The following is a 55,939-nucleotide window of genomic DNA, read 5'->3' on the forward strand; positions in this document are numbered from 1 at the left end:
CTCCGAAACGGATCAGGTCAGATCAATTGTCGGCCTTCATCGCCTCGATCGAGATTTCGACAGTCACCTCGTCGCCGACATAGGGGGCGAACATGCCCAGGTTATAGTCGCTGCGGATCAGCGTGGTGGTGGCGCTGAAGCCGGCCCAGGGTTTGCCCGCCATCGGATGGTCGCCGGCCTGGTTCAGCACCGCGTCCAGCACCACCGATTTGGTGACGCCATTCAGGGTCAGATCGCCGGTGATCAGCGCCTCTTTCTCGCCGGTCACTTCGATGCCGGTGGATTTGAAGGTGACGGTCTTGTCGTCGCTGGCGCCGAAGAAGTCGGCCGACATGAAATGTTCATAGCGCGGCTGCCAACCGGTGATCATCGAGCTGACCGGCATCGACACCTCGACGCTCGACTTCGCCGGATCTTCCTGATCGAACATGATTTCGCCCTCGAAGCCCCCGAACATGCCATAGCCGGTCGAGAAACCGAGGTGGTTGTAATGGAACACGATCTGGCTGTGCCCCGAGTCGAGAACGTATTTCTCCGGCGCCGCGAAAGCGGCGGTGGCGGCGACGGTCGCGAAAGCGGCGGCCAGAAGGGTGGTTTTCATCTTCAGCATCTCCATTGGATGGTGCGGTTGCGCATGGCCCCAAAATGACGCGCCGGCGCCGGCAAACAAGGCCGCAAAATCCAACAGGATCTGTGAGTTGGCGAACACTCGCCGAAAATTCAGTTGCAAATGTTCACAAGTCGCGAAAGCTGTTCGCGCAGCGCGGCGCGCTGATCAGCGTCCTGCAGGCCCAGCCGCAGCAGCAACCGCCCCTCCATATCATAGAGCGCGACGCCGTGGCGCTGGAACTGCACCCGCCCGAGGCTTTCATAACTGCGCCGCAGCACCGTTCTGGGGCGCCCCTCGGCGCCGGGAGCCAGCACCCGAACCTCGCGCCGGATCGGATCGAAGCAGGCCCTGGGGCGCTGCACCCCGTCGGCGAGCGTCATCAGCGCGATGCCACTCAGCAGGAAGAACAACGAGACCCCCAGCTTCATCACCACCAGATCGGTATCGGTCTGGCTGCCCGGCAGGAACCACATCGCCGCAGCGGTCACCACCAGGAAACTGCCGAGGCCGCGAAGGAGAACCGCGCCAAGCCCGCGCCAATGCCAGACGGCGACCACAAGCGCCCCGCCCCGCTGCGCCCGGCGCATGACCCCGCGTCCCGCGACTTTGATCTTCGACATGACTGGTCCCTTTCCGGCACGTTCCTGACCACGACGATGGGCGATCGGGCCGCCTCTGTGGTCTTGGGATCAGTCTGCGCCGAAAAGCGGCATTAATGCGGCACCCCCCGGGCATTCGCCGGGCAGCCGCAGCGAGCGCTGCAAATCATCCGGCGCCGGGCTTTCAAGCAAGGGTTGCCCAGGCGGTGAAATCCTGTATAGGAGGCCATCCTTTCGCAAACTATCTAAACCGCGCAGTCTCTCGTGGCGGGGCCGCGAAAGGAGATGGCCTCACCTATGAAATGCGCCTTGACAGAAACAGGAGTCTACATGCCCCTCTACGAGCATGTCATGATCGCGCGTCAGGATCTTTCCAACGCGCAGGCTGAAGGTCTTATCGAACACTTCGGCGCCATTCTGGCTGATAACGGCGGCAAGATCGTCGACAGCGAGTACTGGGGCGTCAAGACGATGGCCTACAAGATCAACAAGAACCGCAAGGGCCACTATGCCTTCCTGAAGACCGACGCGCCCGCCGCAGCGATTCAGGAAATGGAACGCCTGATGCGTCTGCATGACGACGTGATGCGCGTCCTGACCATCAAGGTCGACGCCCACGAAGAAGGCCCCTCGGTTCAGATGCAGAAGCGCGACGAGCGCGAACCGCGTCGCGAACGCCGCTGATCAACGCCTGAAGAAAGGACGCTAAGACATGGCTGCTAAACCGTTTTTCCGCCGCCGCAAGGTCTGCCCCTTCTCGGGCGACAATGCACCCAAGATCGACTACAAGGACACCAAGCTGCTGCAGCGCTATATCAGCGAACGCGGCAAGATCGTGCCCTCGCGTATCACCGCCGTTTCGGCCAAGAAGCAGCGCGAACTGGCCCGTGCCATCAAGCGCGCCCGCTTCCTCGCCCTGCTGCCCTACGCCGTGAAGTAAGGAGATAAGCAGATGCAAGTTATCCTTCTGGAACGTGTGGCCAAGCTTGGTCAGATGGGCGATGTCGTCGACGTCAAGGCCGGCTACGCCCGCAACTACCTGCTGCCGCAACACAAGGCGCTGACCGCTTCGCAAGCCAATATCGCGGCTTTCGAAACGCAGAAAGCCCAGCTTGAAGCGCGCAACCTGGAAACCAAGAAAGAAGCCGAGGCCCTGGCCGTGAAGCTCAACGGACAACAGTTCGTCGTGATTCGCTCCGCCTCCGACGGCGGCAACCTCTACGGTTCGGTCACCCCGCGTGACGCCGCAGACGTGGCCACCGCAGCCGGCTTCACCATCGACCGCAAGCAAGTGGTCATCCCGACCCCGATCAAGGAACTGGGCCTGCATGCCGTGCATGTCAGCCTGCACCCGGAAGTCGACGTCGTGATCACCGTCAACGTCGCCCGCTCGCCCGAAGAGGCCGAGCTGCAGGCGTCGGGCAAGTCGATCCAGGAACTGGCGGCCGAAGAAGAAGCGCAAGCTGAATTCGAGATCTCGGAACTGTTCGACGATCTCGGCGGTGCCGCTTCGGACGAGGACGAAGGCCCCGCTTCGGCGACGGAAAACAGCGCCTCCTGATCCCACGGATCAACGCCAAGATATCGGGCCACGCGAGCGATCGCGTGGCCCTTTTCATTCCTCGTGTCCGGCGAAGGCGACCCACGAAATGGCATTGTCCCAGCATTTCCTCGGCAATGTGCCGCCCATGACATATGGTTACCTTCTTGATGCCACGATTTCGCGCTATACTAATTTAAATTTCACCACTTCGGATGGCCTGATGACACATACCACCCGCCGCCGTGCTCTGATGCTGCTTGCCTCACCCTTGCTTGCCGCCGCCTGCGCTCCGCGCATGAGCAGCTCCAGCCGTAATGATCCGAACGATCCGCCGCTCTATCCCAACGAGACGCCTGAGCTGCGCCAGCTGATCAACAAATGGGCCGACCACTACGAGGTTCCCCGCCCGCTGGTCCAGAAGATCGTCCTGCGCGAAAGCACCCACCGCCCCGACGCGCGCAATGGCCCCTATCTCGGCCTGATGCAAATCCACCCGAGGACAGCCCAGGGAGTGGGCTTTCATGGCCGCGACAAGCAGCTTCTGGATGCCGATATCAACCTGAAATACGCGGTCAAATACCTCCGCGGTGCTTGGATCGTCTCTGACGGCAGCTATGACAAGGCGATCAACTGGTATTCGAGCGGCTATTATTACGAGGCCAAACGTCGTGGCCTGCTGGATAAAATCGGAAAGATCTGATTGCTGCCGCAGCTATCTGTCCCCGGCGACCTCCGACGCCGGAGAAAGCAGACAACTCTAAGGCGATTTCAATTGTCTTGCCCGCTGTCATGCGGCAGGATCATGCGCGTCAGACCCTGTTTCCCGGCTCAGCTCCCACCAATCGGGGCGATGATGTTGTTTCCTGTTGTCAGGATCGACCCATGCCAAACGAAGACTGCAGGTGAAAAGTATGAACAAGATTGACGTTCTCGTGGGACAGCGCATTCGGGCCCGTCGCTATGCCCTCGGCATCAGCCAGACCGAGCTGGGCGAGGCTATCGGGGTGAAATTCCAGCAGATCCAGAAGTACGAAACCGGCGCCAATCGCGTCAGCGCCTCACGCCTGTGGGCGGTCGCCGAAAAGCTCGGGGTCGACGTGCTTTATTTCTTCGAGGGCATCCGCCCCGCCGAAGACAGCGAGGTCCCCACCGACAACCCGGTCGACCACATGGACTTTCTGTCGGATCAAGATGCCATCCTGATGATGGAACTGTTCCGCAAACTGCCCGGACCGCAACGAAATGCGGTTCTTAGTTTCATGCGCTCACTTGTTATTAACCCAAAGCAGAAGAATATGGGGTTGGCCAGCTAAGCCGCCGCCCCCCTCCGGGGTCCGCGCGGTCCAGGAAACAAGGAGACATCGAATTGGATCTGATCGATCTCAGCGCAGTTCCAGATGCGGAAGACAATTTTACGAACTTCCTCAATGAGTTGTGTGAAGATCTCGAATTCGACTATGCCTCCTACGCCACCACGCATCCGATTTCGGGCGATGTGCAGGGCTATGCCAATTACCCGGATCAGTGGAAATTCCACTATATGAAGCAGGGCATGCACCGCTTCGACCCGACCATCTATCAAAGCGTGCGCAGCATCGCGCCAGTCGACTGGAGCCGCTTCGTCGATGACGAGAAGTTCCGCGCCGTCTTCTATGACGCCCGTGATTTCGGCATCACCAATCGCGGCATCACCGTCCCCGTCCGTGGCCCCTATGGCGAATGCGGCCTGCTCAGCGTCACCCGCGACTGCTCTGACGAGGAGTGGATCAAGCTCAAACGCGCGGTGATCGGGGATCTGCAGTTCGCGGCCGTGCACATGCATGACAACGTGATGCGCACGGGCGTGCTGCATTCGGCGCTGCGCCGCCCCACCCTCTCCACCCGCGAATTGCAGATCCTGCAATGGACCGCCGCCGGCAAGAGCCAGCAGGACATCGGCGACATCCTGTCGATCTCGCACCGCACGGTCGAGGTTCACCTGCGGTCCGGCCGCGAAAAGCTGAGCGCCTTGACCACGGCGCAAGCGGTCGGGCGTGCCATCGGTCTGGGCCTGATCTTTCCCGCCTGAGCCGCGCCTCTGGGCTGATTTGCCGCAGTCAAAATAGACAAATATCTGATTTATCAGAAAATTCTCGCCCAGATTTGGGCAGAGAAGCTGACGTTTCCTGACGTCAACTTGCCCGTAAAACCGGGATTTACGGGAATCCCCTAATGGAGATTGACGCCACTATAGCTAACGATCCGTAAACACACGAGTAGCGGTAGGGGAAAACCATGATTATCGTGATTGACGGATTGAACAAACACAAGTTCCCGGACATCCTGGACGAGATGTATCGTCTCAGGGCCCGGGTCTTCGAAGGCCGGCTAGGCTGGGACGTCAGGGTGACCGACGGCAAGGAGATCGACGAATTCGATTCGCTCGATCCGACCCATGTGGTGTGCCTGGATGAAGACGGCGATGTCGTGGGCTGCATGCGTCTGCTTCAAACCACCGGGCCGCACATGCTGGCGGATGTCTTCTATGCCCTGCTGGATGGGGAGCCGCCGCTGCGCAGCTCGCGCATCTGGGAGGCAACGCGCTTCTGCGTCGACACCAAGAAGCTGACGGGCACCAAAAAGCGCAATTCGATTTCCTATGTCACGAGCGAGGTGATGGTGGGGGCCTTCGAATATGCGCGCGAAGCCGGGGTTCTGGATGCGGTGGCGGTGATTGATCCGGTGATGAACCGGGTGATGAAGCGGTCGCGCAACGCGCCTTATGATTATCTTGGCACGCCGAAACCGATGGGCGTGGTCACCGCAATGGCGGCATTGATGGATTGCTCGGACGAACGGATCGACGGTATCCGCGAATTCGCCGGCATCGACCACGACGTCTTCCTCTCTGATGAGGCGGCACGCACGCTGTTCGACAAGAACCGCAAGCCCGCCCGGCCGCGGCTCGATGTCGAGACGGACAGCATCAACGCGCTGCAGCAATATTGCTATGAGCAGGTGACCCAGGCCGAGAGCGAAGAAGAGATGGATGCCGCCCTCGCCCTGGTCGAGGCGCTTTCCGAAAAATTGGGGGTCGCACCGTCAGAGCCGCTGAAACAGCTGACTCGCGCCAGCCAGGAACGCCGCCAGGAAAAGGCCCTGACCTCAACCACCGACTGACGACAGAACTAAATCGCCACTTGGAAAAGGGCCAGCTCGTGGGGGCGGCCCTTTTTCGTGTGCGCACCTGCCGGATACAGAAAGGGCCGCCCGATGGGGCGGCCCAGAAGGGGATCGAAAGCTCCGATCCGCTCTTATTCGTCGTTTTCCAGCGCTTCGACGGCTTTCTCCAGCTCGTCCTTGCTGACATCCTTGTCCTCGACCTTGGCGAGTTCGCAGATATAGTCGATCACCTTGTCTTCGAAGATCGGCGCCCGCAGCTGCTGCTGCATCTGCGCGTTTTGCTGCACGAACTCAAAGAACTGACGTTCCTGGCCCGGGTACTGACGCGCCTGGTTCATGATCGCCTGGGTCATCTCGGCGTCGGTCACCTTCACTTCGGCCTTCTGACCCAGCTCGGCCAGCAGCAGGCCCAGACGAACCCGGCGCTCGGCCAGTTTCTTGTGCTCGTCGTTGGGTTCCATCGCGCCATGATCATGGCCGTGATCTTCCGGATGCTCTTCGTGATAGAGCTGATGGGCGATCTGGTTGGCCTCAGCGTCCACCAGACCTGCCGGCAACTCGAAGCTGACCAGTGCGTCCAGCTTGTCCAGCAGGTCGCGCTTCAGCACGGCGCGGGCGGCACCGGCGTATTCGGCTTCCAGCCGTTCGCGGATTTGGCCCTTCAGAGCCTCGAGATCTTCCGAGCCGAATTTCTTCGCCAGCTCGTCGTCGATCTCGGCAGCCGCGGGGGCCTTCACCTCTTTGATGGTGCAGGTGAAGACGGCCTCTTTGCCAGCCAGGTGCGGCGCCTGATATTCTTCCGGGAAAGTGACGGTGACGTCTTTTTCCTCACCGGCCTTCACGCCGACCAGCTGCTCTTCGAAGCCAGGAATGAACTGACCCGAGCCCAGAACCAGCGGGTAATCTTCGGCCGAACCGCCATCGAAGGCTTCGCCATCGACCTTGCCGACGAAGTCGAAGACAATCTGATCGCCATCCTCGGCGGCAGCGCCCTCTTCCCGGGCCTGGTAGTCCTTGGCCGCGTCGGCCAGGTTCTTCAGCGCCTCGTCGACAGCAGACTCGTCGGCCTTGACGACCATCCGCTCCAGGCTGACCGAGGACAGGTCCACCTCGGGGATGTCGGGCAGACGCTCATAGCTCATCTCGACGTCGAGATCGTCGCCTTCTTTCCAGTCCTCGTTGGTCATCTTGACCTCGGGCTGGAACGCCGGACGATCGCCGCTCTCTTCGAAGTGCTTGTTCATCGCGCTGTCGATGGTTTCCTGCATGGCTTCGCCGAGCAGACGTTGGCCAAACTGCTTTCTCAGCAGCGCCATCGGAACCTTACCCTTGCGGAAGCCCTTCATCTCGATGTCCGGCTGGGCCTCGAGCAGCTTCTCGTTCACTTTCTCGTCCAGCTCCTGCGCCGTAACCATCAGCTTGTAGGCGCGCTTGAGCCCTTCGTTCAGCGTTTCGGTGACCTGCATCCTATTCCCCATAGAGTCGAAAGCGCGCGAAAGCCGCGCGCACAGCAAATTTGTGGCCTTCTATGTGCCCCGGCCTTGCTGCGCAAGGGCCATTGCGGTTTTGACCGCCAAAACCCGGGCATAAGGGCCGAAACGCCCCGGCCCGCCGCGGCATGCAGCGGGCCGAGGGTCATATTGCAAAGATGCCTGGATCAGAATTTCCAGCGCGCGCCGACCAGCACCAGATTGGCATCGTTGTACGAGGTGCCGCTGTTGTCCGAGAAGCTGTAGTCGCGATAGCTGACATAGGCTTCGACATGGTAGTCGTCGAATTTCTGCACCAGGCCCACACCCCAGGATTCGGATTCAGAACCGCTGCTGATCAGATCGGACCCGCTGTAATAGTCCACGGACATCGAGGTGGTGCCGACCGAGAAGAACTTGGCCTGATAGCCGAGCTTGGCATAGTAATAGTTGCCGCTGGTATCACGGTCGCCATAGGACAGGGTGCCGTTCAGACCCGAAGCATGCTCCACCGAGACCGACGCGATGGTATCGCGAATGTCCGAACCGCTGGCCTTGTCGGTCCAGGCCACAGCCATGGAGCCTTCCATGTTGTAGTCGCCGAACTTGTTCTGGTAGCGCAGCGCGATGTCGTAATAGTCGTCATCGACGTTCGATTTCAGGATCTCGGTCCCGTAGGAGGTCGAGAGCACGAAACCGCTCAGCGACGGGGTATCATAGCGGATACGCCCTTTCCGACCGCCGTCGAAGTTCGCGAAGGCATCATTCAGCGTGATGCCCGACAGAGCCCCGGCGCTGGTGGTCAGCTCATAGGCGCCAGCAGCGTCGATCAGCGACTGGCTCACAACCAAAGTGGTGCCCGACAGGTCGCTCCCCGAGGCGCCATCGCTCGCCATGCTGCCCTGACCGACCGAAACCTTACCGAAGTCGCCGGCCAGGCTGAAGTCGACATGCCGCAGCTTGGTCCGATCCCACTTGAGGTTTTTCGGCTCGCTGGTCTGGGTGACCGAAGCGGAGGATTTCAGCCCCAGCGCCGTTTCGAATTGGAACTGGAACTTGTAGGCGCCGAAGGGCTGGCGCAGGTAGAAGCCGACACGGCTGTTCGAGTTGGTGTTGTCCACCAGATCGTTATAGGTGTTCACGCCGTCGTCGAACGACATCCAGGTCGGGTCGAACTGACCGTAGAAGGTAAAAGTCCCCCCTGAGGCGTTTTCATAGGTCGGGCCGGCAAGGGCCGGGCCGGTCAGGCCTACGGCCAGCGCTACGGCCGACAGGCCGGTGCGGAAAGATGCGGTCATCTTGTCATCTCCTGAGATTATTCCGGACGCGAGTCTCAGTCCCGCGTCTCTCCGCGTGAATTGAACCGAGACGTTCAGTTTAGCAACAGGCGACGTAGCGAAAAATGAAAAATCCGGGCGCAATGCGCCCGGATTGACACGATTCCCAAGATCAACCTGCGGTCGGAATCAGAAGAGGAGCAGATCGTCGCGCAGGCCGTGCAGGTCAGTAACCCCTTTCAGCAAAACGGAATCTCCGTCTCCGAAATCGAACAGCACACCCGCCTTGGTGACGCTGGCGAATTCGGCGATCACCATCTTCCGGGTCAGCTCCCCGTCCCACAGCGCGCGATCCAATTCCAGTACATCGCCCGAGGCGAAATCGAGAATCTTGTCGGCACCATCTCCCACATGGAACAGGAAATGATCGTCCCCCGCATCTCCCCGCAACTGGTCATTGCCGCGGCCACCCAGCAGAATGTCATCACCCCGCCCACCGAACAGCCGGTCGTTGCCCTCACCGCCGTTCAGCCGATCATGGCCACCGCCGCCCTCCAACCGATCCCGCCCGTCGCCGCCCAACAGGATATCGTTGCCCGCCGCGCCCTTCAGCGTGTCGCGCCCGCCGTGGCCCTCGATCTGGTCGTGCCCCCTGCCACCCTCCAGCAGGTCTCCCGCTTCGCTGCCGATGATCAGATCGGCCTTGCGGGTGCCTTCAACCGTCTCGCCGCCTCGGCCTGCCTGCAGCATGTCTTCGCTCAGGCCATAGCGGTAAACAGTCTTGTCGATGGTGATATAGATGGTGTTGTCGACCCCCACCCGCACATCGTCGATGCCGGTGTCACCCTGGGCGAAGCCGGCGCTCAGCACGTGCGAGGTGTCGACAACCCCGTTCCGGTCCAGAATGGTCAGCACGATGTCACGGGCGTTCAGGTTGATCTGCTCGCTGGTCACCACCGCGATGCGGCCATCCGACATCATCGCCGCCACCGGCAGGAAGCCCGAGGTGCCGGTATCCCCGACCGTGGCGGTCAGGTCGATCGCCTTGCCGATCTTGTGACCGCCTTCGTTATAGAACTGGGCGTACCAGATATAGGGAAGACCATCATCGACGCGATGATTGTAGAGAATCGCGAAACCGCCATTCGAGGTCGCCACAGCCACCGGCGGAATGCTCCAGGACGCGTTCGAGGCATATTGCACCGCCCCGTTGGGATAGGTGACCACCGGCGGAACATAGACCGCAGTATGGGCCTGCTTGACCCCGGAATCGATGACGGCGAACGAGACGCCCTGCCCCTCGATCAGAGTGGAATTGGTGCCCACCTTGACCGGATAGTAGAAGGTATCGACGAAGGGCACCACGATCCGCCCGTCGGTCAGCGTGGCGAACCCGCCCGAGGTCTGATCATCGGCGATCGTGGCCGGGTTCCCCTCCACCTCATTGGCGAGATAGGGATCGCCGATCATCTCGCCGGTGGAATCATATTCCACCACCCGGGTATCGTGCAGTTGCGACCGCGTCCCGAAATGGCTTTCGGGGTCCACCACCACCTGAGTGCTGTAAAACGGCGCATCCCGCCCCACCAGAACCGAAAAGCCACCAGTCTCAAGATTGACCGAGATGGCAAAGTTGCTGGGATAGGAGACCGTGCCGCCCTCGACCGTCGGCACCTGGACGAAATCGGTCAGCGGCACGCCGTCGGCATCGAACAGGCGGAACACCGGCTCGTTCCCGTAAAGCCCGACGATCGTGCCATTCGGCAGCACCACCGTATCGACGAAATACGGATGGCTGTTCTGATGCTCGGCATATTCGACATCGACGGAAATCTGCGTGCCGTCCCGCTCGTATCGGGTAAGCTCACTGCTCATGTAGACGGATTTGGCGGTGCCCATCGCAATCAGCCCGCCGTCACCGTCGACGGCAAAAGCGGGGGTTGAGGCGGTGGCGCCGATGGTAAAGGTCTTGCCAATCTTGGCGAGTGCCATGAGACGTTCCTCCGGACATGGCGGCCGGCCGGAACCGGCATCTAATGTCTGATCACTGCCCCGGGCGAGCCCGGGCAGAGAATGAAATTCGGATAGTACAAAGTCATGGACGGCGGGCCGCCCGATCTTGAGCGCCGTGCGAATGACGACAAGGGCACATGTTCAATTCCGTGCCAATAAAGGTTAACATGACCTGCCCCCCGAGTCATCGCTGAACCTGCCCGCGCCACCCGGTCAGGCGTTTGGCGCAAGAACCGGCACGCTCTCCACCATCCGAAGGAAATTCTCCAGCGTCGGGGTGTCGTCGTCGCGGCGCCAGACAATGCCGGTCTCGAGCTGCGGCGCCTCGCCCGCCAGGGGCAGATAACGCACGCCCGACCGCGCCAGATGCCTGAGCGAGGCCGGCACCAGCGCGATCCCCATGCCGGCCGAGATCAGGCTGATGATGGTCTGCATCTGCACCGCGTTCTGCACCACATGGGCAGTGCCGCCGCGCGCCGCGTAATAGCCGGTGACCAGGTCATAGAAGGATGGCGCCGCCGGGCGGGGAAAGACGATCAAGGGCGAGGAAATCACCGCCTCGGGCGGCAGCCGTCCGGCCTCGACCCGCAGCCGGCCTTCCACGATCCAGCTTTCCGGCACCGCGGCGATCAACGGCTCCGACACCAGCCTGCGATAGGCGAACCCCGCCGGCAGCACCGCATCCTCCTGCGGGATGACGATGCCCACATGCCCCCGCCCCTCGCGCAGGGCGGCGATCTGCACGTCGCTGGTGGCCTCGGTCAGGGCGATCTCGACCTCCGGATAGAGCGCGCGAAACCGTGACACCAGCATCGGCAGGATGCTGTAATCGGCGGTGCTGACGAAGGACAGCTCCAGCCGCCCGGAATGGCCCAGCCGGATCTGTTCGGCGATGCCCCCCAGCGCCGCCACGCTGTCGAGCGCCTCGCGCACATGCGGCAGCCAGGCGGCGCCAAAGGCGGTCAGTGCCACACTGCGCCGGGTCCGTTCGAACAGCGGCGCGCCCAGCTCGCGCTCCAGCGCCTGGATCGACTGGCTCAGCGGCGGCTGGGTCATCCCCAGCCGGGCGGCGGCACGTCCGAAATGCAGCGCCTCGGCCACGGCAACAAAATGCCTGAGCTGACGAACATCCATGCCACTTATATCCCCAAAGACCCAATTGACGCACAATAATATATTTCACCCGCAGAAGCGAGGCGTATAGGGTGCCTCGACTCATTCAAAAGGGAGGGTTCGATGCCCAGATATCGTTCGAGAACCAGTACCCACGGCCGCAACATGGCGGGCGCCCGGGGACTGTGGCGCGCCACCGGCATGAAGGACGGCGACTTCGGCAAGCCGATCATCGCCATCGTCAACAGCTTCACCCAATTCGTACCCGGCCACGTCCACCTGAAAGATCTGGGCCAGCTCGTCGCGCGCGAGGTCGAAAAGGCTGGCGGCGTCGCCAAGGAATTCAACACCATCGCGGTCGATGACGGTATCGCCATGGGCCACGACGGCATGCTCTATTCGCTGCCCTCGCGCGAGATCATCGCCGATTCCGTGGAATACATGGTCAACGCCCATTGCGCCGACGCCATGGTCTGCATCTCCAACTGCGACAAGATCACCCCGGGCATGCTGATGGCGGCGATGCGGCTGAACATCCCGGCCGTCTTCGTCTCCGGCGGGCCGATGGAGGCCGGCAAGGTGGTCTGGGACGGCAAGGAAACCGCGCTCGACCTGGTCGACGCCATGGTCGCCGCCGCCGATGACAGCTTTTCCGACGAACATGTCGCCGCGATCGAACAGGCCGCCTGCCCCACCTGCGGCTCGTGCTCGGGCATGTTCACCGCCAACTCGATGAACTGCCTGACCGAGGCTCTGGGCCTGTCACTGCCGGGCAACGGCTCGACGCTGGCCACCCATGCCGACCGCGAAAAGCTCTTTGTCGAGGCCGGCCACCTGATCGTCGATCTGGCGCGGCGTTACTACGAACAGGACGACGCCAGCGTGCTGCCGCGCAACATCGCCACGGTGCCGGCCTTCAAGAACGCCATGTCGCTCGATATCGCGATGGGCGGGTCGACCAATACGGTGCTGCACCTGCTGGCCGCCGCGAACGAGGGCGAGGTCGATTTCGACATGTCCGATATCGACGCGCTCAGCCGTCAGGTTCCGGTGCTGTGCAAGGTGGCCCCGGCCAAGAACGACGTGCATATGGAAGACGTCCACCGCGCCGGCGGCATCATGTCGATCCTCGGCCAGCTTGACCGCGCCGGTCTGCTGGATACTTCGGTGAAATCGGTCCACGCCGAAAGCCTGGCCCATGCGCTGGATCGCTGGGACATCACCCGCACCAATTCGGACAGCGTGCACGAATTCTTCCGTGCCGCCCCCGGCGGGGTGCGGACCGAGGTCGCCTTCTCGCAATCGCGCCGCTTCGACACCCTCGATCTCGACCGCGAAAACGGCGTGATCCGCGACGCCGACCACGCCTTTTCCAAGGATGGCGGTCTGGCCGTGCTCTATGGCAATATCGCCGAGGATGGCTGCATCGTGAAGACCGCCGGCGTGGATGACTCGATCCTCACCTTCTCGGGGCCCGCGCGCATCTTCGAAAGCCAGGATTCGGCGGTGAACGGCATCCTGACCGGCAAGATCAACCCGGGCGACGTGGTGCTGATCCGTTATGAAGGCCCGCGCGGCGGCCCCGGCATGCAGGAAATGCTCTACCCGACCTCCTACCTCAAGTCGAAGGGCCTGGGCAAAAGCTGCGCGCTGGTCACCGACGGGCGGTTCTCCGGCGGCTCGTCGGGCCTGTCGATCGGCCACGTCTCGCCCGAGGCGGCCGAAGGCGGCGCCATCGGCCTGGTCGAGGAAGGCGATATCATCGAGATCGACATCCCCAACCGCAAGATCCACCTGGCGGTGGAGGATGCGGTGCTGGCCGAACGCCGCGCCAAGCGCGAGGAAAAGGGCTGGCAGCCGGACGAACAGCGCAAGCGCAAGGTGTCGAGCGCGCTGCAGGCCTATGCGGCGCTGACCACCTCGGCCGCCCGCGGCGCGGTGCGCGACGTGCGCCAGATCCAGGGCAAGAAATAACGCCCGCATACCGGAGGCTCAGGCCTCCGGCAGCTTTGTGGCGGGCCGCTTCGGCCCGCCGCCTCAAGCGTGCAGCATGATGCTTTCGCCTTCGGGGCTGTCATCGCCCCGCCCCGCCGGTCGCTTGACCGCCTGGACCACCAGCCCCCAGATCGGCGCGCCGCGATCCTGGCGCAGCACCCGGCGATCCATCCGCACCTCGAAGCCCGCGTGATCAAGCAGCGCCGCCAGCGGCTCGGCCGCATGGGCATAGCGCCGGCTTTCCCGCAGCACATAGGCGCCCTGCCCCTCGTGCGCCTCGACCGTAAAGGCGAACCGCCCGCCCGGACGCAGCGCCTGGGCGACCCAGCCGACGATCCGCTCCAGAGCGCCCAGATAGGCAAAGACATCCGCCGCGGTGATCAGATCCCATTGCTCCGCCCCCGGCGCCAGCGCGCTCAGGTCGCGTTTCTCCAACCGGTCATAGATGGCTTTCGCCTCGGCCTCGCGCAGCATCTCGGCCGAGATATCCCAGCCCTCCAGCCAATCGGCGCCACTGCGCAGCTCCACCCCCATCAACCCGGTGCCACAGCCCAGATCCAGCACCCGGCCGAAGGGGGCCGCCAGCCCCTCGCTCAGAAACTGCGGCGCGCGATAGTCCAGCTTGTCGACCAGCGCCGCGTCGAACTCGGCCGCATATTGATCGAACAGCGTCTCGACAAAGGCCGAAGGCATGGTATCGGCCAAGGAGCGGTCGCGCAGCAGGTCGAGCTGCAGGCTCGCCCCCAATCGGTCCTGCGGATCGGTGGCAAGCGCCGCCTCGAAAGCGGCAGCCGCCGCCGGCAACCCCGCCCCGGCGCGGATCTCGCCCAGTCGGAACCAGCCGGCCGCCCAGCCTGGCACCAGATCGAGCGCTTGAAGATAAAGCTCACAGGCCGCGGCGGGATCGTCAGGCAACAGCGCTTCGGCATAATCGGCACGGCGATCTGCGATCAGATCGCCGGAAGACATCGAAACAGGGATCATCGAGGTCACGGAAAAACACGGGCTCAGTTGCCCGCAATCGTCCTTTACCCGCGCCGCATCGCCGGTCAAGAGCTGTCCTCGATACCGCCCCGCCTGCGCCACCGGCGAGGGTGCTCGACACTCCCCCGGGTTTCCACGATAGTCCCCCCGAGGTCCGCCGCCGGAGGGCACCGACCGGGGCGGAACGGACAGAGGACGACGACGAAAGCGGAGGAGCGGACGACCGTGACACCATCCATCTACGACCAGAATCTCGACGCCTGCATGGCGAATTACGAACAGCTCACCCCGCTCAGCTTTATCGAGCGGACGGCGGCCGTCTATCCCGACCGGATCGCCGTCGTGCACGGGCCGGTACGCCGCACCTGGGCGGAAACCTATGCCCGCACACGCGCGCTCGGCAGCGCGCTGATGCATCGCGGCATCGGCAAGAACGACACCGTCGCGGTGATCGCCGCCAATATCCCCGAGATGTTCGAAGCCCATTTCGGCATCCCCATGGCCGGTGCCGTGCTGAACGCGATCAACACCCGGCTCGATGCCGAGGCGGTCGCCTTCATCCTCGATCATGGCGAGGCCAAGGTGGTTCTGGTCGACGGCGAATTCGCCGATGTGGTCGAGGCTGCGCTGAAGCTGTCGAACGGGCCCGAGCGGCTGGTGGTCGATATCGAGGATGCGACGCTGGAAGGTGGCCGCCGCATCGGCGCGCTGACCTATGAGGAGCTGCTGGCCGAGGGCGAGCGTGACTTCCAATGGGCGCCGCCGGCGCATGAATGGGACGCGATTTCGCTCAACTATACCTCGGGGACCACGGGCAACCCCAAGGGGGTGGTCTATCACCACCGCGGCGCCCATCTGAATGCGCTGGCGCAGTTGCAATCCTGGCACATGCCGCGCCATTCGGTCTATCTCTGGACGCTGCCGATGTTCCACTGCAACGGCTGGTGTTTCCCCTGGGCGATTGCCGCCAATGCCGGCACCGCCGTCTGCCTGCGCCATGTCCGGGCCGAGCCGATCTTCGACCTGATCGCCACCGAAACTGTCACCCATTTCTGCGGCGCTCCGATCATCCTGAACATGCTGGTGCAACATGCCGGGCTCAAGGCCTTCGACCACGAGGTGCAGGTGATGACCGCCGGCGCCTCGCCGCCCGCCGCCGTGATCCAGGCGATGGAGGCGATGGGGATCGAGGTCACCCATGTCTATGGTCTGACCGAGGTCTATGGCCCCGCCGTGGTCTGCGCCTGGAAATCGGAATGGGACAGCCTGCCCGCCGATCAGCGCGCCCGGCTGAAGGCACGTCAGGGGGTGAAGAACGGCGCCCTGGCGGAACTGATGGTGGCCGACCCGGAGACGCTGGAACCGGTGCCTTCGGACGGCCAGACCATCGGCGAGATCTTCATGCGCGGCAACAACGTGATGCGCGGCTATCTGAAGAACCCGACCGCCACCGCCGAAGCCTTCCGTGGCGGCTGGTTCGCCTCCGGCGATCTGGGCGTGATGCATGCCGACGGCTATGTCGAGCTGAAGGACCGGCTGAAGGACATCATCATCTCGGGCGGCGAGAACATCTCTTCGGTCGAAGTTGAGGATGTGCTCTATCGTCACCCGGCGGTGCTCGAGGCCGCCGTCGTTGCCCGCCCCGATGAGAAATGGGGGGAAACGCCCTGTGCCTTCGTCACCTTGAAGCCGGGACAGGAGGCCGACGCCGCCACGATCATCGCCTTCTGCCGCGAGCATATGGCCCACTTCAAGGCACCGAAAACGGTCGTCTTCGGCGAGCTTCCCAAGACCTCGACCGGCAAGATCCAGAAATTCGTCCTGCGCGACCGGGCGAAAGAACTGGAAGCCTGATCGGCATCCCGCCGCCCTCGGGCGGCGGGGCTCTCACTTACCCCCAGGGGCCGCGCGAAGATTTGTCCGAGGCGCTCGCCCCCCAGGGCGCAGTGGCGCTGCGCGGGGCCGGACGCGGGGCGGATTGACCGGCGGCGCCTGCCATCTGGCGCAGGGCGGCGACACGGTTGGCGGTCGAGGGGTGGGTGGAGAACAGATTGTCCGCCCCCTGCCCATGCAGCGGGTTGATGATGAACATATGCGCGGTGGCCGGGTTCCGCTCGGCCGCCATGTTGTCGATCCGGGCAGCACCGGCCTCGATCCGCTCCAGCGCCGAGGCGAGCCACAGCGGATTGCCGCAGATCTGCGCCCCGGCCCGGTCGGCGGCATATTCCCGCGTCCGGCTGATCGCCATCTGCACCAGGCCGGCGGCCAGCGGCGCCAGGATCATCATCGCCAGCGTGCCGAGAATGCCCATCCGTTCGCGCGATCCGCCGAAGAACAGCGCGAAGTTCGCCAGCATCGAAATCGCCCCGGCGAAGGTCGCGGTCACCGTCATGATCGCAGTGTCATGGTTGCGGATATGGGCCAGCTCATGGGCGATCACCCCCGCCAGCTCCTCGCGCGACAGGCTTTGCATCAGGCCGGTCGTCACCGCCACGGCGGCGTTCTGCGGGTTGCGCCCGGTGGCGAAGGCGTTGGGCTGCGGCTGTTCGATGATATAGACGGCGGGCATCGGGATGCCGGCGTTGCGCGCCAGCCCCGCCACCAGTTGCGCGAGCCCGCTGCGATCGGCCGATCCGACCAGCCGGGCGTTGTACATCCGCAGCACCATCCGGTCGGAGTTCCACCAGGTGAAGACGTTCATGCCGCCGGCGAAGATCAGCGCGATCAGCATGCCGCCCGAACCGCCGAGCAGATAACCCAGCCCCATGAACAGCGCCGTCATCGCGGCCATCAGAAGCGCAGTCTTGAAATACCCCATCGGTCCTTGTCCTTCATCCCTCCCCCCGTGGGAGGGTCGATCCCGATCTGGATATAGGCACGGATCGCGCCCTTGCAATCGCCGCGGCGCGGCGGATCACAGATGGCGCCGGATCACCTCGACCACACGGTCGACCGGCTGATCACCATCGACCTTCAACCAATTCATCGGCCCCAGATCACGGGCAAGCTGGGTCTCCAAAATCTGCACCGTGGCGTCCGACACGCCACCCCGGCGCGCCGCCACCCTTTGCCGCAAGACCTCTGGCGCGACATCGAGCCATAGGCCGGTGAAGGGCGCGCCAACCTCCGCCCCCGCCAGGGCGATGGCGGCGCGCCGGTCGGCGCGATCGAACACCGCATCGGCCAGCACCGGGCAGCCGGCGCGCAGCAAGGCCGTGGTGCGCGCCGCCATGCTGCCATAGACCTGATCCGAGACCTCGGGGCGATAGGCGTCATCCGGCAGCCGGGTCTCCGGCGAGACGCCGAACATCGCCTTGCGCGCCCGGTCGCTTTCGATCAGCCGCGCGCCGGGGGCCGGCCCGATCAAGGGCGCCAACGCCTCGGCCACCGTCGACTTGCCGCTGCCGCTGAGCCCGCCGATCGCCACCAGCCGCACCGGTTGCGGCGCCAGCATTTCCATCGCCAGATCGTAATACTCCCGTGCCGTGCCGCGCGCCGCCTCCGCCTGATCCGCCGCCGCCGTCTCGGCCTGGGTGGCGGTCACATGCGCCCGCACCGCCGCCCGCAACGCCATGAAGAAAGGCAGCAGGGCAAAGCCGCCCTCGTCCCCCGTGCGGTCGAGATAGTGGTTCACCAGCAGATTGGCGAAATCCCTGAGCCCCCGATGCCAAAGGTCCATCGCCATGAAGGCCAGATCGTAGAGCACATCTATCGTCGCCAATTGGTCATTGAAGTCGATGCAATCGAACAGCCGCGGCTGCCCCTGCCAGAGGCAGATGTTACGCAGATGCAGATCGCCATGGCAGCGCCGGATCCGCCCCGCCTTGCCCCGCGCGTCGAGCAGCGCGGCGTGGGCGGCAAGCCGTTGCCGAAAGGCATCGTCGATCGCCGCCACTTCCTCCGCCGAAAACACCGTGCTTTCGCCGAACCCCGCCCGGTTGATCTCAAGCACGCCGGCGATATTGGCGGCCCCGCCCTGCCCGTCGGCGATCTCGGCCCGGGCATGGGCGGCGACGATCTCAGAGGACAGGGCGCGGATCATGCCAGCCTCCAGCTCGCCCCGCTGCGCCATCCGGTCGAACAGCCTGTCCTGATCGAAACGCGTCATCTCGACCACCGCGTCGATCAACGCCCCCGCGCCATCGAAGGCCAGGCCGCCGGCCCCTCGCGTGATCCGCCGCACGCCGAGATAGAGTTCAGGCGCGGCGGGACGGTTCAGCGCAAGCTCCTTCTCGCAGGCGGCGAGCCGGATCGCGGGGGTGGAGAAATCGGCATAGGGCAGATGCACCGCGCGCTTGAGCTTGAAGGCGCGCTCACCCACCAGGAAGATCACCGAGATATGGGTCTGCACCACCTCGACCGGCGCGACGCTGTCATGGCTCCGCGGATCGGCCAGAAAGGCAATCACCGCGCTCTGATCCTCTACCTGCATCTTCTGCCGCGCTCCCCATCTGTCCTGCCCAGCCTCGCCGCAAGGATCGCCCGCGGCCATGACCCTGATCAAACTCTACCGCTCCCGGGACGACGGTCCACCGCCAACTGCGGGCAAATGAGGCGATCGCCATTGGCCCCGGTGCCCAAGGCAAGATCATCTCAGCCGCGTGATCTCCTCGGCCAGCAGCTCGCACAGGACGATCTTGGCGACCGAGGGCCCCAATTCGCCCCGTTCGGGCAGCGGCGACAGCGGCGTCGCGATCAGCACCTGATCGCAGAGCTTGTTCAGATCGGCGATCCAGCGCCCCGACACCGCGACCCGATAGGCACCCTGCCCCGCCGCCAGCGCCAGGAGCCGGCCGGTTTCGGTGGTCAACCCGGTCTCCGAGATGGTGATGAACACCGACTGTCGATCGAAGGCCCCCATCACCTCGGACGCCGCGACCGGATCCTGAAACCCCCGCGCCACCAGCCCCAGCCGCGACAGCCGATAGGCGAAAAGCTGCGCCACCATCCCCGAGACGCCCGAGCCGAAGATGTCGATATGGCGCGCCGCCACGACCCGGCGGGCGAGCTGGCGCAGCGCCTCGGTCTCGGTGCCGTCGACGGTTGCCCGCACCGCCTCGGCGATGCGGCTGCCGATATCGGTGGGCCGCGGCTCCGCCCCGCTGCGATAGGCGATGTCCGAGGCCAGCGCGATCTTGAGCGCCGGAAAGCCCTCGAACCCCAGCCGGCGGCAGAAGCGGACGATGCTCGCCTCGCCGCTGCCGGTCAGCTCGGCCAGTTCCGCCATCGAGGCGCGCACCGCGACCTCGGGCTCGCGCAGGATGACATCGGCGATCCGCGCCAACGCCTCGGGCAGATCGGCGCGGCTCGCCTCGATCCCGGTCAGGACATTCCGGCCAAAGGGATGGGGTTCGGGCATGAGGGTCTTTCCGGTCGGGGTCACAGCCAATACGGGTTGGTCCAGGCCCGCTTGCCGTCGGTTCCGATCACGATAACACGCAGCCAGGGGCTGCCTTCAAGCCCATCGAGCGGAATCACCGCGTGGCTGACGCCCTGTTCGAAGTGATAGCCGTGCTGATAGCCGCGCCCAATCACCAGGATGCCGCTGGCCGGGGTGCATTCGATCAGCAGCCCGTCGCCTTCGCGCGCCACCATGTGAATCTTGGGGCCTTGGGTCGAATAGAACTGACCCGCCTTCAGCGCGCTCAGGATCGCCTCGGGGCTGCGGTCTTCGGCCTTCAGTTCAATCCAGCCGCCACCGAAGTCCGGCGTCTTGAAATGGGCGTCGTCGCAGGCATAGGTCAACAGCCGATGGCCCTTGTCCGCCAACCCGTCGAGCATATAGGCGCCATCGCCCTTGTCGTGCATCACCTGACAGCCGTGGTTGTAGATCTCAACCGAATGGGTGTGGTCGATCAGGCTCAGCGCGTCCTCGAAGGTCAGCTGATACCAGGCCGGATGGGCGATGCCGACGAAGGCGCCGGCCTCAAAGGCACGCCGGGCCAGCGCCGGGCCGTCCTCGCCTGCGGCGGTAGGGGCGAAATCCTCGGGCAGCCCCACGGCCACCAGATGCCAGAGTTCGCTCATCTCGGTGCGCGGCGCGTGCAGCTCGGCCCCGAGCAGCGGGGTGAAATCCTCGGTCCGCAGCGCCGAGATATCGGTGAGCGGGAAACCGAAGGCCGGCAGGAAATGGTCGGTCAGCGACAGGAAGTCATAGCCGGCTGCGCGATAGCGGCGCGCCACCTCCTCCGGCGGCAGAGCGCCGTCGGAACGGTTGGAATGGGTGTGGATATTGCCCTTGAGAAAGGCACCGGGGGTTGAGAAAGGGGCGAAGTCGGTCATTGGATTTATCCTGGGATCAGGCCGTCAGCAGGGTGCTGAGGGCGGGAATGCTATCGACAGTGGTCTCGGCGCCGGCCTCGATCAGGCGGTCGGCATGGCCGGGGGTGATATGGCTGCCACCGGTGAAACCGATGGCGCGGGCGCCGGCGGCGACGGCGCCGCGAATGCCCGAGGGGCTGTCGTCGATCACCAGACAGCGGTCGACCGACACGCCCATCCGGCGGGCCGCGAAGAAAAACAGATCGGGCGCGGGTTTGCCCCGCGCCACGTCCTCGGCGCTGAAGACGCGATCGGGGAAGAAACCGTCGAGCCCGGTCAGCGACAGGGAAACCGCCAGCCGCCGGTGGGTGCTGTTCGAGGTCACGCAAACCGGCTGGGGCAGCCTCGCCAGCAGATCGGCTATGCCGAGGATCGGCCGAAGCCCCTCGTGAAACCGGTGAAACAGAAGCGTTTCATGGTCCTTGGCATAAGAGGGGTCCATCACCAGCCCGAATTCGTCCCGCAGCAGCAGGATCGCATCCGCCATGCTCTTGCCGGTGAAATAGCTATTGGCCTCCTGCCAGGTCATATGCAGCCCCTTGCGGGCCAGAAGATCGGCGGTGGTCTGGGCCGAGAGCGGCTCGCTATCCACGAGCACGCCGTCGCAGTCGAAAAAAATCGCGTCGGTCACTTGATATGGTCTTTACCTTCGAGGGCCGGAGACGGCGGAACACCGTCCCCGGCGGGATCATGGCGGATCGGATCAGCGGCCGATCAGACCGTTGGTTTCACCGACCATCTCTTGCAGCCCGTCGTCGACGCTGAGATCGCCCGACATGACGGCCGAGATGATGTCACGCTGGGTGCGCCAGATTTCCACCGCGTTGGTGCCGGGATAGCCGGCCCAGGGCGCGGCACGATCAAGCTGGCGCAGCGAGGTCGCCCAGTTCGGATGGCTGGCATAGAAATCACCCAGCAGCTCCGGCGCCATGGCGAGCTTGTTGGTCGGCATATAGCCCGAGCCCAGAACTGCCAGTTTCTGGCCCTCGGGGCTGGCGGCGAACTTGATGTATTCCCAGGCGGCGGCCTGATGTTCGGCGTCCTGGGCGGTGATGATGCCACCATTGCCGCCGGTCGGCACCGTGCCGGTTGCCTTATTGGTCACCGGGAAGATGTCGGTGCCGACGGTGAACTTGCCCTCGGCCAGTTCCTCGAACGAGCGGGCCGAGTTGACCGACTGCACGGTGAAGCCGGTGAGGCCCGCGGCGAATTGCTGACGGCCTTGCGAGAATTCCATCTGGTCCATGCCGCCTTCGGTGACGAAGCGGCGGGCCAGTTCCAGCGCCGATTTGCCGACCTCATTGTCCCAGGCGACGGTCTTGCCGTCCTCGGACATGAAGGGCGCGCCCTGTTGCGAGATCAGCGCCCGCCACAGCCAGTCGTCCGGCCAGGCATCGATCATATAGGAGGCGCCAGTGATATTGTCGCCCAGCGCGTCGATCTTGGCACCGAGCGCAAGCCAGCCGTCCCAGGTGTCGGGCAGATGCTCGGTATCGCCGCCGGCCTGTTCGATCAGCTCCTTGTTGTAGAAGATGATCGGGGTCGATGCATTGAACGGCAGGCCGTAGATCTGGCCGTCGACCGTCGTCAGGTTGATCATCGAGGGAGCATAGTTCTGCTCGATCCAGGTCGTCCCGCCCTCGGCTTCGATGAAGGGGGCCAGCGGCACGTCGAGATTGCGCGCCTTCAACTGGCGGACCAGCTCCGGCAGCAGGTGATAGCCCGAGAATACGATATCGGGCAGATTGCCGGTCATCGCGTCGCGCACCACCGCCTGATGTTCGGTGTCATAGCTTTCGGCGGCGGCGAGGAAATTGATCTTGATGTCCGGGTGCTGCTCCATGAAGGCCTTGGCGACGGCCTCGTGGAAATGGCGGTGGCCCGGCCAGGCGTGCAGAACGTCGACGGTGACTTCGGCTTGCGCGGCGAAAGCCGTGACTGCTAGGGTCGCGCCAAGGGCGACGGTGCTGAGAAGAGTCTTCATCTTTTGTCCCTGATCTTTGGGGATGGATCCCCGGGTGATGCGGCGGCGCCGCGGCTCGACTGCGGGATGGGTGCCACCATCCCGCAGCCCCGCCATCCCTCGCGGGCGGCGAAAATCTTGAAAAACGCAGGTCATTTCACGCCTGTCATGGTCACGCCCCGGACGAACTGGCGCTGCGCCAGCAGGAAGGCGACCATCAGCGGCGCGGTCAGGATCGTCGCGGTGGCCATCAGTGCGCCGTAATTCTCGCCGCTCTCCACATCGGCGAAGGTGGCCAGCCCCAGCGGCGGCGTCATCAGCTCGTTCGAGCGGATCACGATCAGCGGCCAATAGAGATCGTTCCAGTGGCTGGTGACCGAAAAGACCGCGAAGGCGGCGATCGCCGGGATCGACCCCGGCACCACGATGCGCCAGAGGATCGCCCATTCCGAAAGCCCGTCCAGCCGCGCCGCCTGGATGATCTCGTCCGGGTAGGATTTGAAGCTCTGGCGGAACAGGAAGATGGCGAAGACCGACAGGAAGAAGGGCGCCATGGCGGCGAAATAGGTGTCGAGCAGCCCGAGCGCGTTCAGCCCCAGATAAAGCGGCAGCGCCGGAACCTGGATCGGCACGGTCAGCGCAAAGATCACCACGGCGAACAGCAGGTTGCGGCCACGGAATTCGAACTTCGCCAGCGCATAGGCGCAGGGGATCGCGGTCAGCACCTGCACCACCAGAATGCCGGCGGCGATGATCACCCCGTTCTTCATGAAGGTCAGCACCGGCGAGGTGGTCAGCGACTCGATATAGTATTTCAGCCCGGTGAATTGCTGCGGCAGCAGGTGGAACTCCGGCGTGAACAGCTCGGACGGGCTGCGGAAAGAGGTCACCAGCATCACGTAGAAGGGAAAGAGGAACAGCACGGCCAGCAGCAGCAGGACCAGATGCGCGGCGATCTGCCCCAGAGGCAAGCGCGCGGGACGGACGTCGGGCCGGGTCATCAGTAATGCACCTTCTTGTCGAGAGCCCAGGTCTGGATCAGCGCGCAGATCAGGATGATGCCAAGGAAGACCACCGTCATCGCCGCCGCCGATCCCATGCGGAAATAGGAGAACCCTTCGAGATAGGTGGTATAGAGCAGCACGTCGCTGTGCCCCCGCGGCCCGCCGCGGGTGATCACCGCGACGGTGTCGAAGACCTTGAAGGCGGTGATCGTCGAGGTGACGATGACGAACAGCGTGGTCGGCCCCAAGAGCGGCAGGGTGACCGAGAAGAAGCGGTCAAGCGGATGATCGAGCCCATCGACCGCCGCCGCCTCGTAAAGATCGCCGGGGATCGCCATCAACCCGGCGGCAAACAGCACCATGTTGAAACCCGCCAGGCTCCAGACATTGATGATGGCGAGGCCGCTCAGCGCCAGATGCGCGTCGCTGAAAAAGTCGATGGCGGGCAGCCCCAGCGCCTGCAGCAACAGGTTGAAGGGGCCGATGGTGCCATGCAGCAGGTATTTCCACACCGTCGCCATCGCCACCACCGTGGCGGTCACCGGCAGGAAGAAGATCATCTGATAGACCCGGCCACCGCGCCTGAGGCCATTGGTCATCACCGCCAGCAGCAGGCCCAGCAGCACGCTGCCCGGCACCACGATGGCGACATAGGCGAAGGTATTGCTCAGCGCCCGCCAGAAGGTGCGGTTGTGCAAGAGATCGCGATAGTTTTCGCCCCCCACCATGGCAAAGCTCAGATCGCCAAAGCGATAGTCGGTCAGGCTCATCGCCAGCATGACGGCGATGGGCAGGAGCATCAGAACGAAAAGCAGCACGACCGAGGGCGCCGCCAGCGCATAGGCGATCCAGCCCGGCAGTTCGGCCCCGAGCCGGCGCCGGGCCGGGCGAAGGACGGGGGAGAGGCTCTCAACCGACATGGGCCACCTCCCGCACAGAGGGGGTGCCGAGGCCAGGCAGATGCAGCCGCTTGCCATCCGCCCCGAAGGCCAGAAGATCGGCCGGGCGCAGGCTGAAGGTCAGCTCCCCGTCCGGCGCCGACAGGGCGGTGAACTCCGCCGCGGTAAGCCGTGCGGTGAGCATGCTGCCCTCAACCGTCGTGCGCAGGAACAACAGAACGTCATGGCCCAGCCGCTCGCTCCGCTCGATCCGCGCCCTTAGGCGCAGCGCCGCCAAATCCGTCCCGAGCCGCAGCGCCTCGGGACGAAACGCCATCTGAAGCGGCCGCTGCAACAGCCCGGAAAGCCCCACCGCCTCGGCGCCCCAGCCGATGACCTCATCCGAGGCCACCACATTGATCTCGGGCGAGCCGATGAAACGGGCGACCCGGATGTCCTCAGGCGCGTCATAAAGCGCCTGCGGCGTGCCGCATTGCACGATCCCCCCGTCCATCATCACCGCCACCCGGCTCGACATCGTCATCGCCTCGGTCTGGTCGTGGGTGACATAGATGAAGGTGGCGCCAAGCCTGCGGTGCAGCGCGGTGATCTCGGCCCGCATGGTGACCCTCAGCCGGGCGTCGAGGTTCGACAGCGGTTCGTCCATCAGGAAGACCTGCGGATCGCGGATGATGGCGCGCGCCAAAGCCACCCGCTGCCGCTGCCCCCCCGACAGCGCCGCCGGCCGACGATCGAGCAGCCCGTCGATCTCGACCAGTTCGGCCGTCTTGCGGACCTTGTCGCTGATGGCCTGCCGGTTGGCGGACTGGCCCGGCATCAACCGGCCGATCCCCGGCATCCGCGCCAGCCGCGGCAAGTGCCGCACCTTCAGGGGCGTGGCGATATTCTCGGCCACGCTCATATGCGGGTAGAGCGCATAGGACTGGAACACCATGGCGATGTCGCGCGCCTTGGGCGGCAGGTGATCGACGCATTGCCCGTCGATCCGCACCTCTCCGCCCGACTGCGGCAAAAGCCCGGCAATGATCCTGAGCAGCGTGGACTTGCCGCAACCCGACGGCCCCACCAGCGTCATGAACTCCCCCGGCTGCACGTCGAGCGAGGCCGCGCGCAGCGTCGCCGTCGTGCCATAGGTCTTGTCGATCCGGTCCAGTTCCACCGCTGCCGCCATTGCCAGACTCCCCTTGAAGCGTGACGCGACAGCTAGTGGAGTTTCACTTCACTTTTGTGAAGGCAATGTGGAGTTTTCTTCAAATCGCCACTCCTGCCCCGCCGCCGGGGCGGCAATGACAGGAGTGGCCACCTGATCTGGCTGGCGCGAAGTCAAACCCTGTTCCGGTCGGCTCCTCCTCAGGCCAGCCATGGGTCCGGCTTGCGACTCGCGCCGAACCATGGCCTGAAGGGATCAGCATTCCTCAGACGGGCAACCCCCCGATGCCGTAGACCGCCATCCCCCCCGAAGCGGCGCAGACCACGGGTTCAGAAACCCTGCCGGATGGCGGTTTCCCCGCCTGGGCCGGCGCCGCTTCCCTGCCCCGAGGGCCTGCCTGACGCGAGCGTGACGGACGGCGAGACCGAAGGCCCCCCGGATTGGCGCACCCGAGACAAAAATCGCCCGCAAGACAGGCAATTTCCGAAAGATATGAATATGTTCGGCATGATATTCTATAGTCGCATCGCGAACATGCGGCGCGACGTTACGGATTGGTAATGTTAGGATCACGAATATGTCATACTTGCTTACCAGATTGCCACAATGGGCTGGTAGCGCGTCAAAGCATTTGCAGTCTTAAAGAAAAACTCATGTCACCCACGGTAGCCTAGAGTCGCCAAAATGACAGTAGCGCGAGACCTTGGGGCCAGAACCGGAACGAGAGGACACGGAATGGATGATGGCAGCTCTTTCTTTCCGGCACCGACCAGCCACATAGCCGAGGCTACAGCGGGGCGGACGCTGTTCCTCTCCGATCTGCATCTGGGAATGATCGGCAGCAAGGCCGAGCTTTTGCTGGAGTTTCTGCGTCTTCATGATGCCGAGACCATCTATCTGGTCGGCGACCTGATCGACACCTGGCGCCCGCTGGGCAACAACTGGCCCGACAGCCATCACGCGGTTTTGCGGCAACTGACCCGGTTGGCGCAGGCCGGGCGGCGCGTGATCTATGTCCCCGGCAATCACGATGCCTTCTTCCGCCATCATTGCGGCACCGGGCTGTTCGGCTTCGAGATTCGGCACGAGGCGGTGCATCACACCGCCGACGGCCGCCGCCTGCTGATCACCCATGGCGATTGCTGCGATATCTTCTCGGGCCGGCTGGCGATGCTGTCGCGCGCCGGCAGCCTGGCCGAAACCGGCGTGCGCCGCCTGGGCCGGACGATCAACGCGCTGCGGCACCGGCTGGGCCATGACGGCTGGGACGGGCTCGAGGCGGTGCTGGCCCGGATCAACCGGCTGATCCGGGCGCGCGACCGGTTCGAGGAACGTCTCTACCGGATGGCCAGCGAGCGCGGTTTCGACGGCATCGTCTGCGGCCATTTCCACAAGCCGGCGCTGCACAGCGATTATGGCGCGCTCTATGCCAATTGCGGCGATTGGGTGGATCACGCCACGGCGGTGATCGAGGATCACGACGGCAGCCTGCGCCTGGTCCATTGGCCCGAGGGTGTCGTCCCAGTTGCCGGGCAACAGCATGGATTGCATCCGGAACCCGCATGACAACGGCCCTGATCGGTTTTGCCGCAGCGCTGTTGGCGCTGCATCTGCTGACGACAGCGCTGGTGATCTGGCGGCTGTCGCGGCCGCTGCCGCGCGCCACGGTGCAACAGATGCCCCGCGTGAGCCTGCTGCGCCCGGTCTGCGGCCTGGACTATGGGCTGGAGCAAACCCTCGCCTCGGGCTTCGCGCAGGACGCGCCCGGCTATGAGGTGATCCATTGCGTCGACGATCCGACCGACCCCGCAATCGCCGTGCTGCAAGGGTTGATGGAGCGGCACCCCGAGGTGCCGGCGCGGCTGCTGACCGGGCGCGACAGCATCAGCGGCAACCCCAAGCTGAACAATCTGGTCAAGGGCTGGCGGGCGGCGCAGGGCGACTGGGTGGTGATGGCCGACAGCAACCTGCTGCTGCCGCCGGACTATCTGCGCCAGATCATGGCGCTGCGCCGGCCCGGCACCGGCATGATCTCCTCCCCCGCCTTCGGTTGCGACGCGCAAGGCTTCTGGGCATGGGTCGAGGCCGGTTTCCTCAATGGCTATCAGGCGCGCTGGCAACTGGCGGCCGACAGCCTGGGGCTGGGCTTTGCCCAGGGCAAGACCCTGGCCTTTCCGCGCGACTGGCTGGATGCCCAGGGCGGGCTTGCCGCGCTGGCCTGCGAACTGGCCGAGGATGTCGCCTCGACCCGGCTGGTGCGGGCGGCCGGGCTGCGGGTGCGCGTCACCGCACGCCCCTTCGGCCAGCCGCTGGGACGGCGCGCCGCCGCCCCGGTCTGGCAGCGCCAGGCCCGCTGGGCGCATTTGCGCCGCGACGGCTTTCCCGCGCTTTATCTGCTCGAGCCGCTGACCGGGCCGCTGTTGCCAGCGCTGGCGCTGCTCTGGGCGGCCCCCGCCTGGCTGCCGGCCTTCCTGGTGATCTGGTACGGTGCCGAATGGCTGCTGGCGCGGCACGCCGGCTGGCCCGCCGGCGGCGGCGATCTGGTGGCCTGGGGGCTGCGCGACCTGATGCTGCTGCCGCTCTGGCTGGCGGGCTGGCGCAAGCGGGCGCCGGTCTGGCGCGGCAATGCGGTAACCTCCTCGGCCCCGATCCCGGATCGCGCATCATGATCGACCTGACGACCCTGCAGCAGGTGATCGAAGCACATGGGCTGGCCCTGCTGTTCCCGCTTGCGGTTCTCGAAGGCCCCATCGTCACCGTCATCGCCGCCTGGTTGGCGCGCCTGGGGTTCATGAACATCGTCGCCGTCTATGTGGTCTGCGTCATCTCGGATCTGGTGGGCGATGCGATCTATTACGCATTGGGCCGGCATGGTCTGCCGCTGCGTTGGCAACAGCGGCTGGGGCTGACACCGCAGCGGCGCCGTGCTCTCAAGACCCAGTTCCGCGCCCGCGGGGCGCGCATCCTGGTGATCGGCAAGCTGACCCATTCGGCGGGAATGGCGGTGCTGCTGGCGGCCGGCGCCTCGCGGATGCCCTTCGGGCGTTTCCTGCTGTGGAATTTCCTGGCCACCCTGCCCAAGACCCTGCTTTTCCTGCTGATCGGCTATGTCTTCGGCGGTGCCTCGAACCGTGTCGACGGCTGGATCGGCGATGTCTCCCTGCTGCTTCTGGCGCTGATCGTCGCCGGGGCGGCGATCTGGCTGATCCGCCGTCACCTGGCCGGGAAGGACACCGAGTGAACACGATCACCTGCATCATCCCCGCCTATAACGAGGGGCCGCGGATCGCCGCGGTGGCGCGGGTCGCCGCCGCCCATCCGCTGCTGAGCGAGGTGATCGTCGTCGATGACGGGTCGCACGACGACACCGCCGAGATCGCCGCCGGGGTCGCGGGGGTGCGGCTGCTGCGCCAGCCCCGCAACGGAGGCAAGACGGCGGCGCTCGCCCGGGGCCTGGCCGAGGCGACGGGCGCGCATGTGCTGCTGCTCGATGCCGATCTGACGGGGTTGACCGAGGCGCATATCGGCGCGCTGATCGCCCCGGTCAGCCAGGGGCGCAGCGCGATCTCGATCAGCCTGCGCGGCAATGCGCCCGGACTTTGGCGGCGCATCGGCCTGGATTACATCTCGGGCGAGCGGGTGCTGCCACGATCGCTGCTGCTGCCGCATCTGACCCATCTGCCGACGCTGCCGGCCTTCGGGTTCGAGGTGTTTCTGAACGGGCTGCTGATCGACGCCGGCCTGCCGATCGCGGTGGTGCCCTGGCCGGATGTCGCAAGCCCGATGAAGCACAGCAAATATGGGCTGTGGCGCGGTCTGCGGGCCGATGCCGGGATGATCACCGACATGCTGCGCACCCACGGCCCGCTGACCCTGCTGCGCCAGATCGCCACCATGCGCCGGCTGCGGATCGACTAGCACCTGGACCAAAGCCGTCGCTGCGCCTCCTCCCCGAAGCGAGACGCGGCCGGTTCCCGCCCGCAAAGCCGCCGCTTGCCCACCAAGCCGGGCCTGTCCGCGGGAAAAGGATCCGACAAGGGCCGCACATGGCTTTTATCGCTGGCGCGCGTGCTCTAGTCTGGCCGCATGATCGCTGTGCCGCACCCTTCCGTTGCCTCATCCGATATCGATGGGCTCATCGCCTGCCCAAGTTGCGACGCGCTGCTGACGGATCCCACCGTCACGGTGGGCGAAACCGCCCGCTGCCCGCGGTGCCATTCGGTGATCGAGGCGCCGCGGGCGCTGGCGATGACGCGGATCATCATGCTGGCCCTCTCGGCCTTGATCCTGATGGTCGCCGCGATCTTCTTTCCGTTTCTTGAGCTTGAGGCCGCCGGCATGATCCGCCGTTCCTCGCTCCTCGACACGGTGATGGCCTATTCCGGCGGGCTGACCGAACCGCTGACCATCGCCATGGCGGCGCTGATCGTGATCCTGCCCTCGCTCCGCTTTCTCGGGCTGATCTATGTCCTGGCGCCGATGGCCTTCGGCTGGCGCCCCGCCCGCCATGCGGCCCCGGTGTTCCGCTTTGTCGAGCTGCTGCGCCCCTGGGCGATGGCCGAGGTCTTTGTGGTGGGCGTCGCGGTAGCGCTGGTCAAAGTCGGTGGGCTGGCGCATATCTCCCTGGGCCCGGCCTTCTGGGCCTTTGTCGCGCTCGTCATCGTGACGGTCCTGAAAGACAACTTCATGAGCAGAGTGACGGTTTGGAAAACCCTGGACGCCCGCCGCAGATCCTGACCGCCCATCAGGCGGGGCTGATCGGCTGCACCCAATGCGGCAAGGTCCATGTGCCCGGCACCGCCCGGTGCAGCCGCTGCGGCGCCCCCTTGGCGCCGCGCAGCCTGGCCAGCCTGCAGCGCGTCTGGGCCTGGCTGTTCGCCGGGCTGGTGGTCTATGTGCCGGCGAATCTCTATCCCATGCTGCGCACCACCCAGTTGGGGCGGGAGTATGACAATACCATTTTCGGCGGGGTGATCGAACTGATGCACCATGGCGATGCGGGGATCGCGCTGATCGTCTTCACCGCCTCGATCATCATCCCGGTGTCGAAATTCATCGCCATTTCCTATCTGGCGCTCAGCGTATCGCGCCATGTGCGCCTGCCGGCGCACCGACGGCACCTGCTTTACGAGGTGGTCGAATTCATTGGCCGCTGGTCGATGATCGACGTTTTCGTGGTGGCGATCCTGTCGTCCCTCGTGCAACTCGACTTCGCTGCGACAATCCGCCCGGGGATCGCCGCCGCCAGTTTCGCGCTTTCTGTCGCCTTCACCATGCTGTCGGCATTGAGCTTTGATCCCCGCTTGATCTGGGATGATACCGAATGACATGGCAGGATGGACACAGCATGCCGACCGCCCCACGATGGAGAGCCGCAAGATGACCGAGCCGACGCCCGAAACCTCGGCCCCCACGCCCTCTGCCCCCCTCATCGAAGGGCCGAAACCATCGTTCTGGCGTAATCTCTCGCTCGTCTGGCTGGTGCCGCTGGCCGCGCTCGCCGTGACCCTGTTCATCGCCTGGCAAAGCTGGGCGGAACGCGGCACGCTGATCGAAATCTGGTTCGAGAACGCCGCCGGCGTCACCGCCAACGACACCCAGATCCGCTATCGCGACGTCAATATCGGCGTGGTCGAGAAGGTCACCTTCTCGGATGATCTGACCTCGGTCATCGTCAATGCCCGGATCGACCGGGCGGTGGCGGCCAAGCTGCCCCATAACGCCCAATTCTGGGTGGTCCGCCCCGAGGTCTCGACCAGCGGCATTTCCGGCCTCTCGACCGTGCTCTCCGGTGTCTATATCCAGGCCGCCTTTGAACCGGTCGCTGACGGAAGCGACCCCATCTTCATGGGGTTGGAGCAGCCGCCATTGATTCAGCCCGGCATGAAGGGCACCAGGGTGACGTTGAGCGCACGGGATGCCGGCCAGTTGACCGCTGGCGCACCGATCTATTTCCGCGGCATCGAGGTCGGCAATATCGAGGCGCCCCGGCTTCTCGAGACCGGCAATGGCGTCGAGGTGAATGCCTTCATCGCCGCCCCGCATGACAAATTGCTGACCTCGGCCACGCGGTTCTGGCTGACTTCGGGCTTTTCGGTCAACTTCGGGCCCGGGGGGATCAACCTCTCGGTCGGCTCGGTGGCGGGGATCCTGCGCGGTGGGCTGACCTTCGACACCGTCTATTCGGGCGGCCAGCCGATCGAGGCCGGCCATGTGTTCGATCTCTATGCCAGCGAGGACGCCGCGCGCTCCTCCGCCTTCAGCAAGCCGCTGGAGAACCCGGTGGAGCTGACCGTAGAATTCGACCAATCGGTCGCCGGGCTCGGGGTCGATTCCGAGGTCATCTACAAGGGGCTGGTGATCGGCAAGGTCTCGGCCCTCGGGGCCTTCGTCGAAGAGCGCAACGGCGAAAGGGACGTGATCCTGCGCGCCACGCTCTCCATCGACCCGGGCCGGCTCGGTCTCGATCCCAATACCTCGGAAGCCGATATCATGGCCTTCTTCGCCGACGAGGTCGACAACGGGCTGCGCGCGCGGCTGATGTCGAAAAGCATCTTCTCACGCTCGCTCTCGGTCGAGCTGGTGGAACTGCCCGACGCGGCGCCGGCGCATCTCGATACCTCGACCTCGGCGCCGCCGCGAATCCCCTCGGTTCCCGCCGACATTCCGGATGCGGGGGCCACGGTCCAGGGGGTGATGAACCGGGTCGACTCGCTGCCGATCGAAGAGCTGATGCAGCAGGCCATCGCGACGCTCTCCTCGATCGAAAGCCTTGCCGGCGACGAAAAGCTGCGCGCCGCCCCGGATGCCTTTGTCAAGCTGATGGACGATGCCCGCGGCCTGGTGGGCAGCGCGGACGCCCAGGCGCTGCCCGGCGAGTTGCGCAGCACCGTCGAAGAACTGCGCGGCGTCGCCGAAAACCTGCGCACCGCGGAGGCCGTGGGCAAGCTGGTCACCGCGCTGGATTCCGCCGCCGAGGCCGCCACCACGGTGACCGATGTCGCCAATTACTTCGATCAGAAGATCGCCGGGGTGCCTCAGCTGGTCGACGGGCTCAACCAGCTGACCACCAAGGCCAATTCGCTTGATGTCGAGACTTTCGTGACCGCCGCCACCGCCTTCCTCGACAGCACCCGGGCGCTGATCGACCAGGACAGCACCCGCGCCCTGCCCGCCAGCCTGTCGGCCGCGCTGGACCAGGCCCAGGCGGCGCTGGCCGAGCTGCGCGCCGGCGGCGCGGTCGAGAACGTCAATGCCACGCTCTCCTCTGCCCGCGACGCCACCGCCGCGGTGCAGCAGGCGGTCGCCGACCTGCCCGACCTCGCCCAGCGGATCGACCAACTGGTAAGCCAGGCGCAAGACGTGCTGGCCGGCTACGGCCAGAACTCGCGCTTCAGCCGCGAAACCCTCGACGCGCTGCGCGAACTGCGGACGACGGCGCAGGCCCTGACCAACCTGGCCCGCTCGATCGAGCGGTCCCCCAATTCCCTTCTGTTCGGACGGTGACCCATGACACGCCTTGCCCCCCTGCTCCTGCTTGCCCTGGCCGCCTGTGGCGATACCGCGCCGCGTTACCTGATCCCGGCGGCGGCCGAAGCTCCCGCCCCGCGGCTGGCGCTGCGGGTCGCCTCGGTCGAGATCCGGCAGGTCTCGCTGCCGGCCTATGCCTCGAATGACCAGATGCTGCGGGAAGAGGCGAGCGGCGCGTTGAAACCGGTGAAAAGCGCGCTCTGGGCCGATACGCCCAATCGGGCGATCACCCAGCAACTCGCCGATTACATCGCCACGACCAGCAACGCCGAGGTCGCGGCAGAACCCTGGCCGCTATCCACCGCGGCGCAGGCGCAGATCGGTGTGCGGGTCTCGGAACTCGCCGCGCGGCTCGATGGGCAATTGCATCTGACCGGGCAATTCGCGATCTCCTCCTATGACAGGATCGTCCGCGAACGCATCGTCCCCTTTGCGATCGCCGTGCCGCTGAGTTCGGACGCGCCGGCAGAGATCGCCAAAGCGACCGGCACCGCCATCGACCTGCTCGGGCGGCAGATCGCCGAAAGCCTGCGCCGCTGAGCGCCATGACCGTCAGACCGCAAGGCTGATCACCGACCGGGGCGATGCCGCGCCGGTCCATCCACTATGGCGACGGCTTCGGGCCTCGCCTCCGTCACGACCACAGAAGGCGATGCACCGCCTCTGCCTGCGTCGCTTGACAATCCCCTGCCCTTGGCATCACTTGGCGCCTGCTGGTTCCTGTCGATGACAGGCCAAGAGGGAATGCGATACGCCCGCCGCCCGCAAGGGTCAGGGCCGAAGCGCAGCCGCCCCCGCGACCGTGACCGGAGAGGTCGCCCGACCACTGGCCAACTGGCTGGGAAGGTGGGCAGACCGCCGGAGATGCAGCGCCCTGCGCCGCGCTCCGACATCCGCAAGCCGGGAGACCTGCCAGCGCATGTATGCAACGGGCGAACGGGGTGTTTCGCGACCGGCTTTGGGCTGTCCCATTGGCGGATACCCGTGCTGGCCTCTCCCCCTCCTCGCCCCCTGACAGGAGGGGATCATGGCCGGGGTCACGATCACAGTCTGCACCACCTGCCGCCGCGGCCAGCCCGCCGAGGCAGAAGCTCCGCGCCCGGGCACCCGGATGCTCACCGCACTTGCAGCGGCAGAGCTTCCCGACGGCGTGACGCTGCGCCCGGTCGAATGCCTCTCGGCCTGTTCGCGCGGCTGCGCCCTGGCGCTGAGCGGCGGGTCCGATCGCTGGACCTATATCTATGGCGATCTCGATCCCGACCTCCATCTGCCCGAGCTCCTCGACGGCATCGCCGCCTATGCCGCGACTGCGGATGGCATCGTGCCCTGGCGCGACCGTCCGGTGATCTTTCGCAAACAATCCATCGCCCGCCTACCGCCGCAGGAGTAACCGCGCATGTCCGATCTGACCAAAACCCCCGTCACCGTCATCACCGGTTTTCTCGGCGCCGGAAAAACCACGTTGATCCGTCACCTGATGGCCAACCCGCAGGGCAAGCGCCTGGCCGTGCTGGTCAACGAATTCGGCACCGCCGGCGTCGATGGCGATATCCTGCAATCCTGCGCCGATGAGAATTGCCCGGCCGAGAATATCGTCGAGCTTGCCAATGGCTGCATCTGCTGCACCGTCGCCGACGATTTCATCCCGACGATCGAAGCGTTGATGGCGCTGCCGCAAAAACCCGATCACATCCTGATCGAAACCTCCGGCCTCGCCCTGCCGAAACCGCTGCTGAAGGCCTTCGACTGGCCGGCGATCCGCTCGCGCATCACCGTCGACGGGGTGATCGCGCTCGCCGATGCCGAAGCCGTCGCCGCCGGCCGTTTCGCCCCCGATCTGGCGGCGGTCGAGGCGCAGCGCGCCGCCGATGACAGTCTGGACCACGAAACGCCGCTGTCCGAGGTCTTCGAGGATCAGATCGCCTGCGCCGATATCGTGCTCCTCTCCAAGGCCGATCTGGCGGGAGAGGCCGGGCTTGCCGCCGCCCGCGCGGTGATCGAGGCCGAGGCGCCCCGCAAGCTGCCGGTGCTGCCGATGACCGAAGGGGTGATCGACCCGCGCGTCATCCTCGGCCTCGGGGCAGCGGCCGAGGATGACCTCGACGCCCGCCCCTCGCATCACGACGGCGCCGACGATCACGAACATGACGATTTCGACAGTATCGTCGTCGATCTGGGCGAGATCGCCGATGTCGCGGCGCTGGAGGCGGCGATCCTCAGGCTGGCCCGCGACCAGCATGTGCTGCGGGTCAAGGGCCATGTCGCCGTGGAGGGCAAGCCGATGCGGCTACTGGTCCAGGCGGTGGGGGAACGTCTGCGCACCCAATACGACCGTCCCTGGGGCGACGCGCCGCGCCGGTCGCATCTGGTGGTGATCGCGGAACACCATGACATCGACGAACCGGCGATCCGCGCGGTGCTGGGGATCTGAGACAGGATGATCAAGCACCAACTATTTCAACCGAACACCGCAGGATCGCGCCCGACACCGAGGGGGGGCGTAATCGTGCCCGCCCTAGGGGGCGGGGTCGGGCGCGATCCGGATCGCAAGCGATCCGGTGGTCTATGCATGACTGCACGCGGAGCCCACTGATGCACGTCGTCTTCCGCGAAAGTCACGGGTTGGAGGAAACCGACACCCCCCGGGATCTGGGCCAGAACCCGGCCGATCTGGTGGTGCTGTCGTTTTCCGACAGCGATCTCGGCGCTTTCGCGGCGGGCTGGAAACGCGCGGCGGGCGGTCTGCCCTCGCTGCGCCTTGCCAATCTGGCGGCGCTGCGCCATCCGCTCTCGGTCGATACCTATGCCGACCAGACGCTGCGCGGTGCCAAGGGCGTGCTGGTGCGGCTGATCGGCGGCGAAAGCTATTGGTCCTATGGGCTGGCGGTGCTGCAGGATATCGCCCGCCGCCAGGGCATCGCGCTGGCGATCCTTGCCGCCGACGGCCGGCCCGACCCGCGGCTTGACGCGCTCTCCACCCTGCCCACCAGCACCTTGCGCCGCTTGCAGACGCTCTGCGACGCCGGTGGCGCGGTGGCGGCCCAGGCGGCATTGGCGCAGCTTGCCCTCTCTGCGGGTCTCTACGCCGGCCCCGTCGCCGGCGCCAAGGTGGTGCCCGAGGCTGGCTTCTATCGCCCCGGCTTGGGCGTGGTTGCCGCGCCTGAGCCGGATGAACGGCCCCTCGTGCTCGTCACCTTCTACCGATCCTATCTCACTTCCGCCGATACCGATCCGATCGACGCGCTGATCGCGGCGCTTGAGGCGCGCGGGTTCACCGCCATCGGCGCCTTCGCCCCCAGCCTGAAGGAGCCCGGCGCCGCCACCTGGCTGCGGTCCGAGATCACCCGCCTCAAACCCACCGTCCTCGTCAACGCCACCGCCTTTTCCGCCAAGGGCGGCGACGGCACGCCCTCACCACTCGACGCCGGCGCCTGCCCGGTGTTTCAGGTCGCGCTCTCGACCGCCGAGCGCCGCCAATGGGCCGAGGCCGACCGCGGCCTTTCCCCCGCCGATCTGGCGATGCATGTGGTGCTGCCCGAGATCGACGGGCGGCTCTTCGCCGGGGTGATCAGCTTCAAATCCGCCGGCGCCCGCGATCCCGATCTGCAATTCGCCCGGCTGACCCACCGGCCCGATCCCGACCGCATCGCCGCCGTAGCCGATCGCGTGGCGGGCTGGCACCGGCTGGCGACGCTGCGGCCCGCCGTCAAGCGGCTGGCCGTGATCCTCTCCACCTATCCGGGCAAGGCGCATCAACTGGCCCATGCGGTGGGGCTGGATGCACTGGCCTCGTGCAACGCGATCCTCTCGGGACTGCGGGAGGCTGGCCACGACACCGCCCCCCTGCCGAACCTCGGGCCAAGCCTGATGACCGAGAGGCTGAGCTGGCCGCTTGACGCCTACCGCAAGGCGCTCACCACCCTGCCGCAGCCGCTGCAGGACGATCTGACCGCCGCCTGGGGCGCGGCGGAGGAGGACCCGGGCCTGCGTGACGGCGCCTTCCATTTCGCCGCGATCCGCGCCGGGAATGCCCTGATCGCGCTGCAACCAGAGCGGGGCGCGGTTCAGGCCCGCGCCGATGATTATCACGATCTGTCGCGCACCCCGTCTCACGGCTATGTCGCCTTCTACCTCTGGCTCAGGGCGCAGACCGACGCGCTGATCCATATCGGTGCCCATGGCACGCTGGAGTGGTTGCCGGGCAAATCCGTCGCCCTCTCGCCCACCTGCTGGCCCGAGGCGTTGATCGGCGATCTGCCGGTGATCTACCCTTTCATCGTCAACGACCCCGGTGAGGCGGCGCAGGCCAAGCGCCGGATCGGCGCCGTCACCCTCGGCCATCTGCCGCCGCCCCTGGCGCAGACCCAATTGCCCGAGGGGTTGGGGCGGCTGGAGCATCTGCTCGACGAATATTCCACCGCCGACGGGCTGGACCCGGGCCGCCGCGACCGGCTGATCGTCGACATCCGGGCAGAGGCGCGGGGCACCGGGGTGGAGGACGATCTGGGGCTTGGCCCCGACACCTCAGCCGCCGAGGCGATCACCCGCATCGACCGCTTCGTCTGCGACATCAAGGAAAGCCAGTTCGGCGAGGGGCTGCACGTCTTCGGCACCGGTGAGTGCGGCGCCGAGGAACGCGCCGGCTTGCTGGCGGCGCTGGCCGGCCGCTTCGTCGCGCCTGGCCCCTCCGGCTCCCCCTTCCGGGGGCGGGCGGATGTGCTGCCGACCGGGCGGAACCTTTTCACCACCGATCCGCGCGCGGTGCCCTCGCGCGCCGCCCATGCACAGGGGGTGAGGTTGGCCGAGGAATTGCTGCGCCGCCACCTGCAGGATCACGGCGACTGGCCGCGCGGGCTGGTCGTCGACCTCTGGGGATCGGCCAGCATGCGCACGGCGGGCGAGGAATTCGCCATGGCGCTGCATCTGGCCGGGCTGGCGCCGCGCTGGGACGAAGGGTCTGAGCGCGTCAGCGGGTTCGAGATCATCCCGCTGACCCTGCTGAACCGCCCCCGGATCGACGTCACCTTGCGGGTCTCGGGTCTCTTCCGCGATGTCTTCCCGGGGCTGGCGCAGATGTTCGAGGCCGGGGCCGAGGCGCTGGCGGCACGTGAGGAGACGGCGGAGGACAACCCCTATCTGACCCGAACCCCGCGCGTCTTCGGGCCGAAGCCCGGTTCCTACGGGCTGAACATGGGCGCGGCGCTGGAGGATTATGGCGACGAGGGCCGCGCCCTGGCAGCGGAGGCCTGGATAAACTCCTCCTCCCACAGCATTGACATAAAAGGAGAAATCAACCAGAACCGACCAGCATTTGAGGCCCGGGTACGGCAGGCCGATGCCTTCGTCCACCTGCAGGATCTGGCGGAGACCGACCTGCTGATGGCCGCCGATTACGCCGCGCATGAGGCAGGGTTCGCCGCTGCCGCCGCGCATCTTGGCGCGAAAACCCCGGCGCTCTATCACCTCGACGCCAGCCGCCCCGAGGCACCGCGCGCCCGTGCCTTGGGCGAGGAGATCGCCCGCGTCACCCGGGCGCGTGCCGCCAATCCCGACTGGGCGAGCGGCATGATGCGCCACGGGTTTCGCGGCGCGGCGGAGATTGCGGCGACGCTCGATCATCTGGCCGCCTTCGCGCATCTGGCGGCGGTGGTGCCGGCGCATCTCTTTGACCTCTATTTCGACGCCACGCTGGGGCGCGCCGATCTGGTCGACTTCATGGCGCGCGAGAACCCTCAGGCGCTCGAGGCGCTGCGCGGCCGCTTCCGCGCGCTGCAGGACGCAGGCCTCTGGATCACCCGGCGCAACTCCATCGCCGCGGCACTGGAGGGGGCGGCATGAGCGATCCCATCATTCAGGGCTGGTGCCCCGGCGCGCTGCGCCCGATGGAATCGGGCGATGGGCTGGTGGTCCGCATCCGCGCGCCCCTTGGCCGGCTCACCCAGGAACAGGCGCGCGGCCTGACCTATCTGGCGGAACGATACGGCAACGGGCTGATCGACCTGTCGGCGCGCGCCAACCTGCAATTGCGCGGGGTCAGCAAGGCCGGCCATGCCGCCCTGATCGACGGGCTGCGCACCCTGGGTCTGGTCGATGGCAGCGTCGCGGTCGAGACCCGGCGCAACATCCTGCTGACGCCCTTCTGGCGCTCGGGCGACGCCAGTGAGCGTATCGCCCGCACCCTCACCGCCGCGCTGAGGCAGGACGACGCCCCCGACCTGCCCGGCAAGTTCGGTTTCGCCGTCGATTGTGACACCGTGCCGGTGCTGACCAAGACCCCCGCCGACATCCGGCTGGAACGCGGCGCCTCTGGCGGGCTGATCTGCCGCGCCGACGGGGCGAGGCGTGGCGCGCGGGTCACCATCGCCACCGCCGCCAGCACCGCGCTGGGCCTTGCGCGCTGGTTCCTCGACAGCGGCGGCGCGCCAGAGGGGCGCGGCCGCATGGCGCGACACCTGGCGCGGGGCGCCGTGCCTCCCGGCCGCCATGGCGAAGCCGCCATGGCCCCGGCCCAGACCGCCCCCGGTCCCGGCCCCTGTGCCGGTGGTGTGCTGGTGGCGCTGGAGTTCGGCCAGATGCGGGCCGAAACGCTCGCCCGCCTCGCCGATCTCGGGCCGCTGCGGCTGACGCCCTGGCGCATGCTGCTGATCGAAGGCGCCGGGCAAGCTCCGGCGCTGCCCGGGCTGATCACCGATCCCGAAGACCCGCGCCTGCGCGTTTCCGCCTGTACCGGCGCGCCCGGCTGTCCGCAGGCGCTGGCCGCCACCCGGCCGCTGGCCCGCGCGCTGGCACTGCATCTGGCAACCGACCAAAGGCTCCATATCTCCGGCTGTGCCAAGGGCTGTGCCCACCCGGGCCCCGCGCCGCTGACGCTGACAGCCACCGGCCCGGATCGGTTCGATCTGATCCGTCAGGGCCGCGCCGGCGATCCGCCCGACCACCGCGATCTCGGCCCCGAACGCCTGACCTCCCATCCCGACCTCCTGACCGAAGGCCCCTGAATGCCCCATACCTATGAAACCGATGGCGCCGCGATCTATGCCGAAAGCTTCGCCACCATCCGCGCCGAGGCCGATCTGGCCCGCTTCACCCCCGAGGAGGAGCCGGTCGTCGTCCGCATGATCCATGCCGCCGGTCTGGTCGGGCTGGAGCGCGACGTGGCGTTCTCTGCCGGCATGGTCGAGGCCGCGCGCGCGGCGTTGCAAGCGGGGGCGCCGATCCTCTGCGACGCGCGCATGGTGTCGGAAGGCATCACCCGCCCGCGCCTGCCGGCTGACAATGCGGTGATCTGCACCCTGCACGACCCGAAGGTGCCGGACATGGCCAAGGCGATGGGCACCACCCGCTCTGCCGCGGCGCTGGAGCTGTGGCGGCCGCATCTGGCCGGCGCGGTGGTGGCGATCGGCAATGCGCCCACCGCGCTCTTTCACCTGTTGAACATGCTGGAGGATCCCGCCTGCCCGCGCCCCGCCGCGATCATCGGCTGCCCGGTGGGCTTCGTCGGTGCCGCCGAATCCAAGGCGGCGCTGATGGCCGATCTGCCCGCCCCCGCCCTGATCGTGCGCGGCAGGCTTGGCGGCTCGGCCATCACCGTCGCCGCCGTCAACGCGCTTGCCAGCCGAAAGGAATGACGATGGGCCGTGTGATCTGCGTGGGCCTCGGCCCCGGCGACCCCGATCTGATGAGCCTGCGCGCCTATCGGCTGATCTCCTCCGCCCGGCAGGTGGCGTTCTTTCGCAAGGCCGGCCGCGCCGGTCAGGCGCGCCAGATCGTCGAGGGGATGCTGTGCGAGGGCGTCCATGAACTGGCGATGGAATATCCCGTCACCACCGAGATCCCGGTGAGCGATCCGGAGTACAACCGCCTGCTTGCCGCCTTCTACGACGATTGGGCGGCACGGCTGGCCGATCTGGCGCGGACCGAGGACGTGGTGGTGCTGTGCGAGGGCGATCCGTTCTTCTACGGCTCCTTCATGCATCTGCAGTCCCGCCTTGAGGGCCGGGCCGAGGTCGAGATCGTGCCGGGCATCACCGGCATGTCGGGCTGCTGGACCGCCTCGGGCCAGCCGATCACCTGGGGCGACGATGTGCTGACGGTGCTGACCGCCACCCTGCCCGAGGAAGATCTGGCGCGGCGCGCCGGCGACAGCGACGCGCTGGTGGTGATGAAGATCGGCCGCAACCTGCCGAAACTGCGCCGCGCTCTGGCGCGCGCCGGACGGCTTTCCGACGCCTGGCTGGTCGAACGCGGCACCATGCCGGGGCAATCGGTGCGCCGGCTGGAGGAGGTCGAGGGGCCGGTGCCCTATTTCTCGATCGCGCTGGTGCACGGCCAGGGGCGGCGGCCATGAGCGGCTGGATCGCGGTCGCGGGCCTCGGCCCCGGCGATGATGCGCTGGTGACGCCGGAGGTTCAGGCGAGCCTCGATCAGGCCACCGATGTGATCGGCTATATTCCCTACGTCGCCCGCGTTGCCCCGCGCGACGGGCTCACCCTCCATCCCTCCGACAACCGGGTGGAACTGGACCGCGCCAGCCATGCGTTGCGGCTGGCGGCCGAAGGGCGGCGGGTGGTCGTCGTCTCCTCCGGCGACCCCGGCGTCTTCGCCATGGCCTCCGCCCTCTTCGAGGCGCTGGAGGCCGGGCCCCGGGATTGGCTGACGCTCGATATCCGCATCCTGCCGGGGATCACCGCGATGCTCGCCGCCGCGGCCCGGCTGGGGGCGCCCTTGGGGCATGATTTCTGCGCCATCAACCTTTCCGACAACCTCAAGCCCTGGACGCTGATCGAACAACGGCTGCGGCTGGCGGCGCAGGCGGGCTTTGCCATGGGGTTCTATAACCCGCGCTCGAAAAGCCGCCCCCACCAGTTCGCCCGCGCGCTGGAGATCCTGCGTGAGGAATGCGGCGGCGAGAGGCTGATCAGCTTTGCCCGCGACGTGACCAAAGCCGGCGAGGTGCTGAGAACGGTGACGCTGGCCGAGGCCACGCCAGAGATGGCCGACATGCGAACCGTGGTGATCCTCGGCAATGCCGACACCCGCCGCGTCGGTCGCTTCGTCTATACCCCGAGGCGCGCGGGATGAGGCAGCCAGTCCATCACCTCGGCCATGGTCGCAAAGACCTGCCGCGCCCGCACCTCAGGCCGGTCGATCAGGATCACCCGCAGCCCCAGCGCCCGCGCGGCGTCAAGCTTGGCGCGCGCGCCTGTCCCGCCGGCGTTCTTGGCAACGATCAGGTCGATCGCGTGCCGTTGCAACAGCGCCAGGTCGCCGTCGAGGGTGAAGGGGCCGCGCGCGATCTCCACCGCCGTATCGGACAAGGGCAGCGGCGCTTGGGGCGCATCGACCAGTCGCAACAGATAATGGTGCTGCGGCTTGGCCGCGAAGGCGTCGAGCGTCTGCTTGCCGATGGCGAGGAAGACCCGCGCCGATGCCTCCGGCAGGGCGGCGACGGCGCTGGCGATATCGGGCACATGAGCCCAGTCATCCCCCGGCCCCGCCTGCCAGGGCGCCCGTTCCAGCGCACAGAGCGGCACATTCGCCCCGTCACAGGCCTCGGCCGCGTTGCGGCTCATCCCGGCGGCGAAGGGATGGGTGGCATCCACCACATGGGTGATTCCCTCATCCCGCAGGAAGGCCTCCAGCCCCGCGGCGCCGCCGAAACCGCCCACCCGGGTCGGCAGCGGTTGCGCGACGGGCGCGGCGGTGCGCCCGGCATAGGAAAAGATCGCCTCCGCCCCGGCCTCGGCCAAGGCGCGGGCAAGCTGGCTGGCCTCGGTCGTGCCGCCGAGAAGAAGGATGCGCGTCATGTCTGAGCCCTGGGTCAGTATCATCGGTCTGGGCGAAGATGGCCTGAGCGGGCTGTCGGCTGCAAGCCGCGATGCGCTGGCGGCGGCTGAGGTGATCTTCGGCGGCCCCCGGCATCTGGCGCTGGTCGGCGCGGGGGATCGTGGTCGGGACTGGCCGGTGCCCTTCTCGGTCGCCCCGGTGCTGGCGCTGCGGAACCGGCGGGTGGCGGTTCTGGCCTCGGGCGATCCCTTCTGGCATGGCGCCGGCGGCAGCCTGGCGGCGCATCTGACACCCGATGAGTGGCGCGCCTTTCCGGCGCCTTCCACCTTTTCGCTCGCCGCCGCGCGGCTTGGTTGGCGGTTGGAGGAGGTGCTCTGCCTCGGCCTGCATGCCGCCCCCTTCGCCCGGCTGCGCCCCAGGCTGGCGCCGGGGGTGCGGGCGATCTGCCTGCTGCGTGACGGGTCGGCCCCGGCAGAGCTGGCCGACTGGCTGGCAGCGGCAGGCTTCGGCGCCTCGGACCTGTGGGTGATGGAGGCCTTGGGCGGCCCGCGCGAACGGATCCGCCACGCCCGCGCCGACAGCTTCGATCTGACCGATATCGCCGCCCCCGTCGCCGTTGCCATCCGTGCCGCCGGCGGCCCCGGCCTGCCGCGCGCCAGCGGGTTGGCCGATGACCTCTTTGCCCATGACGGGCAGATCACCAAACGCCCGGTGCGGGCGCTGACGCTGTCGGCCCTGGCGCCGCGTCCCGGCGAATTGCTCTGGGACATCGGCGGCGGTTCCGGCTCGATCTCGGTCGAATGGGCACTAGCGGCACCGGGGGCGCGGGCGATCACCATCGAGCCGCGCGCCGACCGCGCCGCCACCATCCGCGCCAATGCCGAAAGCTTCGGCCTGTCGCATCGGATCGAGGTGATCGAGGGCGCGGCCCCCGAGGCCCTGGCCGACCTGCCCGCCGCCGATTGCGTCTTTGTCGGCGGCGGCGGATCGCAGGCGCTGCTCGACACCCTTTGGGCCACGCTCCGCCCCGGCACCCGGCTGGTCGCCAATGCGGTGACGCTGGAGACCGAGGCGTTGTTGACCCAATGGCACGGGCAGCAGGGCGGCAGCCTGATCCGGGTGGAGCTGTCAGAGGCCGCGCCGCTGGGAAGGATGCGCGGCTGGACCCGCGCCCGCCCCGTCACCCAATGGAGCGTCACGCGATGAGGGTCGCCGGGATCGGCTTTCGCGCCGGCGCCCCCGTCGCCGCCCTGCGTGCCGCGCTCGATCTCGCCGGCGGCAACATCCAGGCGCTCGCCACGCTCGACCGCAAGGCCCGCGCGCCGCAGCTCTGCGCGCTGGCGGCAGAGCTCGGCCTGACAATCCTGCCGGTGGCAGAGGCGGCGCTTCGTTCTCAGACCACCCTCACCCAGTCCCCCGACCAGATCGCGCGTTTCGGCACCGGATCGCTGGCCGAGGCCGCGGCGCTGGCCGCCGCCGGCCCCGACGCCCGGCTCATTGTGCCGCGCGTGATTTCCCCCTGCGGCATGGCCACCGCCGCAATCGCAGAAGGACCAAAGACATGACCGTTCATTTCATCGGCGCCGGCCCCGGCGCCCCCGACCTGATCACGCTGCGCGGCCGCGACCTGATCGCCGCCTGCCCGGTCTGCCTCTATGCCGGCTCTCTGGTGCCCGAGGCGCTGCTGGGTCATTGCCCAAAAGGCGCCCGCATCGTGAACACCGCCCCCCTGTCTTTGCACGAGATCATGGCGGAGATCGCCGCCGCCCACGCCGCAGGCCAGGATGTGGCGCGGCTCCATTCCGGCGATCTGTCGGTCTGGTCGGCGATGGGCGAACAACTGCGCCGGCTGCGCGCCATGGGCATCCCCTATGACGTGACCCCGGGCGTGCCCGCCTTCGCCGCCGCCGCAGCGGCCTTAGGGGCCGAGCTGACGCTGCCGGGCGTGGCGCAATCGCTGGTGCTGACCCGGACCTCTGGTCGCGCCTCGGCCATGCCGGAGGGCGAGACGCTGGCGAATTTCGCCGCCACCGGGGCGACGCTGGCCATTCACCTTTCCGTCCATGTGCTGGAGCGGGTGGTGGCGGATCTCACGCCGCACTACGGCCCCGACTGCCCGGCGGCGGTGGTCTGGCGGGCGAGCTGGCCCGATCAGCGGGTGGTCAAGGCGACGCTCGCCACGCTGGAGGCGGCGACGGAGGGCGAACGCGGCCGCACCGCGCTGATCCTGGTGGGCCCGGCGCTCGGGGCCGAGGATTTCGGTGAAAGCCGGCTTTACGCCGGCGATTACGACCGGCGGTTCCGCCCGGTCGGCACCGCCCCCCGCTTCCCGGAGGGCACGGAATGACGCAGGCCCTTCCCCCCGGGCTGATGATCTCGGCCCCGGCCTCGGGCACCGGCAAGACCACGCTGATGCTGGGGCTGCTGCGCGCGCTCAGCCAACAGGGGTGCACCGTGCAGCCGTTCAAGAGCGGGCCGGATTACATCGACCCCGGGTTTCACCGCGCCGCCTGCGGCCGGGCCTCGTTCAACCTCGACAGCTGGGCGATGGCGCCGGGGATGATGGCCGGGCTGGTGACGCGCGCGGCGCGCGCCGATCTGATCCTGGCCGAAGGCTCGATGGGTCTGTTCGACGGCGTCGCGCGGCCGGGAGAGGCGGGCAATGGCGCCAGCGCCGATATCGCCGCGACCATGGGCTGGCCGGTGGTGCTGGTGATCGACGTCTCGGGTCAGGCGCAATCGGCGGCGGCGACCGCCCTCGGCTTCGCCCGCTTCCGCCCCGATGTGACGCTGGCGGGCGTGGTGCTGAACCGGGTCGCCAGCCCCCGGCACGAGGCGCTGGTGCGGGTCGGGATGGAGGCCGTGGGCATTCCCGTCCTCGGCGCCCTGCCGCGTCAGGCGGCGGTCGAGGTGCCGGAGCGGCATCTGGGTCTGGTGCAGGCGGAGGAACACGGCGCGATCGACGATCTGCTGGACCGCGCCGCCCGCGCCATCGCCGATCATGTCGACCTGCCCCGCCTGTTGGCCGCCGCCAGCGGCACTACCGCGACCGGCACCGCCAGCACCCCGCCGAAGCCCCCCGCGCAGCGGATCGCCCTGGCCCGCGACGCCGCCTTTTCCTTTGTCTATCCGCATCTTCTGGAAAGCTGGCGCGAGGCGGGGGCGGAGATTCTGCCGTTCTCGCCACTGGCCGATCAGGCGCCCGATGCCTCCGCCGATCTCTGCTGGCTGCCGGGCGGCTATCCTGAGCTTTACGCGGGCCAGCTCGCCGCGGCGGAGCGGTTTCGCACGGGGCTGCGCGCCTTTGGCCAGACCCGGCCGGTGCACGGCGAATGCGGCGGCTACATGGCGATGGGGACCGCACTGATCGACAAGGACGGGGTGCGCCACGACATGGCGGGGCTCCTCGGCCTCGTCACCTCCTATGAAAAGCGGCGGATGCATCTGGGCTATCGTCTGGCGGAGCTTGTCACGTCCATGCCCGGCCACGGCGCGGGCGCCCGCCTGCGCGGGCATGAGTTCCACTATTCCACCATCCTCGGCCAGCCCGACGCGCCCTTGGCCCGCGTCACCGACGCCACTGGCGCCGCGGTGGCCGAGACCGGATCGCGCCGGGGCCTGGCCACCGGCACCTTCTTTCACCTGATCGCGGAGGCCACGGCATGAGCGGTTTTGTCAGCTTCGTCTCCTCCGGCCCCGGCGATCCGGAACTTCTGACCCTGAAGGCGGTCGACCGGCTCAGACGCGCCGATGCGGTGCTCTATGACGATCTCTCCGCCGGGCCGATCCTGGAACACGCGCGCGCGGGCGCCGATCTGGTCGGCGTCGGCAAGCGCGCCGGTCGCCCCTCGCCCCGACAGGATCACGTCAGCCGCCTGCTGGTCGATTACGCCGCCACCGGTGCCCGGGTGGTGCGGCTGAAATCGGGCGATGCCGGCATCTTCGGCCGGCTGGAGGAAGAGCTGATCGCGCTGCGCGCCGCCGGCATCGACCATGAGGTGATCCCGGGCGTGACCGCCGCCTCGGCCGCAGCCGCAGCCGCCGGCATTCCGCTGACCCGGCGCCAGACCGCGCGGCGGCTGCAATTCGTCACCGGCCACGATGTCACCGGCGCCCTGCCCGAAGGGCTGAACATGGCGGCGTTGGCCGATCCCGGTGCGATCACCGCGATCTACATGGGCCGGCGCACCTTTGCCGGCCTCGCCGAGCGGCTGATCGCGGCCGGCCTGCCGGCGGAAACCCCGGCGCTGCTGGCCGAAGGGGTGTCGACCGCCGCCGAACAGCTCAGCCGCCACAGCCTTGCCGGGCTGGCGGCCGATGACAGCGCCCCGGGCGATGCCCCGGCGCTGATCCTTTTCGGACCGCTCGCAGAGGAGGCTTAGACAAGACAGACAGCACAGAATTCGACAGATGACGGTTCCAGCCGGCCCAGGTGGCCGGCGGATGAAAAGGGAACGCGGTTGAAATCCGCGACTGCCCCCGCAACTGTGAGCGGAGAGCCTGCCCGGAACACGCCACTGACCCAATGGGCCGGGAAGGCCCGGATCAGCGCCACGACCCGCAAGTCAGGAGACCTGCCGTCCCAAAACGCCGCAAAGGCGATCCGACCGACCGGCCGACACGGGCTGGACAAACCTCGAACAATCCCCGTCGGGTGAGACGGGAAGGAGACAGTGAACATGCATATCGAACCCGGGCTCGTTGCCGGAGCCAAGATTTTCCTCAGCTACGCCACCGCCGCCGGTGCCGCCGGCTATACGCTCAAGACCGCACTGGACAGTCTGCGCGAAAGCGGCGCCGCCTCGCTGGCGCTGCGCAGCGTGGCGACCACGGCGCTGGTCTTCACCTTCTTCGAAATCCTGCCGCATTACCCCGTCGGCGTGTCCGAGGTGCATTTCATCCTCGGCTCCACCCTGTTCCTGATCTTCGGGGCGGCGCCCGCCGCGCTGGGGCTGGCGCTGGGTCTCTTGATCCAGGGCGTGTTCTTCGCCCCCTTCGATCTGCCGCAATACGGGATGAACATGACCACGCTGCTGGTGCCGCTCTTCGCGGTGCAGGCGCTGGCGCATAAGATCATCGCGCCCCATACCCCCTATGTCGATCTGAAGTACCGCCAGGCGCTGGCGCTCTCGACCGCCTATCAGGGCGGCGTGGTGGCCTGGGTCGCCTTCTGGGCCTTCTACGGCCAGGGCTTCGGGGCCGAGAACCTGACCTCGATCGTCACCTTCGGCGGCGCCTATATGCTGGTGGTGATCGTCGAGCCGCTGGCCGATCTCGCGGTACTGGCGGCAGCCAAGGCGCTGAACGGTCTGCGCGGCAGCGGGCTGGTGACGCGGCGCCTCTATCACAGCGCGGCCTGATCGCCGGTTCCCCATCCCATCGCGCGGCCCCGACCACCCGGGGCCGCGCCCTGACCTCGAGAGCTTTCATGATCGACCTCTTCCTGATCGGCATCGGCACCGGCAACCCCAACCACCTGACGCGCGAGGCGATGAGGGCGATTGCCGGGGCCGACCTGATCCTGATCCCGCGCAAGGGGGCCGGCAAGGACGATCTGGCCGGGCTGCGCCGCCGCATCTGTCAGGAGGTGGCAACCGGCGACAGCCCGCAGTTGCGCGAGTTCGATCTGCCGAAACGCGATGCCGGCGCCCCCGATTACCGCGCCGGCGTCGACGACTGGCACGATGCCATCGCCCGCGTCTGGGCGGCGGAGATCCGCGCGGGCCTGCCGCAGGGCACCGGCAAGGTGGGGTTTCTGGTCTGGGGCGATCCCTCGCTCTACGACAGCACGCTTCGGATCGCCGAGCGGGTGACGGCGGAGCTGCCGCTCGCCCTTCATGTCATCCCCGGCATCACCTCGATCCAGGCGTTGACCGCCGGCCATGCGATCCCGCTGAACCGGATCGGCGCGCCGGTCACCATCACCACCGGCCGGCGGTTGCGCGATCACGGCTGGCCCGAAGGGGCCGAGACCGTGGTGGTCATGCTCGACGCCGGCTGTGCCTTTGACGTGCTGGACCCCGTGGGGATCGAGATCTGGTGGTCGGCCTATGCCGGAATGGCCGAGGAACTCCGCCTCTCCGGCCCATTGGCCGAGATCGGCCAACAGATCGCCCGGACCCGGGCCGAGGCCCGCGCCCGGCATGGCTGGATCATGGATATCTACCTGATGCGGCGGGGCACCTCGGCCTGAGGCCGCGGCCCCGCGCGCTTGTCGGTCAGCCCTCTTGATGCGCCGCCAGGATCTCTTCGAACCGCGCCCGGGCACGGTTCGGCAGCTCGGCGGGCAGGTCGCGCGGCGCCCCCTCGCCCACCTCGATCCACATCACCATGCCCATGGCGAAATGCGGTGAGCATTTGATGCCATAGCGCCCCGGCACCGTCAGGGTGACGATGAAATCCTGATTGATCTTGCTTTTGAACGGCGTGGCCCCTTCGGGGATCATGCCGTCGATGGTGGCGGCGTTGTGGCTGGGCTGTTCGGGGATGAACCGCACGCTGTCGCCGGGCGCGATCCGCAGGAAGTCGGGCTGGTAGATCATCGACCCGTGGTCGTTGCGATTGAACATCCGCACCTCATGGGTTTCGGCCAGTGCCGGGGCGGCGGTCAACAGGGCGAGGGCAAGAGCGAAAGGTTTCATCGGGGTTCCTCCTCGAGACAATGATAACGAAGGACGGTGGCGCCATCGGCGGGATCGCGCAGCGCGGTGGCCCGGACCCGGAAGATCGCGGTCAGCCGCTCCGGCGTCAGCACCTCGGACGGTGGGCCGCAGGCGACCATGCGGCCGCCCTCCATCACCCCAAGCCGGTCGCAGCCCATCGCCTGATTGAGATCGTGCAGCGCCAGCACCACGGTGACCGGCAGCCGGCCGACCAGCCGCAACAGCGCAAGCTGGTGGTGGATGTCGAGATGGTTGGTGGGCTCGTCCAGGATCAGCAGACGCGGCCGCTGCGCCAGCGCCCGGGCGATCTGCACCCGCTGACGCTCTCCGCCCGACAGCGTGGCCCAGGCCTGCGCCGCCATGCGGCCCATGCCCACCGCCTGCAGCGCCTCGTCGACGATCGCGGCATCACCGGGCGAAAACGGCGCCAGCGCCGACAGCCAGGGGGTGCGCCCCAGTTCGACCACATCGCGCACGCTCAGCGCCTCGGGTGTATCGGCGATCTGCTCGACGAAGGCGATCCGCTGCGCCACCTCGCGCCGCGACAGGGCGGTGAGCGGTCGGTCGTCGAGCTGCACCCGCCCACGCGGACGTGGGGCGAGCCCGGCCAGGAGCCGCAGCAGGGTGGATTTGCCCGAACCGTTCGGCCCGACCAGACCGAAGGTTTCTCCCGGCTCGATGGTGAGCGAGACATCTTCGACGATGGACCGCGCCCCCGCGCTCCAGCCGAGCGCCCGTGCCGCAAGTCTCATATCCGTCTCCTGTTGCGCAGAAGGATCAGGGCGAAGCCCGGCGCGCCGACCAGCGCGGTGACCACGCCGATGGGCACCACCTGCCCCGGGATCAGCAGACGCGAGGTGATATCGGCCGCGATCAGGAAGACCGCGCCGGCCATCGCCGCCGCCGGCACCAGCCGCGCGTGACGCGGCCCCACCACGAAGCGCATCGCGTGCGGGATCACCAGCCCGACGAAGCCGATCGAACCAACCAGGCTGACCATCGTCGCGGTCATCAGCGTGGTGGCCCCGATCAGCACCACCTGCACCCGTCGCACCGGCACGCCAAGCGCGGCGGCAGAGCTGGTGCCGAAGGAAAAGGCATCCATCGCCCGGGCGAACCAGAGGCAGGTCAGCAAGCCCAGACCCGCCGCCGGCGCGGCCAGCGATACATCCGGCCAGCGCACGCCGGAGAGGTTGCCGAGCAGCCAGAACATGATGCCGCGCGCCTGTTCGGCATTGGCGGATTTGGCGATGAAGAAAGAGGTCAGCGCATTGAACAATTGCGACCCCGCGATCCCGGCCAGCACCAGCTGCGCCGATCCGCCGCCCGCCGCCCGGGCCAGCAGCGCCACCAGAACGAAGGCCAGCGTGGCACCGGAAAAGGCGCCCGCCGACAGCCCCAGCGCGCCACCGCCCAAGCCCAGGATGGTCACCGCCACGGCCCCCGCCCCGGCCCCGGCCGAGACCCCCAGCAGATAGGGATCGGCCAGCGCATTGCGCACCAGCGCCTGCAGCACCACCCCCGACAGGGCCAGCCCGGCGCCACAGCCCGCCGCCACCAGGGTACGCGGCAGCCGATAGCTCCAGACGATGCCGGCGTCGATCGGATCGACGACATGACCGGCATCCCAGAGATTGTTGGCAAATACCGCCGCCACCGTCGACAGCGGCAACGGCGTCTCGCCGATCACGACGCCGGCGAAGATCGCCAGCGTCAGCCCCGCGACCCCCGGCAGCCCCCAGAGCATCAGGGAGCGCACCAAGGGGCGCGACAGTGCGCCAGAGGTCGCGACCAGGCTCACTGACCGCTCAGCCCCGGCAGCGCCTCGGCCAGCGTCTCGAGCGCCGAGATATTGCGGATCGACGGATCCATCGCATGGGCGTCGAGGATCACGATCCGGTCGTGCTTGACCGCCTCCATCTGGCTGGTGACCGGATCGCTGCGCAGAAAGGCCAGTTTCTTTTCGACATCGTCGGCCTCGAACCGGCGGCGGTCCATCCGCGCCACCACGATGACCGAAGGATTGGCCCGCGCGATGGTCTCCCAGCTGACCGTCGGCCATTCCTCGTCGCTCTCGACCACGTTGCGCAGGCCCAGCGCCGTCATCATATAGGCGGGCGCGCCGCCCTGGCCGGCGACATAGGGGTCGATATCCATCTCGGCCGAAGAGAACCAGAATACCGCCGAGCTGTCCTTGAGCCCGAGCCCCCGCGCCTTGGCGACCGCCGCCGCCTCACGCGCGCGCAGATCGGCGACGATCGCTTCGCCCCGATCGGTCACATCGAAGATCCGCGCCAGTTCCGTGACCCCCTGATAGAGGCTCTCCATCGAATAGAGCTGGGTCCGGGTGCCGTCGGAGCCTGAGGTATTGTCCTTGCCGATGCAATCGGCGGGCAGGATATAGGTGGGAATGCCCAGATCGGCGAATTGGTCGCGGGTGGCAACGATGCCCTGCGGGCCGACGTGCCATTCGTATTGCACCGCCACCAGACCGGGCCGCTTGGCCACGACGCTTTCAAAGCTCGGGTCATTGTCGGCCAGACGCTCCACCCCGGCATTCACCGCCGCGAACTCGGGCAGCACCTTGGTGAACCAGACAGAGGTGCCCTTGACCCGGCCGCCCAGGTCCAGCGCATAGAGGATCTCGGTCGCCGCCTGACCGACGGTGACGGCGCTGTCGGGCGCGTGATCAAAGGTCAGATCGACGCCGCAATTCTCAAGCGCGAGTGGAAAGCGTGTCGGCTCGGCAACGGCGGGCAGCGCGAGGCAGGCCACCGCGACGGCGGCAGCGATCAGGGGTCTGGGATACATGGTAGGTCTCCGGAAAAGAGGGCGACCGGAGACAGGAGGGGAAGGCCGATCCAGAGGCTGAACCATGCCCCGACCGCGACAGCGGGCGTGCAGGGTCTGGCTATGGCCGATGCCAGGGGGCACCGCAGGACAAAGTTCATTCGACACCTCCCCGGACACCCCGCCCGGGCCGCGTTACAGACAGTGTCGGCAGGTCTCCTGACTGGCGGGTCACAACAGGCGGCGGCCTTCCCATGGCACGGGGCCACAGTGGCGTTGTCGCAGCCTGCTCACCGCCTACAGTTGCGGGGGCAGTTCCGGTTCACCGAAGCGTCGGTGACGGATTCCCTTTTGATTCCATTCGGAAACCGACCCGGACCTTCTAGGAAACCGGATCGGTGCTGGCAATGGGGTCCTCTCCCCCCGATGACGAAGCCCCCCGCCGCGTGGATCGACCGGCCAGCCGCGCCTGAGGATCACTGCCGCCTGGCAGGCCCGGGTCAAGGCTTTCGCCGGCCAGGCGACCTGAACGACCTGCCTTGCCCGGAGTTGCGGTCATCGGAGGCCGCGCGCCCCTCAGCCGGCAAGCAGCGCAGCGCCCACCGCCTGGCGCAGCCGCGCGGGATCGACGGCGAAGACGGCGTTCGGAGCGCCGGCGGCGGCCCAGACCTGCGGGTGTCGCAACAGCTCCTCGTGCATGAAGACGGGCAGCGGGCGCTTGTGACCAAGCGGCGCGACGCCGCCGATGGCAAAGCCGGTCTCGTCGCGCACCCGTTTCGCATCCGCCCGCGCCGGCGTGCCGCCAATGGCCTCGGCGACGGCCGCCAGATCCGCCTGCCGGTCTCCGGGGATCAACAGCAGCACCAGCGCCCCATCCCCACTGCGTTCGAAAATCAGCGACTTGACGATCTGCGCGGTCGCGCAACCACAGGCCTGCGCCGCCTCCTCGGCGGTTCTAGTGCTGGCGGGCATGGTCAGGATCTCGATCTCGAGACCCGCCTGCCGGGCGGCCTCAGCCACCCGCCTGGTGCTCTTGCCGCTCATGCCGCAGCTCCCGCCGGCATCGCCGACCTTGGATCCTTGCCCGCCGGGCTTGCCTTGATCTTCCCCGCCCTATCCATCCGTCTCTTCCTCACTCCGCTTTGAAAACAAGGGACACTCAGACCAGCCAGGCCTTGCGAATGCGGTCGCGCAACCCCAGCAGTCGCGACACCGGTTCGTTGGCATAGACAAAGCGCAGATAGCGTCCGGCGCGATCCTCCTGCCCCCAACCGGTCATCGCCGTCGCCGCGATGGCACCGTCACGGAACAGCTTTTGCGACGCCTCCCCCGGCGACATTCCCAGCGCGATGGTGTCGATCAGCAGCGACCAGCCGCCATCGGGGGCGATCACCGGCAGGCCCATCATCTCGGTCAGGATGTGATCGCGGCGCGCCTTCCATTCGGCCGTCGCCGCCGCCACACCGTCATCGGTGGCGGTCAGGGCCGCCTCGGCGCCCGGCATTGTGATCCCCACCTGGCAGACCACGTTGCTGAGGCTGACCAGCCGGATATCATCCATGATCTGCCTGGGGCCGACGATCCAGCCGACCCGCCAGCCGATCATCCGGTATTCCTTGGAGACCGAGCCCACGGTGATCACCCGATCCGCCATGCCGCCAAGAGAGGCCGGGTGCAGCACCGGCGCCTCGGTGAAGAGGATCCGCTCCATCGCCGCGTCGTGCAGGATCCAGGCGTCCGCCCGCTCCGCCGCCTCGGCGATGGCCTGCCATTCCTCGCCGGTGTGGACGATGCCGCTGGGCATCGAGGGGCTCATGGTCAGGATCATCCGGACCTTCGACGACACCGCATCCCGCAGCGCATCGAGATCGAGCCGCCAGCGCCCGTCGGTCACCACCAGCGGCACCAGCTTCGACACCCCGCCAGACAGCCGGATGCGGTTCAGCAGCCCGGCATAGGCGGGGTCCGTGATGATCACCTCGTCGCCCGGTTCGATCAGCGCCAGCAGGCAGTTCAGCACCCCCGACAATCCGCCGGCCGAGATGATGCATTGCGCCTCGGGGTCATAGTCGACCCCGGTGGTGGCAGAGACCCGCGCGGCGGCGGCCCGGCGCAGGCTGTGGATGCCGAGAAACGGCAGATAGCTGTTGGCGTCGTCGCGTGTCACCGCCTGCATCGTCGCCTCGATCGCCGCCTGGGGCGGTGCGATATCAGTGTCGAGATTTTCCAGCCGCAGCATCTCGGAACTCGCCAGGGCATCGGCGGCGTTGCCCATCGTGTCCACGCCAATCCCCGGTATGTGCGCAACCCTCGATACTCGCATACCATCCTCCATATTGGATCCAATTTTGAATATTGCTATTCATCTCAAGGATTGTTTGTCAATACGGCTGTCGCTAAGGATGGGACATGACCCAGGCCCCCATGAAGCGCGGCGACCGCGCGCAACAGATCGAAACCCAGCTCCGCGACGCGATCATCACCGGTGCGCTCGCGCCCGGCAGCGCGCTGCGCCAGGAAGAGCTGGCCAAGACCTATTCATCGAGCCGAATGCCGATTCGAGAGGCCCTGCGCACGCTGAGCGCCGAGGGGCTGGTTCAGCTCGTCCCCAACAAGGGCGCCATCGTCGCCCCGATCGACGCCGACGAGCTGCGCGAGAATTTCGAGATGCGTGAGGCGGCCGAGACCCTGGCGATCCGCCTGGCGGTGCCGCATCTGTCGAACGCCCATATCGATCAGGCTGCGCGCATCCAGAGGGAGATCGAATCCTCCGCCGACGTCGCGGAGTTCGGGCCGCTGAACAAGGCGTTCCACACCGCGCTCTACATGCCCGCGAATCGGCCAAGGCTGGTCGCCCATATCGCCGGGCTGCACGACATCGCCGACCGCTACCTGCGCTTCACCCTAATGCATCTCGACTATGTCGGCCGCTCCTCGGGTGAACATGACGCCATCCTCGAGGCTTGCTATCGCCGCGACCTGGACGAGGCGGTGCGGTTGACCTCGGCCCATATCATTGAGGCCGGCAAGACATTGGAGCGTTTCCTGAGGGATCAACCAATGCAAGGC

The 55,939-nt window shown here is 66.8% G+C and carries 55 protein-coding genes and 3 riboswitches (1 of these 58 running past the window's edge); of the genes, 32 read left to right on the top strand and 23 right to left on the bottom strand.

Features of this window, described 5'->3' with window-relative positions; all coding sequences use genetic code 11:
- Window positions 1–22: 22 nt before the first annotated feature.
- Together ACN0V4_RS12665 and ACN0V4_RS12670 are read right to left on the bottom strand one after the other, a co-directional pair.
- Entirely contained in the window at window positions 23–601 is a 579-nt protein-coding gene (locus ACN0V4_RS12665) for a YceI family protein (RefSeq protein WP_417676599.1), read from the bottom strand.
- A 119-nt stretch (window positions 602–720) separates the two neighbouring features.
- Window positions 721–1,230 carry a hypothetical protein gene (locus tag ACN0V4_RS12670; protein ID WP_417676601.1) on the bottom strand — a complete coding sequence of 170 codons (510 nt, stop codon included), beginning with the start codon at window positions 1,228–1,230 and terminating at the stop codon, window positions 721–723.
- A 309-nt stretch (window positions 1,231–1,539) separates the two neighbouring features.
- Between ACN0V4_RS12670 and rpsF the strand changes: the two genes are divergently transcribed.
- The 7 genes from rpsF to ACN0V4_RS12705 all read left to right on the top strand — a co-directional run bounded on the left by rpsF (window position 1,540) and on the right by ACN0V4_RS12705 (window position 5,911).
- Complete coding sequence (gene rpsF / locus ACN0V4_RS12675) at window positions 1,540–1,893, top strand: 30S ribosomal protein S6 (protein ID WP_417676603.1); 354 nt, start codon at window positions 1,540–1,542, stop codon at window positions 1,891–1,893.
- 28 nt (window positions 1,894–1,921) lie between these two features.
- Complete coding sequence (gene rpsR, locus ACN0V4_RS12680) at window positions 1,922–2,149, top strand: 30S ribosomal protein S18 (RefSeq protein WP_008328567.1); 228 nt, start codon at window positions 1,922–1,924, stop codon at window positions 2,147–2,149.
- 12 nt (window positions 2,150–2,161) lie between these two features.
- Window positions 2,162–2,770 carry a 50S ribosomal protein L9 gene (rplI, locus tag ACN0V4_RS12685; protein WP_417676606.1) on the top strand — a complete coding sequence of 203 codons (609 nt, stop codon included), beginning with the start codon at window positions 2,162–2,164 and terminating at the stop codon, window positions 2,768–2,770.
- Window positions 2,771–2,858: 88 nt separating this feature from the next.
- Window positions 2,859–3,452: a transglycosylase SLT domain-containing protein gene (locus ACN0V4_RS12690; protein ID WP_417676608.1), complete on the top strand. Its 594-nt coding sequence runs from the start codon at window positions 2,859–2,861 to the stop codon at window positions 3,450–3,452.
- A gap of 211 nt (window positions 3,453–3,663) precedes the next feature.
- Complete coding sequence (locus ACN0V4_RS12695) at window positions 3,664–4,065, top strand: helix-turn-helix domain-containing protein (protein WP_417676610.1); 402 nt, start codon at window positions 3,664–3,666, stop codon at window positions 4,063–4,065.
- Window positions 4,066–4,118: 53 nt separating this feature from the next.
- The gene (locus tag ACN0V4_RS12700; RefSeq protein ID WP_417676612.1) at window positions 4,119–4,820 is read left to right on the top strand and encodes a helix-turn-helix transcriptional regulator; all 702 of its coding nucleotides are present in this window, start codon (window positions 4,119–4,121) and stop codon (window positions 4,818–4,820) included.
- A 206-nt stretch (window positions 4,821–5,026) separates the two neighbouring features.
- Window positions 5,027–5,911 (top strand): acyl-homoserine-lactone synthase, encoded by an 885-nt coding sequence (locus ACN0V4_RS12705; protein WP_417676614.1) that lies wholly within the window; start codon window positions 5,027–5,029, stop codon window positions 5,909–5,911.
- Between the two features lie 134 nt (window positions 5,912–6,045).
- Here the strand turns inward: ACN0V4_RS12705 and tig are convergent, their stop codons facing one another.
- From tig to ACN0V4_RS12725, 4 genes are all read right to left on the bottom strand, one after another.
- Window positions 6,046–7,380 carry a trigger factor gene (gene tig / locus ACN0V4_RS12710; RefSeq protein ID WP_417676616.1) on the bottom strand — a complete coding sequence of 445 codons (1,335 nt, stop codon included), beginning with the start codon at window positions 7,378–7,380 and terminating at the stop codon, window positions 6,046–6,048.
- 191 nt (window positions 7,381–7,571) lie between these two features.
- Window positions 7,572–8,681, bottom strand: a complete 1,110-nt coding sequence (locus tag ACN0V4_RS12715; protein ID WP_417676618.1) for a porin — start codon at window positions 8,679–8,681, stop codon at window positions 7,572–7,574.
- Window positions 8,682–8,849: 168 nt separating this feature from the next.
- A complete protein-coding gene (locus ACN0V4_RS12720) occupies window positions 8,850–10,652 on the bottom strand; it encodes a calcium-binding protein (protein WP_417676620.1) in 1,803 nt (600 codons plus the stop codon).
- A gap of 234 nt (window positions 10,653–10,886) precedes the next feature.
- Window positions 10,887–11,807: a LysR family transcriptional regulator gene (locus tag ACN0V4_RS12725; RefSeq protein WP_417676622.1), complete on the bottom strand. Its 921-nt coding sequence runs from the start codon at window positions 11,805–11,807 to the stop codon at window positions 10,887–10,889.
- Between the two features lie 102 nt (window positions 11,808–11,909).
- On the opposite strand from ACN0V4_RS12725, the gene ilvD reads away from it, so the two are divergent.
- On the top strand, window positions 11,910–13,760 hold the full coding sequence (gene ilvD / locus ACN0V4_RS12730) for a dihydroxy-acid dehydratase (protein ID WP_417676624.1): 1,851 nt from the start codon (window positions 11,910–11,912) through the stop codon (window positions 13,758–13,760).
- 63 nt (window positions 13,761–13,823) lie between these two features.
- On the opposite strand, the gene ACN0V4_RS12735 is transcribed toward ilvD, so the two are convergent.
- Complete coding sequence (locus ACN0V4_RS12735) at window positions 13,824–14,834, bottom strand: class I SAM-dependent DNA methyltransferase (protein ID WP_417676626.1); 1,011 nt, start codon at window positions 14,832–14,834, stop codon at window positions 13,824–13,826.
- A gap of 156 nt (window positions 14,835–14,990) precedes the next feature.
- On the opposite strand from ACN0V4_RS12735, the gene ACN0V4_RS12740 reads away from it, so the two are divergent.
- Window positions 14,991–16,619 (top strand): acyl-CoA synthetase, encoded by a 1,629-nt coding sequence (locus ACN0V4_RS12740; protein WP_417676627.1) that lies wholly within the window; start codon window positions 14,991–14,993, stop codon window positions 16,617–16,619.
- 37 nt (window positions 16,620–16,656) lie between these two features.
- On the opposite strand, the gene htpX is transcribed toward ACN0V4_RS12740, so the two are convergent.
- The 9 genes from htpX to ACN0V4_RS12785 all read right to left on the bottom strand — a co-directional run bounded on the left by htpX (window position 16,657) and on the right by ACN0V4_RS12785 (window position 26,123).
- Window positions 16,657–17,583, bottom strand: coding sequence for a zinc metalloprotease HtpX (gene htpX / locus ACN0V4_RS12745; protein WP_417676629.1), 927 nt, complete (start codon window positions 17,581–17,583; stop codon window positions 16,657–16,659).
- Window positions 17,584–17,679: 96 nt separating this feature from the next.
- Window positions 17,680–19,197 carry an AAA family ATPase gene (locus ACN0V4_RS12750; RefSeq protein ID WP_417676631.1) on the bottom strand — a complete coding sequence of 506 codons (1,518 nt, stop codon included), beginning with the start codon at window positions 19,195–19,197 and terminating at the stop codon, window positions 17,680–17,682.
- A 156-nt stretch (window positions 19,198–19,353) separates the two neighbouring features.
- Entirely contained in the window at window positions 19,354–20,124 is a 771-nt protein-coding gene (locus ACN0V4_RS12755) for a MurR/RpiR family transcriptional regulator (protein ID WP_417676633.1), read from the bottom strand.
- Between the two features lie 20 nt (window positions 20,125–20,144).
- On the bottom strand, window positions 20,145–21,047 hold the full coding sequence (locus ACN0V4_RS12760; RefSeq protein ID WP_417676635.1) for a PHP domain-containing protein: 903 nt from the start codon (window positions 21,045–21,047) through the stop codon (window positions 20,145–20,147).
- A 16-nt stretch (window positions 21,048–21,063) separates the two neighbouring features.
- Window positions 21,064–21,717 (bottom strand): HAD family hydrolase, encoded by a 654-nt coding sequence (locus ACN0V4_RS12765; protein ID WP_417676637.1) that lies wholly within the window; start codon window positions 21,715–21,717, stop codon window positions 21,064–21,066.
- A gap of 72 nt (window positions 21,718–21,789) precedes the next feature.
- Window positions 21,790–23,070, bottom strand: a complete 1,281-nt coding sequence (locus tag ACN0V4_RS12770) for an ABC transporter substrate-binding protein (protein ID WP_417676639.1) — start codon at window positions 23,068–23,070, stop codon at window positions 21,790–21,792.
- Between the two features lie 131 nt (window positions 23,071–23,201).
- Complete coding sequence (locus ACN0V4_RS12775; protein ID WP_417676641.1) at window positions 23,202–24,050, bottom strand: carbohydrate ABC transporter permease; 849 nt, start codon at window positions 24,048–24,050, stop codon at window positions 23,202–23,204.
- On the bottom strand, window positions 24,050–24,973 hold the full coding sequence (locus ACN0V4_RS12780; RefSeq protein WP_417676643.1) for a carbohydrate ABC transporter permease: 924 nt from the start codon (window positions 24,971–24,973) through the stop codon (window positions 24,050–24,052). The genes ACN0V4_RS12775 and ACN0V4_RS12780 overlap by 1 nt, the downstream gene beginning before the upstream one ends.
- On the bottom strand, window positions 24,963–26,123 hold the full coding sequence (locus ACN0V4_RS12785) for an ABC transporter ATP-binding protein (RefSeq protein ID WP_417676645.1): 1,161 nt from the start codon (window positions 26,121–26,123) through the stop codon (window positions 24,963–24,965). Before ACN0V4_RS12785 ends, ACN0V4_RS12780 begins: the two co-directional genes overlap by 11 nt.
- Before the next feature lie 714 nt (window positions 26,124–26,837).
- Between ACN0V4_RS12785 and ACN0V4_RS12790 the strand changes: the two genes are divergently transcribed.
- From ACN0V4_RS12790 to cobJ, 15 genes are all read left to right on the top strand, one after another.
- Window positions 26,838–27,668, top strand: coding sequence for a UDP-2,3-diacylglucosamine diphosphatase (locus ACN0V4_RS12790; RefSeq protein ID WP_417676647.1), 831 nt, complete (start codon window positions 26,838–26,840; stop codon window positions 27,666–27,668).
- On the top strand, window positions 27,665–28,771 hold the full coding sequence (locus tag ACN0V4_RS12795; RefSeq protein ID WP_417676649.1) for a ceramide glucosyltransferase: 1,107 nt from the start codon (window positions 27,665–27,667) through the stop codon (window positions 28,769–28,771). Before ACN0V4_RS12790 ends, ACN0V4_RS12795 begins: the two co-directional genes overlap by 4 nt.
- Entirely contained in the window at window positions 28,768–29,343 is a 576-nt protein-coding gene (locus tag ACN0V4_RS12800; RefSeq protein ID WP_417676651.1) for a DedA family protein, read from the top strand. The genes ACN0V4_RS12795 and ACN0V4_RS12800 overlap by 4 nt, the downstream gene beginning before the upstream one ends.
- Window positions 29,340–30,020: a glycosyltransferase family 2 protein gene (locus ACN0V4_RS12805; RefSeq protein WP_417676653.1), complete on the top strand. Its 681-nt coding sequence runs from the start codon at window positions 29,340–29,342 to the stop codon at window positions 30,018–30,020. Before ACN0V4_RS12800 ends, ACN0V4_RS12805 begins: the two co-directional genes overlap by 4 nt.
- A gap of 168 nt (window positions 30,021–30,188) precedes the next feature.
- Window positions 30,189–30,839: a paraquat-inducible protein A gene (locus ACN0V4_RS12810; RefSeq protein ID WP_417676655.1), complete on the top strand. Its 651-nt coding sequence runs from the start codon at window positions 30,189–30,191 to the stop codon at window positions 30,837–30,839.
- A complete protein-coding gene (locus ACN0V4_RS12815; RefSeq protein WP_417676657.1) occupies window positions 30,806–31,429 on the top strand; it encodes a paraquat-inducible protein A in 624 nt (207 codons plus the stop codon). The genes ACN0V4_RS12810 and ACN0V4_RS12815 overlap by 34 nt, the downstream gene beginning before the upstream one ends.
- 1 nt (window position 31,430) lies before the next feature.
- Entirely contained in the window at window positions 31,431–33,608 is a 2,178-nt protein-coding gene (locus ACN0V4_RS12820) for an intermembrane transport protein PqiB (protein WP_417676659.1), read from the top strand.
- A 3-nt stretch (window positions 33,609–33,611) separates the two neighbouring features.
- A complete protein-coding gene (locus ACN0V4_RS12825; protein WP_417676661.1) occupies window positions 33,612–34,172 on the top strand; it encodes a PqiC family protein in 561 nt (186 codons plus the stop codon).
- 157 nt (window positions 34,173–34,329) lie between these two features.
- Window positions 34,330–34,564: riboswitch (cobalamin riboswitch) on the top strand.
- A 95-nt stretch (window positions 34,565–34,659) separates the two neighbouring features.
- Window positions 34,660–35,022, top strand: coding sequence for a DUF1636 family protein (locus tag ACN0V4_RS12830; protein WP_417676663.1), 363 nt, complete (start codon window positions 34,660–34,662; stop codon window positions 35,020–35,022).
- Between the two features lie 6 nt (window positions 35,023–35,028).
- A complete protein-coding gene (gene cobW / locus ACN0V4_RS12835) occupies window positions 35,029–36,063 on the top strand; it encodes a cobalamin biosynthesis protein CobW (protein WP_417676665.1) in 1,035 nt (344 codons plus the stop codon).
- A 161-nt stretch (window positions 36,064–36,224) separates the two neighbouring features.
- On the top strand, window positions 36,225–39,470 hold the full coding sequence (gene cobN / locus ACN0V4_RS12840) for a cobaltochelatase subunit CobN (RefSeq protein WP_417676667.1): 3,246 nt from the start codon (window positions 36,225–36,227) through the stop codon (window positions 39,468–39,470).
- Window positions 39,467–40,630, top strand: coding sequence for a precorrin-3B synthase (cobG, locus tag ACN0V4_RS12845; protein WP_417676669.1), 1,164 nt, complete (start codon window positions 39,467–39,469; stop codon window positions 40,628–40,630). The genes cobN and cobG overlap by 4 nt, the downstream gene beginning before the upstream one ends.
- Window positions 40,631–41,260 (top strand): precorrin-8X methylmutase, encoded by a 630-nt coding sequence (locus ACN0V4_RS12850; RefSeq protein ID WP_417676671.1) that lies wholly within the window; start codon window positions 40,631–40,633, stop codon window positions 41,258–41,260.
- A 2-nt stretch (window positions 41,261–41,262) separates the two neighbouring features.
- The gene (locus ACN0V4_RS12855) at window positions 41,263–41,979 is read left to right on the top strand and encodes a precorrin-2 C(20)-methyltransferase (RefSeq protein ID WP_417676673.1); all 717 of its coding nucleotides are present in this window, start codon (window positions 41,263–41,265) and stop codon (window positions 41,977–41,979) included.
- The gene (cobJ, locus tag ACN0V4_RS12860) at window positions 41,976–42,713 is read left to right on the top strand and encodes a precorrin-3B C(17)-methyltransferase (protein WP_417676675.1); all 738 of its coding nucleotides are present in this window, start codon (window positions 41,976–41,978) and stop codon (window positions 42,711–42,713) included. The genes ACN0V4_RS12855 and cobJ overlap by 4 nt, the downstream gene beginning before the upstream one ends.
- Here the strand turns inward: cobJ and ACN0V4_RS12865 are convergent.
- Complete coding sequence (locus tag ACN0V4_RS12865) at window positions 42,689–43,438, bottom strand: cobalt-precorrin-6A reductase (RefSeq protein ID WP_417676677.1); 750 nt, start codon at window positions 43,436–43,438, stop codon at window positions 42,689–42,691. The genes cobJ and ACN0V4_RS12865 overlap by 25 nt on opposite strands.
- On the opposite strand from ACN0V4_RS12865, the gene cbiE reads away from it, so the two are divergent.
- The 7 genes from cbiE (at window position 43,437) to cobF (ending at window position 49,611) form a co-directional block, all read left to right on the top strand.
- Window positions 43,437–44,624 carry a precorrin-6y C5,15-methyltransferase (decarboxylating) subunit CbiE gene (gene cbiE / locus ACN0V4_RS12870; RefSeq protein WP_417676679.1) on the top strand — a complete coding sequence of 396 codons (1,188 nt, stop codon included), beginning with the start codon at window positions 43,437–43,439 and terminating at the stop codon, window positions 44,622–44,624. The genes ACN0V4_RS12865 and cbiE overlap by 2 nt on opposite strands.
- Window positions 44,621–44,983, top strand: coding sequence for a cobalamin biosynthesis protein (locus ACN0V4_RS12875; RefSeq protein WP_417676681.1), 363 nt, complete (start codon window positions 44,621–44,623; stop codon window positions 44,981–44,983). Before cbiE ends, ACN0V4_RS12875 begins: the two co-directional genes overlap by 4 nt.
- Window positions 44,980–45,765, top strand: a complete 786-nt coding sequence (cobM, locus tag ACN0V4_RS12880) for a precorrin-4 C(11)-methyltransferase (protein ID WP_417676683.1) — start codon at window positions 44,980–44,982, stop codon at window positions 45,763–45,765. The genes ACN0V4_RS12875 and cobM overlap by 4 nt, the downstream gene beginning before the upstream one ends.
- Entirely contained in the window at window positions 45,762–47,084 is a 1,323-nt protein-coding gene (locus ACN0V4_RS12885) for a cobyrinate a,c-diamide synthase (RefSeq protein ID WP_417676685.1), read from the top strand. Before cobM ends, ACN0V4_RS12885 begins: the two co-directional genes overlap by 4 nt.
- The gene (gene cobA / locus ACN0V4_RS12890; RefSeq protein WP_417676687.1) at window positions 47,081–47,800 is read left to right on the top strand and encodes a uroporphyrinogen-III C-methyltransferase; all 720 of its coding nucleotides are present in this window, start codon (window positions 47,081–47,083) and stop codon (window positions 47,798–47,800) included. Before ACN0V4_RS12885 ends, cobA begins: the two co-directional genes overlap by 4 nt.
- 15 nt (window positions 47,801–47,815) lie before the next feature.
- Window positions 47,816–48,015, top strand: a riboswitch (cobalamin riboswitch).
- Between the two features lie 82 nt (window positions 48,016–48,097).
- On the top strand, window positions 48,098–48,778 hold the full coding sequence (locus tag ACN0V4_RS12895) for an energy-coupling factor ABC transporter permease (RefSeq protein WP_417676689.1): 681 nt from the start codon (window positions 48,098–48,100) through the stop codon (window positions 48,776–48,778).
- 68 nt (window positions 48,779–48,846) lie between these two features.
- Complete coding sequence (gene cobF / locus ACN0V4_RS12900) at window positions 48,847–49,611, top strand: precorrin-6A synthase (deacetylating) (protein WP_417676691.1); 765 nt, start codon at window positions 48,847–48,849, stop codon at window positions 49,609–49,611.
- A 25-nt stretch (window positions 49,612–49,636) separates the two neighbouring features.
- On the opposite strand, the gene ACN0V4_RS12905 is transcribed toward cobF, so the two are convergent.
- The 6 genes from ACN0V4_RS12905 to ACN0V4_RS12930 all read right to left on the bottom strand — a co-directional run bounded on the left by ACN0V4_RS12905 (window position 49,637) and on the right by ACN0V4_RS12930 (window position 55,145).
- Window positions 49,637–50,059 carry a pseudoazurin gene (locus tag ACN0V4_RS12905; protein WP_417676693.1) on the bottom strand — a complete coding sequence of 141 codons (423 nt, stop codon included), beginning with the start codon at window positions 50,057–50,059 and terminating at the stop codon, window positions 49,637–49,639.
- The gene (locus ACN0V4_RS12910) at window positions 50,056–50,832 is read right to left on the bottom strand and encodes an ABC transporter ATP-binding protein (RefSeq protein WP_417676695.1); all 777 of its coding nucleotides are present in this window, start codon (window positions 50,830–50,832) and stop codon (window positions 50,056–50,058) included. The genes ACN0V4_RS12905 and ACN0V4_RS12910 overlap by 4 nt, the downstream gene beginning before the upstream one ends.
- Window positions 50,829–51,827 carry a FecCD family ABC transporter permease gene (locus tag ACN0V4_RS12915; RefSeq protein WP_417676988.1) on the bottom strand — a complete coding sequence of 333 codons (999 nt, stop codon included), beginning with the start codon at window positions 51,825–51,827 and terminating at the stop codon, window positions 50,829–50,831. The genes ACN0V4_RS12910 and ACN0V4_RS12915 overlap by 4 nt, the downstream gene beginning before the upstream one ends.
- A gap of 50 nt (window positions 51,828–51,877) precedes the next feature.
- Entirely contained in the window at window positions 51,878–52,891 is a 1,014-nt protein-coding gene (locus tag ACN0V4_RS12920) for an ABC transporter substrate-binding protein (RefSeq protein WP_417676697.1), read from the bottom strand.
- 170 nt (window positions 52,892–53,061) lie between these two features.
- Window positions 53,062–53,258: riboswitch (cobalamin riboswitch) on the bottom strand.
- Window positions 53,259–53,446: 188 nt separating this feature from the next.
- Window positions 53,447–53,914: a YbaK/EbsC family protein gene (locus ACN0V4_RS12925; protein WP_417676699.1), complete on the bottom strand. Its 468-nt coding sequence runs from the start codon at window positions 53,912–53,914 to the stop codon at window positions 53,447–53,449.
- A gap of 115 nt (window positions 53,915–54,029) precedes the next feature.
- A complete protein-coding gene (locus ACN0V4_RS12930) occupies window positions 54,030–55,145 on the bottom strand; it encodes a pyridoxal phosphate-dependent aminotransferase (protein ID WP_417676990.1) in 1,116 nt (371 codons plus the stop codon).
- A gap of 134 nt (window positions 55,146–55,279) precedes the next feature.
- On the opposite strand from ACN0V4_RS12930, the gene ACN0V4_RS12935 reads away from it, so the two are divergent.
- Window positions 55,280–55,939 carry the 5' portion of a GntR family transcriptional regulator gene (locus tag ACN0V4_RS12935; protein ID WP_417676701.1) on the top strand. It continues 21 nt past the right edge of the window, so 660 of the gene's 681 nt are visible here — the first part of the coding sequence; its start codon is at window positions 55,280–55,282; the stop codon falls past the right edge of the window.

Origin of the sequence: Pseudodonghicola sp. (assembly GCF_048268305.1) — a bacterium.
In the GTDB taxonomy this organism is placed as follows: domain Bacteria; phylum Pseudomonadota; class Alphaproteobacteria; order Rhodobacterales; family Rhodobacteraceae; genus Pseudodonghicola.

Coding starts and splice junctions, on each gene's coding strand:
- ACN0V4_RS12795 (WP_417676649.1), top strand. CDS start 27,665: ATGACAACGGCCCTGATCGGTTTTGCCGCAGCGCTGTTGGCGCTGCAT.
- ACN0V4_RS12790 (WP_417676647.1), top strand. CDS start 26,838: ATGGATGATGGCAGCTCTTTCTTTCCGGCACCGACCAGCCACATAGCC.
- ACN0V4_RS12800 (WP_417676651.1), top strand. CDS start 28,768: ATGATCGACCTGACGACCCTGCAGCAGGTGATCGAAGCACATGGGCTG.
- ACN0V4_RS12825 (WP_417676661.1), top strand. CDS start 33,612: ATGACACGCCTTGCCCCCCTGCTCCTGCTTGCCCTGGCCGCCTGTGGC.
- rplI (WP_417676606.1), top strand. CDS start 2,162: ATGCAAGTTATCCTTCTGGAACGTGTGGCCAAGCTTGGTCAGATGGGC.
- ACN0V4_RS12875 (WP_417676681.1), top strand. CDS start 44,621: ATGAGGGTCGCCGGGATCGGCTTTCGCGCCGGCGCCCCCGTCGCCGCC.
- ACN0V4_RS12820 (WP_417676659.1), top strand. CDS start 31,431: ATGGCAGGATGGACACAGCATGCCGACCGCCCCACGATGGAGAGCCGC.
- ACN0V4_RS12715 (WP_417676618.1), bottom strand. CDS start 8,681: ATGACCGCATCTTTCCGCACCGGCCTGTCGGCCGTAGCGCTGGCCGTA.
- ACN0V4_RS12780 (WP_417676643.1), bottom strand. CDS start 24,973: ATGTCGGTTGAGAGCCTCTCCCCCGTCCTTCGCCCGGCCCGGCGCCGG.
- ilvD (WP_417676624.1), top strand. CDS start 11,910: ATGCCCAGATATCGTTCGAGAACCAGTACCCACGGCCGCAACATGGCG.
- ACN0V4_RS12855 (WP_417676673.1), top strand. CDS start 41,263: ATGGGCCGTGTGATCTGCGTGGGCCTCGGCCCCGGCGACCCCGATCTG.
- tig (WP_417676616.1), bottom strand. CDS start 7,380: ATGCAGGTCACCGAAACGCTGAACGAAGGGCTCAAGCGCGCCTACAAG.
- ACN0V4_RS12810 (WP_417676655.1), top strand. CDS start 30,189: ATGATCGCTGTGCCGCACCCTTCCGTTGCCTCATCCGATATCGATGGG.
- cobW (WP_417676665.1), top strand. CDS start 35,029: ATGTCCGATCTGACCAAAACCCCCGTCACCGTCATCACCGGTTTTCTC.
- ACN0V4_RS12865 (WP_417676677.1), bottom strand. CDS start 43,438: ATGACGCGCATCCTTCTTCTCGGCGGCACGACCGAGGCCAGCCAGCTT.
- ACN0V4_RS12755 (WP_417676633.1), bottom strand. CDS start 20,124: ATGCCCGAACCCCATCCCTTTGGCCGGAATGTCCTGACCGGGATCGAG.
- ACN0V4_RS12910 (WP_417676695.1), bottom strand. CDS start 50,832: ATGAGACTTGCGGCACGGGCGCTCGGCTGGAGCGCGGGGGCGCGGTCC.
- ACN0V4_RS12670 (WP_417676601.1), bottom strand. CDS start 1,230: ATGTCGAAGATCAAAGTCGCGGGACGCGGGGTCATGCGCCGGGCGCAG.
- cobM (WP_417676683.1), top strand. CDS start 44,980: ATGACCGTTCATTTCATCGGCGCCGGCCCCGGCGCCCCCGACCTGATC.
- ACN0V4_RS12725 (WP_417676622.1), bottom strand. CDS start 11,807: ATGGATGTTCGTCAGCTCAGGCATTTTGTTGCCGTGGCCGAGGCGCTG.
- ACN0V4_RS12750 (WP_417676631.1), bottom strand. CDS start 19,197: ATGCAGGTAGAGGATCAGAGCGCGGTGATTGCCTTTCTGGCCGATCCG.
- ACN0V4_RS12690 (WP_417676608.1), top strand. CDS start 2,859: ATGGCATTGTCCCAGCATTTCCTCGGCAATGTGCCGCCCATGACATAT.
- ACN0V4_RS12770 (WP_417676639.1), bottom strand. CDS start 23,070: ATGAAGACTCTTCTCAGCACCGTCGCCCTTGGCGCGACCCTAGCAGTC.
- cbiE (WP_417676679.1), top strand. CDS start 43,437: ATGTCTGAGCCCTGGGTCAGTATCATCGGTCTGGGCGAAGATGGCCTG.
- cobJ (WP_417676675.1), top strand. CDS start 41,976: ATGAGCGGCTGGATCGCGGTCGCGGGCCTCGGCCCCGGCGATGATGCG.
- rpsR (WP_008328567.1), top strand. CDS start 1,922: ATGGCTGCTAAACCGTTTTTCCGCCGCCGCAAGGTCTGCCCCTTCTCG.
- ACN0V4_RS12905 (WP_417676693.1), bottom strand. CDS start 50,059: ATGAAACCTTTCGCTCTTGCCCTCGCCCTGTTGACCGCCGCCCCGGCA.
- ACN0V4_RS12915 (WP_417676988.1), bottom strand. CDS start 51,827: ATGCTCTGGGGGCTGCCGGGGGTCGCGGGGCTGACGCTGGCGATCTTC.
- cobA (WP_417676687.1), top strand. CDS start 47,081: ATGAGCGGTTTTGTCAGCTTCGTCTCCTCCGGCCCCGGCGATCCGGAA.
- ACN0V4_RS12695 (WP_417676610.1), top strand. CDS start 3,664: ATGAACAAGATTGACGTTCTCGTGGGACAGCGCATTCGGGCCCGTCGC.
- ACN0V4_RS12720 (WP_417676620.1), bottom strand. CDS start 10,652: ATGGCACTCGCCAAGATTGGCAAGACCTTTACCATCGGCGCCACCGCC.
- ACN0V4_RS12885 (WP_417676685.1), top strand. CDS start 45,762: ATGACGCAGGCCCTTCCCCCCGGGCTGATGATCTCGGCCCCGGCCTCG.
- rpsF (WP_417676603.1), top strand. CDS start 1,540: ATGCCCCTCTACGAGCATGTCATGATCGCGCGTCAGGATCTTTCCAAC.
- ACN0V4_RS12760 (WP_417676635.1), bottom strand. CDS start 21,047: ATGACCGACTTCGCCCCTTTCTCAACCCCCGGTGCCTTTCTCAAGGGC.
- ACN0V4_RS12665 (WP_417676599.1), bottom strand. CDS start 601: ATGAAAACCACCCTTCTGGCCGCCGCTTTCGCGACCGTCGCCGCCACC.
- ACN0V4_RS12785 (WP_417676645.1), bottom strand. CDS start 26,123: ATGGCGGCAGCGGTGGAACTGGACCGGATCGACAAGACCTATGGCACG.
- ACN0V4_RS12775 (WP_417676641.1), bottom strand. CDS start 24,050: ATGACCCGGCCCGACGTCCGTCCCGCGCGCTTGCCTCTGGGGCAGATC.
- ACN0V4_RS12925 (WP_417676699.1), bottom strand. CDS start 53,914: ATGAGCGGCAAGAGCACCAGGCGGGTGGCTGAGGCCGCCCGGCAGGCG.
- ACN0V4_RS12850 (WP_417676671.1), top strand. CDS start 40,631: ATGCCCCATACCTATGAAACCGATGGCGCCGCGATCTATGCCGAAAGC.
- cobN (WP_417676667.1), top strand. CDS start 36,225: ATGCACGTCGTCTTCCGCGAAAGTCACGGGTTGGAGGAAACCGACACC.
- cobF (WP_417676691.1), top strand. CDS start 48,847: ATGATCGACCTCTTCCTGATCGGCATCGGCACCGGCAACCCCAACCAC.
- ACN0V4_RS12705 (WP_417676614.1), top strand. CDS start 5,027: ATGATTATCGTGATTGACGGATTGAACAAACACAAGTTCCCGGACATC.
- htpX (WP_417676629.1), bottom strand. CDS start 17,583: ATGGGGTATTTCAAGACTGCGCTTCTGATGGCCGCGATGACGGCGCTG.
- ACN0V4_RS12930 (WP_417676990.1), bottom strand. CDS start 55,145: ATGGGCAACGCCGCCGATGCCCTGGCGAGTTCCGAGATGCTGCGGCTG.
- cobG (WP_417676669.1), top strand. CDS start 39,467: ATGAGCGATCCCATCATTCAGGGCTGGTGCCCCGGCGCGCTGCGCCCG.
- ACN0V4_RS12920 (WP_417676697.1), bottom strand. CDS start 52,891: ATGTATCCCAGACCCCTGATCGCTGCCGCCGTCGCGGTGGCCTGCCTC.
- ACN0V4_RS12830 (WP_417676663.1), top strand. CDS start 34,660: ATGGCCGGGGTCACGATCACAGTCTGCACCACCTGCCGCCGCGGCCAG.
- ACN0V4_RS12895 (WP_417676689.1), top strand. CDS start 48,098: ATGCATATCGAACCCGGGCTCGTTGCCGGAGCCAAGATTTTCCTCAGC.